Origin of the sequence: Pseudomonas sp. GM33 (assembly GCF_000282295.1) — a bacterium.
Taxonomy (GTDB): domain Bacteria; phylum Pseudomonadota; class Gammaproteobacteria; order Pseudomonadales; family Pseudomonadaceae; genus Aquipseudomonas; species Aquipseudomonas laurylsulfatiphila.
The window spans coordinates 1-56724 of sequence record NZ_AKJO01000096.1 but is presented as its reverse complement, the minus strand read 5'-3'; the positions used below and the strand labels follow the sequence as shown (position 1 = coordinate 56724).

Genomic DNA, 56724 nt, shown 5'->3' with positions numbered 1-56724 from the left:
GATGCAGATGCCCGGCACGGCGGCGCGCAGCTTGCGCAGTTTGGATTTGTATTCCAGCGCGGTGTGGTTGCGCTTCATCGCGGCGAGGATGCGGTCCGAGCCCGACTGCACTGGCAAGTGCAGGTGCTTGACCAGTTCCGGCACATCGGCGTGGGCCTGGATCAGGCTGTCGGAGAACTCCAGCGGATGCGACGTGGTGTAGCGGATGCGGTCGATGCCATCGACGGCGGCAACCACGCGGATCAGCTCGGCCAGATCCGCCAGGCGCCCGTCATGGGTGAGGCCGCGATAACCGTTGACGTTCTGCCCCAGCAGTGTCACTTCGCGCACGCCGTTTTCGGCCAGGTGAATGATCTCGGCAATCACGTCGTCGAACGGCCGGCTGACTTCTTCGCCGCGGGTGTAGGGCACCACACAGAACGTGCAGTACTTGCTGCAGCCTTCCATCACCGACACGTAAGCGCTCGGGCCGTCGATGCGCGGCTCAGGCAAATGGTCGAACTTTTCGATTTCCGGGAACGAGACGTCGACTTGCGGCAGCCTGGTGATGCGTGCGGCGTCGATCATTTCCGGCAGGCGGTGCAGGGTTTGCGGGCCGAACACCACGTCGACGTACGGTGCGCGATCGCGGATGGCCGCACCTTCCTGGCTAGCCACGCAACCGCCGACGGCGATCACCATGTCCGGGTTGGCCAGTTTCAGTTCGCGCCAGCGCCCGAGCTGGGAGTAGACGCGGTCCTGCGCGCGTTCGCGGATCGAGCAGGTGTTGAGCAGGATGACGTCGGCGTCTTCAGCGCGCGCGGTGACTTCCAGGGCCTGGTGTTCGCCCAGCAGATCGACCATGCGCGAGCTGTCGTACTCGTTCATCTGGCAACCGTGGGTTTCGATGTAAAGCTTCTTGGCCATGGATAGAGTCATCACGTGATTCAAAGAACCGCGCATTATAGGGAACATGAACCCAGGTTCCTACCGCTGCGCGTCCGGCGGCTATGCTATAGTTTGCGCCCTCTTTTTTATCCCTCGATGTGTTACCCGCCCACCATGACCAAACGTGAAGCTCCAATCTACAAGGTGATTTTCCTCAACCAGGGCCAGGTGTTCGAAATGTACGCCAAGCAGATCTATCAAAGTGATCTGTGGGGCTTTCTGGAAGTGGAAGAGTTCGTCTTTGGCGAGCGCACGCAAGTGGTCGTCGATCCGAGCGAAGAAAAGCTCAAGGCTCAGTTCGAAGGCGTGGTGCGCAGTTTTGTGCCGATGCATTCGATTGTGCGTATCGACGAAGTCGAGCGTCTGGGGACACCGAAAATCAGCGAAGCCCGCGGCGCGGTCGGCAATGTCATGCCGTTTCCGATGCCGATGCCTGAGAAGTAAGCCTCAAGATCGAGTCGCCCCCATCGCGAGCAGGCTCGCTCCCACAATTAACCGCGTTTCCATGAGAGAACCCGGTCAACTGTGGGAGCGAGCCTGCTCGCGATAGGGGCAGTCAGAACACAGCAATAATCAGGGAAGCGGCGCAAAGGGCGTACGCCCATCGGCGCTCTGCAACTCCATCAGATACTTACGGAAAATTTGCCCGAGCACCTGGGTGGCAACCTCCAGTTCTTCGCGGGGCATTTTTTCGGTGACTTCATCAGCGGTGTCCAGTGCATCTTCGGCACCGTTGACGGCCGCCATCTTCAGCAGGATATACGCCTGAACGTTATTGGCCGGTACGCCTTCACCGTGGAAGAACATGGTACCGAGCTTGAATTGCGCCTGTGCGTGGCCTTGCAGCGAGGCCTTTTCGAAATAGCTCAGGGCTTGATTGAGGTCGCGTGGCGCGTTTTTACCTTCGTAGTAGAACTCACCCAACTCGTATTGCGCTTGCGCATCCCCTTCATCCGACGCTTTCTGGCAGGCGGCGATCGCCTGTTCCAGGTCTTGCGGCTGGGTATTGAGGGTGCAGCGACCCATCGCTGGGATCAACAACGAGTTGCCGCCTGCTTGTGCGTGCGCGAGCAGGGGCTGAAGAAGCAACAGGCAGCCCAGTGCAAGGGTGCGGCCGGTGCGGTTCATGGGAATCGACTTACCTCTGAAGGGCGCGCGGACCCATCGAGGGATCCAATAAGCGCGCATTATGAAATAAGCAGGGCCAACCTTACAAAGTCTTTACTCGTTTTTCTGCTGCGCGGGAAATATATCTCCCGTTTTGCGGAGGATTTTTGCTGAAAGTGTAGGAATGAAGGCGGGCGTGTAGGTAAAAGCTGACGCTGGCAATGGCCAACGTCAGCGCTACAGCGTTATTTCAAGGCAGCGAAGGCACGCTCGGCGGCGTCCAGGGTCAGTTTCAGTTCGGCTTCGCCGTGGGCGATCGAAGTGAAACCGGCTTCGAAGGCACTCGGTGCCAGGTACACGCCACCTTCGAGCATCAGGTGGAAGAAGCGGCCGAACAGGGCTGCGTCACTGGCCATCACGTCATCGAAAGTGACGATGTCGTCGGCGCCGCTGAAGTACAGGCCGAACATGCCGCCGGCTTGTGTGGTCACGAACGGAATGCCCGCCGCATCGGCGCGCTGTTGCAGGCCGTCGAGCAGGCGAGTGGTGTAGTCGGTCAGCTCGGCGTGGAAGCCCGGACGGCTGATCAGGCGCAGGGTGGTCAGTCCGGCGGCCATCGCCAGCGGGTTACCGGACAGCGTACCGGCCTGGTAGACCGGGCCCAGCGGGGCGATGCGCTGCATGATTTCACGCTTGCCACCGAAGCAGCCGACCGGCATGCCGCCACCGATGATCTTGCCGAAGGTGGTCAGGTCCGGCGTCACGCCGTAGTACGCCTGGGCACCGCCGAGGGCGACGCGGAAACCGGTCATCACTTCGTCGAAAATCAGCACCACGCCGTGCTTGTCGCACAGGGTCCGCAGGCCTTCGAGGAAACCCGGTGCCGGCGGCACGCAGTTCATGTTGCCGGCCACTGGCTCGACGATGATGCAGGCCACGTCCTGGCCGACTTCGGCGAGCATGGCTTCAACGGCGTCGATGTCGTTGAACGGCAGGGTCAGGGTGTGTTTGGCGAACGCTGCCGGTACGCCGGCCGAACTCGGTACGCCCTGGGTCAGTGCGCCTGAGCCGGCCTTGACCAGCAGGCTGTCGGAGTGACCGTGGTAGCAGCCTTCGAACTTGATGATGCTGTCGCGACCGGTGAAGCCGCGGGCCAGGCGAATGGCGCTCATGGTCGCTTCGGTGCCGGAGCTGACCATGCGCACCATTTCCATCGACGGCACGAGAGAGCAGACCAGGTCGGCCATCTGCGTTTCCATCTCGGTCGGCGCGCCGTAGGACAGGCCGTGCTCCAGCTGCTTGCGCACCGCGTCCAGCACATCCGGGTGGCTGTGGCCGAGGATCATCGGGCCCCAGGAGCCGACGTAATCCACATAGCGCTTGTTGTCTTCGTCGGTGACGTAGGCGCCTTCGGCGTGCTTGAAGAACAGCGGCGTGCCGCCGACGCTCTTGAACGCGCGAACCGGCGAGTTCACGCCACCGGGAATGTGTTTCTGGGCATTGGCAAACAGCGTTTCGGAACGAGACATGATCGGGTTCTCAGATTTTAAGTAATTCGTTAAAGGCGCGGGCACGGCGGGTGACTTCAGCCGTACTCTCGGCGCCGAACAGGCCATGCACCACGGCCAGCAGGTCGACCCCATGGGCCACCAGCGGGGCGGCGTTGTCCAGGGTGATGCCGCCGATCGCGCAGATCGGCAAGTGCAGATGCTTGCGCGCCTGGTCGAGCAGTTCGAGGCTGCAGGTCGGTGCGCCGGGCTTGGTGTTGGAATTGAAGAAGCGGCCGAAGGCGACATAGCTGGCACCTTCTTTGGCCGCCTGTTCAGCCAGCTCGAGCTGCGCGTGGCAGGTTGAACCGATGATCGCCTGACGCCCGAGCAGTGCACGGGCCGGAGTCAGCGGGCCATCGGTCTGCCCCAGGTGTACGCCCACATTGAGGCGCGCGGCCAGTTCGGCATCATCGTTGATGATCAGCTGAGTCTTGTAGCGCTCGCACAGCTCGCGCAAGGCTTCGGCCTCACGCAGGCGGCGGGCCTCGTCGCTGCTTTTGTCGCGGTACTGCAGCAAGGTGACGCCGCCTTCCAGCGCCGCCTCCACGTACTTGAGCAACTTACCGTCCAGCAAATGGCTGTCGGTGATGGCGTACAGGCCACGTAGTTTCATCGGTCAAGCCTCACCGCATTACAAATGGAAGTTACGAACAGAAATCCAGCGGCAGGCGGCGCGGCACAAACTGGCCTTTGCCCAGCTGCTCGGCGTCACGCAGGGTGCGCCATGTGTAGTTAAGCGCGGTCTGCACGGCGCTGGCGAGGTTTTCACCCTGGGCCAGACGACCGGCCAGCGCGCTGGCCAGGGTGCAGCCGGAACCGTGATAACTGCCGGGCAGGCGCTGGCAGGTAAAGGTTTCGCGCAGGCCGTCGCGGCTGTACAAGCGATTGTGGATTTCGGTTTCGTCGCCATGGCCGCCGGTGATCAGCAGGTGTTTGACGAACGGCAGGAGTTTTTCAGCGCACTCGTCCGCGGTGCCTTCGGGCAGTTCGGCGAGGATCCGGGCTTCGGGAAGGTTGGGAGTGGCAATGATCGAGAAGGGCAGCAGGCGTTCGCGCATGGCGTAGCCGACTTCGTCCTTGCCCAGGCGTCCGCCGCCGCCGGCGCGCAGCACCGGGTCGCAGACCACTGGCAAATGCGGGTGCGCCGAAAGCAGTTCGACCACGGTGTCGACCATTTCCAGGGAACCGAGCATGCCCAGTTTGACCGCCGCGACTTCGGAATCGTTGAGCACGGCATTGGCCTGGGCCAGTACCCACTCACGGTCGAGGACGCGGAAGTCAGTGACATTGATGGTGTCTTGCACGGTCAGGGCGGTGACGGCCGGAGCCGCATGGCAACCCTGGGCGAGCAGGGCTTCGATATCTGCCTGCAAGCCGGCGCCACCACTTGGGTCGTGGCCGGAGAGACAGAGGACAACGGGGCGAGAGCTGTAGATATTCATGGTGCGCGAGCTTACCACCAAACAACGTTTTTCGGGTGTGCGTGCACTTCGGTGTGAGGCGTGGAAAAAGGCAAAAGATCGCAGCCTTCGGCAGCTCCTGCAAGAAGGGCGGATCGACGCAAACCTGTAGGAGCTGCCGAAGGCTGCGATCTTTTGATCTTTTGCAAAAAAAACAAACAGCTCTATCTCAATAATCTTCGCCGGAACGCCCGTCCTAGAGCCTTTGTGGGAAAAATTTCAATGGTGTTCAATGGCCACCAACGGCTATGCTAGAGTGGATCCAAACCAATAACAGGTGATACCGGTTTTACGTCTGCTCAAATGGAATGGGGGGCTTCCTGACAGAACCGGACAGGCCACGCTGGGGCTTCAATGCGCTATTTGCTGATGTTGCTGTTGTGTTTGCCCCTCCTGGCAAACGCCGTCGAGTTCGATGAGTTCACTCAAAGCCTCCCCTTGGGCCGAACCCTGCAGGTCTATGAGGACGCAGGTGGTCAGGCGACCATCGCGGATATCCGCGCGCAAGCGGCGGCCGGCAACTTCAAGGCACACCACAAAGACACACTCAACGCCGGGTACTCGCGCTCGGTGTTCTGGCTGAAAATCGACCTGCATTACCGCCCGACCGATCCGGCGGCGCAACGGACCTGGCTGCTGGAACTGGCCTATCCACCCCTCGATCATCTCGATCTCTATTTGCCCGATGCGGCCGGCAACTATCAGTTGGTCAGGCAGACCGGCGATGCCTTGCCCTTCGCCAGCCGCGAGATTCGTCAGAACAACTATCTGTTCGACCTGACGTTCAAACCTGAGCAGGCCAAAACCCTATTCCTGCGCTTGCAAAGCGAAGGCTCGATACAGGCACCGGTAACCTTGTGGTCGAGCACCGCCTACCTCGAAGAGCAGCCCGTGCGCCTCTACGTACTGGGGCTGATCTACGGCGTGTTGCTGGGGATGCTGGTCTACAACCTGTTCATCTACCTCAGCGTGCGCGATACCAGCTACCTTTACTACATCTTCTATATTGCCTCGTTCGGCTTGTACCAGCTGTCGGTCAACGGCGCAGCGGTGCAGTATTTCTGGCCGGACAACCCTTGGTGGGCCAACGCCGCGACGCCGTTTTTCATCGGCTGCGCGGGCCTGTTCGGCAGTCAGTTCGCCCGCAGCTTCCTGCAAATGGCTACCCACAGTCGCTGGCTCGACCGCTTGTTGCTGGCGCTGGTTGCCTTCGGTGCGCTGGTGGTCGGCCTGTCTTTGATGACCAGCTACGCCCTGGCGTTGCGCCTGGCCACGGCCCTGGCGCTGACGTTCACGGTGGTGATTTTTGCCGCCGGGATCTTTGCCTGGCTGCGGGGCCTGCGCGTCGCGCGGTATTTCATCATTGCCTGGTCGGCGTTTTTGCTCGGCGGTATCGTCAATACGTTGATGGTGCTGGGATACCTGCCAAACGTGTTCCTGACCATGTATTCCAGCCAGATCGGCTCGGCCATCGAAGTGGCGTTGTTGTCCCTGGCACTGGCCGACCGCATTAATGACATGCGCGAGCAGCAGGCGCAGACGCTATTCGACGCCGGCCAGAAGCTTGAAATCCTCAACCAGCAACTGGCTCGCAGTAACAAGCTCAAGGACGAATTCCTGGCCACCCTGACCCACGAACTGCGCACGCCCATGAACGGTGTGATCGGTTCGCTGGAATTGATGCAGACGGTCGAAATGGACCCGGAGCTTGAGCAGTATCAGCAGACGGCTTCGGGGGCGGCGCGGGACATGATGCGCATGGTCAACGGTATCCTGACCCTCACCGAACTGCAGGCCGGCAAACTCCAGACTTCGGTCGACACTTTCAGCTTGCGCCGCATGGTCGAGGCACTGCGCACGCAGTTCGAGGGCAACGCTTCGAGCAAGTCGCTGGACTTCAAGGTCGACGTCGCATCCGGCGTGCCGGATCGCTTGCACGGCGACAACACCAAGATCGCGCAATGCCTGGAGTGTCTGCTGGACAACGCCATCAAGTTCACCCGTGTCGGCGGCCTGGCCTTGCGGGTCACCGGCAAGGCCGTTGAACCCGACCGGCTGGCGTTGACCTTCGCGGTGATCGATACGGGCATTGGCTTCACCGATCTGGGAGAGGCCACGATGTATCAACGGTTCTTCCAGCTCGACGGTTCGATGACCCGTGAATACGGTGGCCTGGGTGTTGGCCTGGCGATTTGCCGGCAGTTGGTCGAATTGCTCGGTGGACGCCTGACGCATCGTTCCGAGCCAGGACGCGGCAGCCGGTTTCAGCTGGATGTGGAAGTCGGGCTGTCGGTGGCCGAACGCCCCCTGGCGCCCTTGATGCCCCGGGATTTTCCGCGTCTGCGCCTGCCTCAGGATTGTGCGGTGCTGTTGGTGGATGACAACAGCATCAGCCAGTTGGTGATGCGCGGCATGTTGCTCAAGCTGGGTTTTCGCGTGCGTACGGCCGACGGAGCCGATGTCGCGCTCGATCTCCTGCAACGCGAAGTGTTTGACGCGGTGCTGGTCGATTGTCAGTTGCCGCGTCAGGACGGTGAGTCGCTGTGCTGCCGGATCCGCGCGTTGCCGGGCTATGCCGAGCTGCCGTTGTTCATGATCGCCCTGGGGGGGGACCGTGAACGCTGCCCGACCGGCGCGTTGATCGATTACTTGAGCAAACCGGTAAAATTCGAAGACTTGCAAGCCGCGCTCTACCGCCGGGTGCTCTGCTCGCAACAGGGCGAAAGCGCCGACAGTTAGGCGGATATGACACTTTGTTCGGCTGAGGGGCGGTGCTTAACTGAAGTCCCTTGGCCGACCAAAGGAGCCCAGTCATGAACCTGCATCAGTTTGCCGAAACCCACGAAGTCACCAACCAGCCACCGTCACTGGACGGCGCCAACCTGTACCGCATCGACTTGCCGTTGCAGGAATGGTCGCGGCGGTTCGGGGCCGGTTGGGCCGAATCGCGGATCGACGCTTACGGCGCGCTGGCCGGTGGCCCGCTGATGGAAGCCGGGTTCCTCGCCAATCAGAACAAGCCGGTGTTCAACAGTCATGACCGCTTTGGTCATCGAATCGATCTGGTGGAATTTCATCCGGCCTATCACCAACTGATGCGCACGGCAGTCGAGCACGGCCTGACCTCGCTGCCCTGGGCGCACCCACAGGACGGCGCTCATGTGGCCCGCGCCAGCATGTCGTATCTGCACAGCCAGGCCGAAGCCGGCAGTGGCTGCCCATTGACCATGACCTTCGCCAGCGTACCGGCCATGCGACTGCAACCGGACCTGGCGCAAAAGTGGTTGCCGAAAATCCTCGCCACCGAATACGACCCGCGCAATGTCGGCATGGCCCACAAGGCCGGGGTCACCATCGGCATGGCCATGACGGAGAAGCAGGGCGGCACCGATGTTCGGGCCAATACCACCAAGGCGTATCCGGTCGGAGCCAGCGGTCCGGGCCAGGCCTATGAGTTGGTGGGGCACAAGTGGTTTTGCTCGGCGCCGATGTGCGACGCCTTCCTGACACTGGCGCAGACCGACAAGGGCCTGACCTGTTTCCTGCTGCCGCGCCATCGCCCGGACGACACACGCAATCAGTTCTACATCCAGCGCCTGAAGAACAAGCTCGGCAATTGCTCCAACGCTTCGAGCGAAGTGGAGTTTCGCGGCGCACTGGCGTGGATGATCGGTGAAGAGGGGCGTGGCGTTCCGACGATCATCGAGATGGTCGCCATGACCCGCTTCGATTGCATGGTCGGTTCCAGTTCGCTGATGCGTCAGGCGCTGACCCAGGCCAGCCATCATTGTGCTCATCGTTCGGTCGGCGGCAAATTGCTCAGCGAGCAACCGTTGATGCAGAACGTGCTGGCGGATCTGGCGCTGGAAAGCGAAGCCGCCCTGGCCTTGAGCCTGCGTATGGGCCGGGCGCTGGATCATCTGGACGACTCGCAGGAAGCCAGGTTCGCCCGGCTGGTAACGGCGGTGGGCAAGTACTGGATCTGCAAGCGGGCGCCGGCCATGATCAACGAAGCGGCCGAATGTATGGGCGGTGCGGGTTATGTCGAAGACAGCATTCTGCCGCGGCTTTACCGCGAGGCGCCGGTGAACTCGACGTGGGAAGGTTCCGGCAACGTGCAGTGCCTGGACGTGCTGCGTGCCCTGTCAAAAGAACCGGGCGTGCTTGATGCGCTGTTCAGCGAGTTGGGCGATGGTCATGGCGACCAGCGTCTTGCCGCGCACATCCAGCAATTGCAGGCGGCCTTCAAGGACACCAGCGACATTCAGTACCGCGCCCGGCAACTGACTGAAGACATCGCCTTGGGATTACAGGCCAAGTTGCTGCTGGAAGCCGGGAATTCGGTGGTCAGTGACGCCTTCATCGCCAGTCGCCTGGACGGTGGCGGCCGAGTGTACGGCGCGTTGCCACGCGGGCTGGACGTGGAAGCCATTGTCGCCCGCTCGACTCCACAGGGCTTCTGACCGCGATTAACTCAGCACCGCAAACCCCTGTGGGAGCGAGCTTGCTCGCGATTACGGATAAACATTCAACAATGATGTTGACTGATACACCGCTATCGCGAGCAAGCTCGCTCCCACAGTTGTTCTCTGTTTACAGTCAATGCCACTGTTCCCGTGAAGCGACGATGCAGGCAAGATGAAGGTCTGCAAGTCAGAACACAGGATGCTGATCGTGACCGAAGCTTTTATTGTCGTTCAAACCGCCGAGCAAGCCGTGGATCGGCTCGCACTCTTGCACAATCGTGCAACCACCGCGCTGAGTCAGGCGCTCAAGCGTTACCTCAAGGACCGCGTCGAGCCTGATGCCGAGCAGCGGGCGTTGTTCCGTTATCCCGAGCTGCGTCTGACCTACCACTGCCAGGGCGAAGTCCCGCAGACCACCCGTGCCTATGCCAAGGTCCAGCTGCCGGGCACCTACAGCGTCACCGTCACCCATCCGTCGGCTTTCCGTAAGTACCTGCTGGAACAGCTGGTTCCGTTGATGCACGACTTCACCGTGACGGTGGAAGTCGGTGTCAGCCAGCAGAACATCCCGTATCCGTATGTGGTCGAGCAGGGCGATGAACTGGGAGGCTCCGGCGTCACCGCCGCCGTGCTGGCGCGGGTATTCCCGAGTACCGACCTGTCGGCCGCGACCGACGGCATTGCCGACGGTTTGTACGACTGGGAAAACACCGATCCGCTGCCCCTGGCGCTGTTCGATGCCGCACGGGTGGATTTCTCCCTGCGCCGACTGGTGCATTACACCGGCAGCGACTGGCGCCATGTGCAGCCGTGGATTCTGCTGACCAACTACCACCGCTATGTCGACCAGTTCATCGTCCACGGCCTGGAACAATTGCGCCAGGACCCGCGCTTCGTGCGCATGGTGCTGCCGGGTAACGTGATCATCGAAAAGAGCATGGATCACGGCGAAGCGTCGGCGATTGCCGCTGGCGTGGTCTGGCACCGTTACCAGATGCCGGCCTATCACCTGATCGCCAGTGACGGCCATGGCGTGACCCTGATCAACATCGGTGTCGGCCCTTCCAACGCCAAGAACATCACCGACCACCTCGCCGTTCTGCGCCCGCATTGCTGGCTGATGATCGGCCACTGCGGCGGCCTGCGTCAGTCGCAGACGATTGGCGACTACGTGCTGGCCCACGCCTACATGCGCCGCGACGGCATTCTCGACCGGGTCGTGCCGCCGAACATTCCGATTCCGGCCCTGGCCGAAGTGCAACTCGCGCTTCAGCAAGCGGCGGCCAACATCACCGGTGAGAAGGGCGACGAACTGAAAAAACGCCTGCGCACCGGCACCGTGCTGACCTACGACGACCGCAACTGGGAGCTGCGCTGGGCGCAGGAAAGGCCGCTGATCAACCTGTCCCGCGCCGTGGCGGTGGACATGGAAAGTGGCACCATCGCCGCCCAGGGTTATCGTTTGCGGGTGCCGTACGGCACGTTGCTTTGCGTCTCGGACAAACCGCTGCACAGCGAAATCAAGTTGCCGGGCTCGGCCAACGCCTTCTATGAGCGCGCGGTCAGCCAGCACTTGAAGATCGGTATCGAAGCGGTGGATCTGTTGCGCACCGAGCTCAACTCACTGCACTCGCGCAAACTGCGCAGCTTCGACGAGCCGCCGTTCCGCTAACGGTTGTCATGGTCATTTGACGGTTGGGGCACTAGCATTGGCAGCCCTGACCGTTAGATGTTTCCTTTCTCATGTCTCGTCCTCCTCAACGTCCCGTTTCCCGCCGTCCTGGCACGAAACCCTTGCCTGCAGCCCCGCGCCGTGTCGCCAAGGCTCCGCCGGCCGAGCCGAAGCTGATCCTGTTCAACAAACCTTTCGATGTGCTGACGCAATTCAGTGACGGCGAAGGGCGCGCGACGCTCAAAGACTACATCGATGTACCGGGGATCTATCCGGCCGGACGGCTGGATCGCGACAGCGAAGGCTTGTTGCTGCTGACCAACGACGGCCAGCTTCAGGCGCGAATCGCCGACCCGAAGCACAAACTGGCCAAGACCTATTGGGTACAGGTCGAAGGCGAGCCGAGCACCGAGCAATTGCAGCGCCTGCGTGACGGCGTCGAATTGAATGACGGCGTGACCTTGCCCGCCGAGGCGCGGCAACTGGACGAGCCTGAACTATGGCCGCGCAATCCGCCGGTGCGCTTTCGCAAAAGCGTGCCGACCAGCTGGCTGGAGCTGGTGATTCGCGAAGGGCGCAACCGGCAGGTGCGGCGCATGACCGCTGCGGTCGGTTTGCCGACCTTGCGCCTGGTGCGCGTCAGAATCGGTGACTGGACGATCGAAGGGCTCGATCAGGGCCAGTGGAAAGAAGTACCGGCGCGCTTATAAGGCGCCGGATTCGATCAGGCCGATCACCACGCTCTTGATGATGAACGCGGCCACGCCCAGGCCCAGCACGAAGAACAGGATGAACGAGCCAAAGCGCCCTGCCTTGGACTTCTTCGCCAGATCCCAGACGATGAAACCCATGAAAATGATCAGGATCGTGACCAGACCGGTCATCATCCACTCTTCAAAGACTGCAGGATCCATCGAACATCTCCAGCGCGGGCGAGGCTAAAAGGGCGCGAAGATTATACGCCTCGCTGGCCGCGTACAGTATTGACCTGCGTCGGTGTGTCGCAGTCATCCGTCGCCTGTGCTGGCCTCTTCGCGGGCAAGCCACGCTCCCACAGGTTTTGAGTCGCTCACAAAATTGAGGTCAACACAAAACCTGTGGGAGCTGGCTTGCCAGCGATGGCGTATTTAGCTGCGCAGATGAGTCAGCGGCAGTTCGGTGCTGTTGAGTACCTGGTTCAGCACAAAACTCGAACGCACGCTGGTCACGCCTTCAATCCGGGTCAGATGACCGAGCAGCAGTTTCTGGTAGTGATCCATGTCCGGCACCACGACCTTGAGTTGATAGTCGGCATCCATCCCCGTCACCAGGCTGCATTCGAGCACTTGGGGCAAGGTGCGAATGGCCGCTTCGAAGTTCTCGAAACGTTCCGGCGTATGACGGTCCATACCGATCAGCACGTAGGCCGTCAGGCTCAGGCCAAGCATTTTGCGGTCGAGCAGGGCGACCTGACGGGAAATGTAGCCGTCGTCTTCCAGTTGCTTGACCCGCCGCGAGCACGGCGAAGGCGACAGACCGATGCGCTCGGCCAACTCCTGGTTGGAGATGCGTGCGTCGCGCTGCAATTCCGCCAAAATACTCAGGTCGTAACGATCGAGCTTGCTCATCAATCAGTCCTTTGTCGTAACTATTGCGGCAGATTATGTATCCGGGGTTAAAAATTGCGCAAGTGATGTTTAATTGAGCAATCTTCGCAATCCTCTGTCGGCGCTCACGGCCTATTCTTATCACCAGAATCACTGCTCGGACAAACAGTCCAGTGCGGCTCGCCCAATCAGGCCCGCCGCGGTCGCCACCCCCACCGGGGATGTGCCGGCCCCCGAGCTACACACTGTCCAGAAGACGGCGTGAGGTGAGCCGGCGCCACAAGCGTTGAGCCAGGACGAAGTTCTCCAAGGGGAGGCCGACGGGTCTCCCCTTTTTCTTGCGTGGAATTTGACCCTCCTGGCCTCAATAAATAAGTTGCGTGACTGATAACCTGTCGCAGAACCGGCCACTGCTTTCCCAGTCTTACGTACAGGCCCTAACCCGCAATGAGGATAAGCATGAAATCGCGCATCTGGCGTTTGGCCGGTGTTGGTTTGCTGTGTGTCAGTGTCACTGCGCAATCGCTGGCCGATGAGCAGCAAAACCGTGGCCATGATGGCGGGCAGCACGGTCAGGATGGGCATCAGGTTGGTAACCAGGGGGGGAGTCAGGGCCATGGTGGCAACAACCAGCCACGTCCGCAGAACGGCCCGCCACAGAACCCGCCGCGTGCGCAGAACAACGACAACCGCCAGTACGAGCACAACGGCCAGAATCAACATCAGAACAATAGCCAGAGGCAGCCCCCTCCCGCGCCGGATTTCAACAGCCCGGTTCGCTCACCACCGCCACCGCCGCAGGCACCGGCCACTGACATGCCGATCCAGCCTCGCCCCGACACCGTGCGCCAGACCCAGCCACCGCAGCGCCATGACTACCAGGATCAGCACTACCAGGATCAACCGCATCGCAACGATTACAATCAGCGCTGGAAGGGCTATATCGGTGCGCCGACCAATGACAATCACTGGGACGGACGCCCGGGCGGACACGGTAACGGCTGGGGGCCAGGTCCCAGGTATCGCCCCGGCCAGGTGATCGACCGCTTCCCCGAGCGTAACTTCCGCGTGCCTTACCGTGGCATGGATTACTACTATTCCGGTGGCTACTGGTATCGCCCGCTGGGTCCGCGTTATGAGGTGGTAGAGCCGCCACGCGGGATTCGCGTCAGCTACCTTCCTGATTATGCCGAGCAGGTGTGGATCGGCGGGGCGCTGCTGTTCCTCGCGGCCGGATCGTATTACGCCTATGAGGAGAGCACCCGGGATTACGTCGTGGTCGAGCCGCCGGTTGGCCAACCGCAGTCGCCTCCACCGGCCGCCAGCAATGGATATGACGTGGAGGCGTACCCGGCCAACGGCCAATCGCCGGAGCAGGTCAGTCGCGATGGCTACGAGTGTTATCAATACGCGGTGCAGCAGAGTGGTTTCGATCCACGCACCGCCACCTACCAGCCAGACCCCTCGGTGGTGCAAGTCTACCGACAGGCCCAGGGCAGTTGCCTGAGCAGTCGTGGTTATCAGGTGAACTACTGAGCCCGAGCGGTTTTCACCACTTCCTGCGGGTCTGCGTGCACCAGCACTTCAGCTCGCGGGTAGGCGGTGTGAATGGCGGCGGCCGCCTGATCGCTGATGCCGTGGGCGACTGACAGCGTCAGCTCCCCCGGCAGCTCCAGATGCAACTGTACAAACCACTGGTTGCCGGAGATTCGCGTGCGCAGGTCATGGGCACCCAGCACGCCGGGCACGTTGCACGCCAATTCCAGCATGTGCTGGCTGACCTCCGGCGGCAGTTCTTCATCCATCAATACCGCAAAGCTCTCCCGGGCGATCTGCACTGCGCTCCACAGAATGTAGGCGGCGATTCCCAGACCGAACCAGGGGTCGACCTGATGCAGGCCAAACCCGGCCAACACCAGCGCGATCAGAATGCTGCCGTTGAGCAGCAGGTCCGAGCGGTAGTGCAGGGAGTCGGCGCGCACCGCGTTGGAGCCGGTGGCCTTGACCACCCGATGTTGAAACATCAACAACGCCAGGGTCAGTACGAGGGACAACACAATCACGCCGATACTGATCCACGGCGCGCCGACCGGTTCGGGATGTTTGAGCCGATCATAGGCTTGCAGTGCAATCAGTACTGCACTGCCACCAATGAACAACGCCTGGGCCATGCCCGCCAATGACTCGGCCTTGCCGTGCCCGTAGCGATGATCATTGTCGGCTGGGCGCAGGGCGTAATGCACCGCCAGCAGGTTGAGCAATGACGTGACGCCGTCGAGTGTCGAGTCGGTGAGCCCGGCGAGCATGCTCACGGAGCCGCTCAGCCACCAGGCTATGGCTTTGGCGACAATCAATGTGCACGCCACCGCCACCGAGGCACGGGTCGCCAGCCGCAGCAGGCGGGCGTGTTCGGAGCTGGAGGTCATAGTGGCCATCGTTCCTTGAAGAGTCCTTTCGCGTGTAGGGATTACGCGGCCGGTTGCAGGCCGAACATCGCCAGTTGCTGGGCGCTGCCTTTGCTCTGGATCAGGCGTGGATCGTCCAGCGGGAAGCTGCGGCCCAGCTCGCTTTCCAGAATAGTCTGCAACTTGCGGTTATCGACCTGGCCGTCGGGGCCGATGGCGTCCTTGAGTTTTTGCGGGTCGACCTGGGCGGTCTTGCCCGGTTCGAAATAAATCGCGCCGGTGGCGAAGTCCACGGCAAACGCGATCAGGCCGGGGATGATGTAGAACAGCAGGCCTACGGCATCGAGCGCGGCGATGGCCGGGTCGATCTTGCCTTCGATCTGGCCACGGCGGTCGGGGTAGAAAATCGACCCGCAGGCGGTCACTTGAGTCAGCAAGGTTGCGACCAGAACACCGCCAATCAGGCGAAAGGGAGCACGCATATGAAATCTCCTGGGTAATCTCGAAACGAAACGTCGTCGGTATGAATTAGGACCGTGATTAACGCCACGCAGTTCGCCGTTATACTCGCCGCTCTGTTTGGGAGCCAGCATGATTTCTTTGCCGATCGATGAAGTTTTACCCGCCCTGCGTGAAGCCCTCGCTGCACGCCACGAAGCCGTGCTCGAAGCACCGCCCGGCGCCGGTAAAACCACCCGCGTACCTTTGGCCCTGCTCAACGAGCCGTGGCTCGCCGGGCAGACCATCCTGATGCTCGAACCCCGCCGGTTGGCCGCACGCGCAGCGGCAGAACGGTTGGCCAGTGAGCTGGGGGAAAAGGTCGGCGAAACCGTTGGCTATCGCATTCGCCTCGACAGCAAGGTCGGCCCCAATACCCGCATCGAAGTGGTCACCGAAGGCATCCTTACCCGGCGCCTGCAGGATGATCCGGCGCTGGAAGGCGTGGGCCTGCTGATCTTCGACGAATTCCACGAGCGCAGCCTCGACGCGGACCTGGCCTTGGCCCTGAGCCTCAATGGCCGCGAGCTGTTTCGTGACGACCAGCCGCTGAAAATCCTCTTGATGTCCGCCACGCTCGAAGGCGAACGCTTGGCCGGGTTGCTCGACGACGCACCGATCCTGCGCAGCGAAGGGCGCATGTACCCGGTGGCGATGCGCTGGGGCCGGCCGTTCCAGGCCGGTGAATTCATCGAGCCGCGGCTGGTGCAGACCATCCTCGAAGCCTTGAACGACGAGACCGGCAGCGTGCTGGTATTCCTGCCGGGGCAAGCGGAGATCCGCCGCGTGCATCAGCAATTGGCCGATGCTTTGGGTGACAACCCACAGGTTCTGTTGTGTCCATTGCACGGTGAACTGGACCTGACGGCGCAACGAGCGGCGATCGATCCGGCACCGCCGGGCAAGCGCAAAGTGGTGCTGGCCACCAACATTGCCGAAACCAGTTTGACCATCGACGGCGTGCGCGTGGTGATCGATGCCGGGCTGGCGCGAGTACCGCGTTTCGACCCGGGCAGCGGCATGACCCGTCTCGACACCCAGCGCATTTCCAAGGCCAGTGCGACCCAGCGTGCGGGCCGGGCCGGGCGTCTGGAACCCGGTGTTTGTTATCGCCTGTGGTCCCAGGACCAGCACGAGCAACTGGCGGCTTATGGCAGTGCGGAAATCCTCTCGGCGGACCTTGCCGGGCTGGCCCTGCAATTGGCGCGCTGGGGTGTGACGCCTGGGCAACTGGTGTGGCTTGACGTGCCACCGGCCGCCGCTTATGCACAGGCTCAGGACCTGCTCGAACGCCTGGGCGCGCTGGACGGCGAAGCGCTGACCCGTCACGGCCAGGCCATGGCCGAACTGCCGGCCCATCCGCGTATCGCGCATTTGCTGTTGCGCGGCCAGGCGCTGGGTCTGGCGGAAATGGCTAGCGACGTCGCCGCACTGCTCGGCGAGCGCGATATCTTGCGCGGTGCCGGGGCGGACTTGCACAGCCGCCTGGTATTGCTGTCTGGCGAAGAACGCGCCGCACGTGGCGCACAGGGTGGCGTGCAACGCGCACGGCAACTGGCGCGGCAATACCGTGGTTACTTGCGCGGCAAAGCCTCGGAGCCGGTCAGCGATCCGGATCACCCGCGCTGGCTCGGTGCATTGCTGGCGTTGGCCTATCCCGACCGCGTCGCCCAACAACGGCGCGCTGGTGGCGCGGAATATCGCTTGGCCAACGGTCGTGCCGCGCTGTTCGCCGAGGCCGACAGCCTGATGAAGCAGCCGTGGCTGGTGATCGCCGATCTCGGCAGTCGTCAGGGGCAACGCGAAGAGCGGATTTATCTGGCGACGGATTTCGATCCGGCGCTGTTCGACTCAGTGCTGGCCGAGCAGGTGCGTTGCGTCGATCAACTGGATTGGGATGAGCGCGAAGGCGTGCTGCGGGCCGAGCGTCAGCGCAAGGTTGGCGAATTGATCCTCAGCCGTGAACCGCTCACCGGCCTCGACGAAGGCGCCCGCAGCCAGGCGCTGGTGAATCTGGTGCGGCGCAAAGGCCTGGAGCTGTTGCCATGGACCCCGGAGCTGCGTCAGTGGCAGGCACGAGTAGCGTTGTTGCGGCAACTGGACCTCGCCGGCAAAGGCGAGAGCGAATGGCCGGATGTCAGCGATGCAGCGTTGCTCAAAGGTCTGGAACACTGGCTGATGCCATATCTGGGTAAAGTGTCGCGTCTCAGTCACTTCGCCAATCTGGACCTGTCGAGCATCGTCCACAACCTGCTGCCGTGGCCGCTGCCGCAGCGGCTGGACGAGTTGGCGCCGCATCATTTGAGCGTGCCGTCGGGCTCGTCGATTCGCCTGGACTACAGCGAGCAGCCGCCGATTCTGGCGGTGCGTCTGCAGGAGTTGTTCGGCCTGGCCGAAACCCCGCGCATCGCCGGCGGGCGGCAAGTGGTCAAGCTGCACCTGCTGTCCCCGGCTCGGCGGCCGGTGCAGGTGACGCAGGACCTGGCGAACTTCTGGCGCAGCACCTACGCCGAAGTGAAGAAGGATTTGAAGGGACGTTATCCGAAGCATTACTGGCCGGATGATCCGCTGGTGGCCGAAGCGACTGCGCGGATCAAACCGCGTAAATAACAGTTAACACCGGACTCTGTGGCGAGGGGGCTTGCCCCCGTTGGGTCGCGCAGCGGCCCCAGCTCTCCACCTGAAAAGCAGGGCCTGCTACGCAGTCCAACGGGGGCAAGCCCCCTCGCCACAGGGGATCAGTCTGAGCTTTCGGATTTGGCGGTCAGTTGTTCGCGGCAATAGTCGGCGAACAACTGCGCCGGTTTGGTCAGTTGCCCGCGCTTGAGCCAGGCCGCCACCAGCCCGGAGCCGGTGACGTCTTCGGCGATGTCCACGCACACCACTTTCTGCCCGTCGTAGGTGCACTCCGAATGTGGTTTGGTCACCAGGATCGAGAAACCAAAGCCTTGTCCGACCATGCCGCGCACCATCTCGATCGATGGCGAGCTGAAGGCAATGCGCGGGGTCAGGTCCAGCTCTTCGAACAGGCTGACGAAATAGGTCCGGCTCGGCTGCACGTCCAAAAGAATCATCGGCTCCAGGCACAGGTCCCGCAGTGAGACTTGTGCCTGCTGGGCAAAACGGTGATCGGCCGGCAGCAGCGCGTAAGGCCGTTGCGCCGGCATCAAGGGTTCGGTTGCGATGGTGCCGTCGAGATCGTGCTCATAGAGGATCGCCAGATCGAAGGCGCCGGAGGTCAGGCCCTGCACCAGTTCTTGCTGCTCGCCGTCGCGGATGCGGATTTCCACTCCCGGGTACAACGCCGAAAACCCGGCGATCAATTGCGGCAGGTACAGCGGCGCGACGGTTTCGAAGCAGCCGATATCGATCTGCCCGGACACCACATCGTTGTCGGCCAGGGCGTTCTGCTCGAACTCCTTGGCCATGCGCAGCAGTTCCTGGGCCTTGCGGTAGAAGCGTGCACCGCTGGGTGTCAATGACACGCCCTGGGCGTGATGGCGAATTAACAGTTGCACGCCGAAGCTGTCTTCCAGCCCTTTGATGGCCGTGGAGATCGACGGCTGGGCGATGTACAGCTTGCGCGAGGCCTCGGCGACACTGCCGCACTCGACGGTGGTGATGAAGTATTTCAGTTGACGCAGATTGTAGGCAGCCACAGCAAACCTCGGGGGAGAACGAATCAGGCATCCAGGCAATTTGCGCGCCACCCCTATCCGCTCGGGTAGCGATTTGTTGTGGTTGAACAATAACCACATGCTGCGCCAGAAGGGAGATTGGCTACGTAGTTTTTTCTTGGCCTGCGAACACATTTTTACTGGTTTTCCACCGCTCGGGCCTGAGCGACTATCCAATACACAAGAATGTCCTCTGGAGCATCCGAACGTGTTCGAGCTTGAGTATTGGCAACGTAAAGCCGCTTCCCTGCGGTTTCCCGACCAGGCTGTAATCGACGGCCAGCGCCGAGCGGCACAATCGGGGCAGACTTTCGCCGCGATCAACCCCGCCACCGGGCAATGCCTGGCCAATGTCGCGGCCTGTGGCGAGGAAGATGTGAATGCGGCGGTGCGCAATGCGCGGCAAGTGTTTGAAGCCGGCACCTGGTCGGCACGTTCGCCGACCGAACGTAAACAAGTGCTATTGCGTCTGGCCGACCTGATCCTCGAAAACCGTGAAGAACTGGCGCTGCTCGATTCGCTGAACATGGGCAAGCCCGTCACGGACGCCTACAACATCGATGTGCCGGGTGCCGCCGGGGTGTTCCGCTGGTACGCCGAGAGCCTCGACAAACTCTACGATCAGGTCGCACCGAGTGCGCAGAACGTGCTGGCGACCATCACCCGCGAAGCCCTCGGCGTGGTCGCTGCCGTGGTGCCGTGGAATTTTCCGCTGGACATGGCCGCATGGAAACTCGCCCCGGCCCTGGCCGCTGGTAACTCGGTGATTCTCAAACCGGCCGAGCAGTCGCCGTTTTCGGCCTTGCGTCTGGCGGAGCTGGCGCTTGAGGCTGGTGTGCCTGCGGGTGTGTTGAACGTACTGCCGGGCCTGGGCGAGCAAACCGGCAAGGCCCTCGGCCTGCACCCGGACGTCGATTGCCTGGTGTTCACCGGCTCCACTGAGGTCGGCAAATATTTCATGCAGTACTCAGCCCAGTCGAACCTGAAACAGGTGTGGCTGGAGTGCGGCGGCAAGAGCGCGAACCTGGTGTTCGCCGATTGTCAGGACCTGGATCTGGCTGCCGAAAAAGCCGCGTTCGGCATCTTTTTCAATCAGGGCGAAGTCTGCTCGGCCAACTCGCGGTTGCTGGTGCAGCGCTCGATTCATGACGCGTTCGTCGAACGCCTCAAGGCCCAGGCTGAACGCTGGTTGCCGGGCGATCCGCTGGACCCGTCGAGCGCTGCCGGTGCCATCGTCGACAGCCGTCAGACCGCGCACATCATGAAGTTCATCCAACAGGCCGAGCAGCAAGGTGCGACCAAGGTTTGTGGTGGTCGGCAATCGATCTTCAATGGCTCCGACAACTTCATCCAGCCGACTATCTTTACCGGCGTGACGCCGGACATGCCGCTGTTTCGCGACGAAGTATTCGGCCCGGTTCTGGCTGTCACGGCGTTCGACGACGAAGCCCATGCATTGCAATTGGCCAACGACAGCGTCTACGGTCTGGCGGCTTCGCTGTGGACCGACGACCTCAACCGTGCCCACCGCGTGGCGCGACAATTGCGAGCGGGCACGGTGTCGGTCAACAGCGTCGATGCACTGGACGTGACCGTACCCTTTGGCGGCGGCAAGCAGTCCGGTTTCGGCCGCGACCTGTCCCTGCATTCATTCGATAAATACACCCAGTTGAAGACCACCTGGTTTCAATTGCGCTGATAACAAAACGGAGAACTGGCGATGACCACACCACGTGAAACCCGCGACTACCAGGCCGCCGACGCTGCGCACCACATCCATGCGTTCGTCGATCAGAAAGCCCTCAACGACGAGGGGCCACGGGTGATGGTCCGTGGCGAACGCCTGCACCTGTGGGACAACGATGGCCGCCGTTACCTCGACGGCATGTCCGGGCTGTGGTGCACCAACCTCGGTTACGGGCGCAAGGACCTGGCGGCTGCGGCTAGTCAGCAACTGGAGCAGCTGCCGTACTACAACATGTTTTTCCACACCACCCACCCGCAGGTGATCGAGCTCTCCGAGCTGCTGTTCAGCCTGCTGCCGGGTCACTACAGCCACGCGATCTACACCAACTCCGGCTCCGAGGCCAACGAGGTGTTGATCCGCACGGTGCGTCGCTACTGGCAGGTGCTCGGCAAGCCCGAGAAGAAGATCATGATCGGCCGCTGGAACGGTTACCACGGTTCGACCCTGGCCGCGACGGCGCTGGGCGGGATGAAATTCATGCACGAAATGGGCGGCATGATTCCGGACATCGAGCACATCGACGAGCCGTACTTCTTCGCTCACGAAGGCAACCTGACGCCAGCCGAATTCGGCCTGCGCGCGGCCCAGCAACTGGAAGCGAAGATTCTCGAGCTGGGTGCGGACAAGGTCGCAGGCTTCATTGCCGAACCCTTCCAGGGTGCCGGCGGGATGATCTTTCCGCCGGAAAGTTACTGGCCGGAAATCCAGCGCATCTGCCGCAAGTACGATGTGCTGCTGTGTGCCGATGAAGTGATCGGCGGCTTCGGTCGTACCGGCGAATGGTTCGCCCACGAGTACTTCGGTTTCGAGCCGGACACCCTGTCCATCGCCAAGGGCCTGACCTCGGGCTATATCCCCATGGGCGGCTTGATCCTGTCGAAGAAAATGGCCTCGGTGCTGGTGGAGCAGGGCGGTGTGTTTGCCCACGGCCTGACCTATTCCGGGCACCCGGTGGCGGCGGCGGTGGCGATTGCCAACCTCAAGGCCCTGCGCGATGAAGGCGTGGTGACGCGGGTCAAGGACGACATCGGCCCGTACCTGCAACAGTGCCTGCGCGAAGTGTTCGGCAAGCACCCGCTGGTGGGCGATATCCAGGGCACCGGCATGGTTGCGGCGCTGCAACTGGCCGAAGACAAATCCACGCGCAAGCGCTTCGCCAATGAGAACGACATCGCCTGGCGTTGCCGTACGATTGGTTTCGAGGAGGGGGTAATCATTCGTTCGACCTTGGGCCGGATGATCATGGCGCCGGCGTTGATTGCCAGCCGAGAAGAGATTGACGAACTGATCGCCAAGACCTTGAAAGCGGTGGATCGAACGGCGCAGGAATACGGCCGGCTCTGATCGTGTAGCGTTCTTTCTGGCCTCTTCGCGAGCAAGCCCGCTCCCACATTTGGTCGGTGTCGTACACAGATTTTGTGTCCGGCATCAATCCAGTGTGGGAGCGGGCTTGCTCGCGAATGCTATGGCCCATTCAACATAATTCCAGCACCTTGCACCCACCCCGTGCATCCCCACCCACGACGCCCTTTCGCAGTGCGCGCTAACGAGTTTTTTCATCACTCGCATCCACATATTTCCTCATTTTCCTAATCCCGCCCTTGAGCCAACATCGATCTCGCCAGCCCGCTGAATGCTGCCCGCCGAAGGGTCCCTCAGAGACCACAGGTTGCAGCCGATTCAGGGCTCGCCGTACTGCCCATGACAAAACTAAATCAACAGCTTTGGGAGTGCTCCATGATCAAGTCCTTGCTTACGCGCGTTGTCCATCCACTGGCGGTCACCGCCATCGCCGCGACGGTCGCCACCAGCGCCCAGGCCGGCACCCTGTCCATCGGCCATACCACCTGGGTCGGCTACGGTACCCTGTACCTGGCCCAGGACCTGGGCTACTTCAAGGAAAACGGTTTGACCGTCGAATTGCCGGTGGTCGAAGAGGCGGCGATGTACATGGCCGCACAAGCGTCCGGCGAATTGTCCGGCTCGGCGTCGACCATCGACGAGGTGCTCAAGTACCGTCCGCAATTCTGCTTCAAGGCCGTGGCCGCGCTGGACGACAGCCATGGTGGCGACGGCGTGCTGGTAGGCAAGGACGTCAAGAGCCTGCAGGAGCTCAAAGGCAAGGCCGTGGCGGTCAACGAAGGGTCGACCTCGCAGTTCTGGTTGTCGTATCTGCTGAAAAAGAACGGCATGAAAATGAGCGACATCACCGTGCAGAACATGACGGCCGACGATGCCGCCACCGCGTTCATCGCCGGTCGCGTACCCGCCGCCGTGACCTGGGAACCGCACCTGTCGATGGTGCGCGACAAGCAGCAAGGCAAGGTGCTGGTCGACAGCAGCAGCACGCCGGGGGTGATCGTCGACGTGGTGGCGCTGAACTGCACCGTCATCGAGAAACAGCCGGAAGACGTCAAGGCACTGGTGGCCGGTTTGTACAAAGCCGTGCAGTACACCAAGGATCATCCGCAGGAAGCCTACAAGATCATGGCCAAGGGTGTCGGCGGTTACCTGGCCGATCCGAAGGAGCTCGAAGCGGCCGCCCAGGGCGTGCGTTTCTACGATCAGGCCATGAGCGAAAAACTGCTGGGCGCGCCGGGCAAGCCGGGTGACAGCGCACCGCTGATCAAACTGGCCAACGAGACCGCCAGCGAGCTGCAAGGCAAACCCTACAACGTCAGCAATGACGACCTGATCGACAACCGCTTCGTCACCCCGCTCTAGGAGGCTGCATGTTCAAGCGCAATTCGTGGCTGAGCCGCTGCATCACGCCCAAGACCGGGTTGCCGGTCTCGGTGATCTGGAGCGCGAGCGGCCTGGCCTGGGTGCTGTTGGTCGGCCTTTGGGCCGGGTTGTCCTACGGCGGTGTGGTGCCGGGCATGTTCCTGCCGACGCCGGGCGCGGTGGTCGAGGCCGCCGTGCGCCTGGGTCGCGACGGCACCCTCGGCCAGCATGTGTGGGCCAGCGTCGAAGTGGTGATGGTCGGCTTCATCGTGTCGTCCCTGGTGGCGGTGCCGCTGGGGCTGTTGATGGGCAGCTTCCGCATCGTCCAGGCGTTCCTGGAACCGATGGTCAACTTCATTCGCTACCTGCCGGTGACTTCGTTCGTACCGCTGTTCATCCTGTGGATCGGCATCGGCCTGGAGCAGCGGGTCTCGGTGATCATTTTCGGCGTGTTCTTCCAGCAACTGGTGATGATCGCGGACGTGTCCAAAGGCATCTCCAAGGACCTGATCAACGCCTCCTACACCCTCGGTTCCAATCGTCGCGATGCGGTGCTGCATGTGATCGCCCCGGCTTCGCTGCCAGGCGTGCTCGACACCCTGCGGGTGACCATGGGCTGGGCCTGGACTTACCTGGTGGTGGCTGAACTGGTCGCCGCCTCCAGTGGCCTGGGTTACCTGAGCCTCAAGGCCATGCGCGGCTTCCAGGTGGATGTGATTTTCCTCGCCATCGCGATCATCGGCCTGCTGGGCCTGGTCACCGATCAACTGTTCCGTTTCCTACGTCTGAGGATTACCGCATGGGCTCAGTAACCGCCGCCACTCATCGTTTTGTCGCCCCTCAGGCTGCCCCGGTGAACGCGCCTCGGCTGCAGGTGGACAAGGTCAGCCTGCGTTACAAGAAGCCGGATGGCGGGACCTTTACCGCGTTGGAAGAAGTGTCGTTTGAGGTGCCGGACCAGCAATTTGCCGTACTGGTGGGACCCTCGGGTTGCGGTAAATCGAGCCTGCTGTACCTCACCGCCGGCCTGGCGGAACCGACGTCGGGGGAGATCTACGTCGGCGGCCAACAGGTGGAAGGCCCCGGCGCGGATCGCGGCATGGTGTTCCAGAGCTACACGCTGTTCCCGTGGCTGACCGTGCGGCAGAACGTCGAGTTCGGCCTCAAGCGGCGTGGCATGCCGGCGGCGCAGCGCAAGGATATTGTCGACTACTACGTCAATGAAGTGGGCCTGAGCGGCTTTGCCGACAACTACGCCAAGCAGTTGTCCGGCGGGATGATGCAGCGCGTCGCCATCGCCCGCGCCTTGGCCAACGACCCGCAGATCCTGCTGATGGACGAACCCTTCGGGGCCCTCGACAGCCAGACGCGCCTGCAAATGCAGCAGTTGTTGCTGCGGGTGTGGGGCAACAGCAAGAAGACCGTGTTGTTCGTGACCCACGACATCGACGAGGCGATTCTGCTCGGCGACCGGGTCTACGTCATGGGCGCCAGGCCGGGGCGGATCAAACAGATCCTCGATGTGCCGATCGAACGTCCGCGCAACCTGGACATGGTCATGGAGCGCTCATTCATCGAGATGAAGCGCGAGATCTTCGGGCTGCTGCATGATGATCTGGAGGAGGTGCATTAAACCTGATTCGAGCCGATGCACCATCCCTGTGGGAGCGAGCTTGCTCGCGATAGCGATTTGTCATTCAACAATGATGTCGACTGACACGACGCCATCGCGAGCAAGCTCGCTCCCACAGGTTTTGTGTTGGTTCGGGGTCAGGGCGTAGCGGGCAACAGGAACCGCGCGATCACCGGCAAGTGATCGGAGATGCGCAACGTATCGTCCTGCCGCACCATGGCCTCCACCCGTTTGATCCGCGGACTGTAGAACAGGTAGTCGACGGTCCGGTCCGGGCCGTTCAGCCCGGGGTCGTTCGGGTAGTGGGTCAGCCAGCGCTCGCGGTCGATCCCGCTGGCTTCGTTGTTGGTCGGGATCATCGGGTACTTGTCCCACAGCAGGTGCAACGGGCTGTCGGCGGAGTAGGGGGCGCGTTGCGCATCGGACAGGCGTCGATACTGACCCAGGGGCAGCAGGTTGAAATCCCCGCCGATCAACCACGGCGTGCCACGGCTTTCGAGTTTATCGAGGGTCCTGGCCACGGAGTTCACCTGGTTTTGCAAGGTGTTGTCGGCTTGGGTCGCACGCTCCAGATGGGTATTGAGCACCGCCATCTGCCCACCGTCACTCAACGGCAAGTAACTCACCAGCAAGGCGTTTCTGGGGTTGAATTGGCGGCTGAGCGGATTGCCCGAGACAACGGGCAGTTGCAGGCGTTGGGCATGTTCGATCCGGTAACGGCTCAGGGTTGCCAGTTGCCGGCCGACGCTGCCGAAAATATGCGGGTCCGGTACGAAGTCGGCCTTCCAGTCGAAAGCGCTGACGTTGCAGGGGTACAAATCGGCGAGCCGTTCCTGCAGCAGTTTGAACTGGTGCTGGTAATCGCTCGCCTTGGCGCCGTCGTCCAGCTCCTGCAACAGCACGATGTCCGGTTGTTCGTCGCGAATCACCCGCGCCACTTCGTCGAGGCTGAAGGCCATGTCTTCCGCTGTGGGGCGTTCGTCGGTACCGGCGGCCAGGTCATTCCAGAACACGTAACGCTTGCCGGCCAGGAACTGGACGTTCCAGGTCATCACTTTCAGTGCCTGCCCGGGAACCAGGGTGGGTGCCTGGGGACTGCAACTGACGGGCAACTCTTCTTTGGCGTCGGGGCGCCAGGTCAGGCTGTAGATCATCACCGCAATCAGGCCGATCACGATCAGCAGGCCCAGCAGGGTGTGGCGCAGTAGACGGGTCATGGCTCGGCTTATTGGCGTTGCAAAATTGTTCCCGAGCATACCCGAGAGCGATGGGCGCACCCAAGGTCAGAGCGAGTTGTCATTGCTCTCAGGCAACGGGTTGATCAGCATGAACAGACGGAACAACACCACGCTGGTGAACAGCTGCAGGAAACTGTGTGCGCTGTCGATCAGCAGCGAGATCACCGGGTTCTGCGGTTCGGGGTACACCGCCAGGGTCGCCCCCTTGAGCAGCCACAGCGGGCCCATCACACACAGAATGCACAGCAGGATGCGCAGGAAGTGACCTTGGGTCATGCGCAGGCTTTCCTTCATGGCCGCCAGCGGCGCCATGCCGCGCAACACCAGCAGATATTCGCCAAACGCCAGGGTCACCATCAGATAGATACCCGGCAGGAAATACAGCGACAGGCCCAGCAGAATCAGCACGGTATTGAGCGCCGTCAGCAGGGCGAAGCGTGGCCACAGGCTCGCCGCCATCGCCAGCAGGTCGCGGTTGCGCGGTGATTCGCCCCGGCTGCGGGCGTCGAGAAACAGAATCAGCGCGGCGGTGTACAGCGGGTACACCAGCAAGCCGACAATCACGCTGATGCCGGGGAAGCTGTCCGGCTCCGTGGAGTGGTCGACCACTTGTTGCAGCAGCGCCTCAAAAATGACCAGCGGCAGGCACAGCTGCACGATCTGGCCCAGATTGCGCTTGAAGAAATACAGGGAGTCACGCAGCACATCTAACGGATTCATCGGTTGGTATCGCAGGTTGAAAGCAGTGGTCCACTTTAACCGATCAAGTGCCGGGAGACGCAAACGTAAACGTTCAGTAAAGGTCATTGAAACAGTTTGTTTCAGCCTCCATTAAGGTCGGGCACCTTATCCTCATTGGATAAAGGCAACGATTTTCCCGGCAATCTACGAGGTCGCCATGAACAACGAAGAACAAACCCTGATCGATGGACTGTTTTCCCGGCTGCAACAGGCCGAAACGGACTCAGCCCCGCGCGACGCCCAGGCCGAGGCGCGGATCAAGGAACACCTGACGCGCCAGCCTGCGGCAGGATATTTCATGACCCAGGCGATTCTGGTGCAAGAGGCAGCGATCAAGAGCCTCGATGAGCAGAACCAGCAACTGACCCGGCAAGTCCAGCAATTGCAGGCCGAACTGCAACAGGCCAAGGCCCTGGCGACCCCGGCTCCAGCGTCGAGCGACGGTGGCTTTTTGTCGAGTATCTTTGGCGGCGCTTCCCGTGATCCACAACCGGCACCGACCCAGAGCTCGGCGCCATCGAGCGGTGGCTGGCGTGAACCGGGGCGCTCGTCGTTCGGTTCGCAAGCGCCACAGCAGAACTTCGGTGCCCCGCCACAGAATTTTTCACAACAGGGCTATGCCCCGCAGCAGCAAGCACCGGCAGCGGCCGGCAGCAGTTTCCTCGGTGGTGCGCTGAAAACTGCCGCTGGCGTGGCGGGTGGCGTGATGCTGGCCCAAGGCATCAGCAGCCTGTTCCATCACAATCAGCAACCGGAAGTCGTCGAAGTCATCAAGGAAGAGCCGGCCCAGGTCAATGACCAGGGCAACAATGGCTGGGGTGATGACCAGCGCATGGCCGGCAATGATTCCTGGAGCAATGATCAGGGCGGCTTCAGCGACGCTGACTACAGCGATGACTCGCTCTTTGGCGGCGACGACGATTCCTTCGTCTGACACCCAGTGGCGAGGGAGCTTGCTCCCGTTGGACTGCGTAGCAGGCCCCCTCGGGCTCCAAATCAAGGGGGCTGCTTCGCACCCCAGCGGGAGCAAGCTCCCTCGCCACATAGCCGATTATTCGCGGAACCATCCTCTGGGCTGGCATACTGGGCGACCTTTCGGGCCTGGTGCCTGATTCAGCCTTGAGGAAAGCCGGTGAAAAAAATCGCAGTGTTCGCCGATGTCCAGAACCTCTACTACACCGTGCGTCAGGCTTATGGTTGCCACTTCAACTATGCCGCGCTGTGGGCTGATATCAGCCAGCAGGGCGAGATCGTCGAAGCCTATGCCTACGCCATCGACCGTGGCGACAGCAAACAGCAGCAGTTCCAGCAGATCCTGCGTAACCTCGGTTTCACCGTGAAACTCAAGCCGTTCATCCAGCGCAGCGATGGTTCGGCCAAGGGTGACTGGGACGTGGGCATCACCCTCGACATCATGGATGCCGCCGACCATGTCGACGAGATCGTGCTGGCCTCTGGCGATGGCGATTTCGACATGCTGCTCGAACGCATCATCAGCAAGCATGGCGTGCAAGCCGTGGCCTACGGCGTGCCGGGCCTGACGGCCAACTCGCTGATCCGCGCCGCCAGCCGCTACGTGCCGATCGAAGGCGCGTTGTTGCTCAAGAATTGATTTTTACGGAGTTGAACCAGGTTTGGAACGCATCGCAGTCATCGACTTTGAAACCACCGGGATCTCCCCGAGCAGCAGCTGCCGGGCCACGGAAATTGCCGTGGTGATCCTTGAACAGGGGCGCATCGTCGAGCGTTACCAAAGCCTGATGAACGCCGGCGTGCGCGTCCCGGCTTTCATCGAACAGCTCACCGGCATCAGCAACGCCATGCTGCGCACCGCGCCGTCGGCGGAGCAGGTGATGAACGAAGTGAATGAGTTCGTCGGCACCACACCCTTGCTCGCGCATAACGCGGCGTTCGACCAGAAATTCTGGGACTTCGAACTCGGGCGAATCAAGCGCACCCGCTTGCAGAACTTCGCCTGTTCGCTGCTGTTGGCCCGCCGCCTGATGCCCGCCGCACCGAACCACAAACTCGGCACCCTCACCACGTTTGCCAACCTGCCGCACACCGGCAAGGCCCACCGGGCCATGGCCGATGCCGAGATGGCGGCCAACCTGACGGCGCACCTGGAGGAAGAGTTGCTCCAGAAGCATGGCCTGCGCGAGCTGTCCCATGACTTGCTGTGCAAGTTGCAGAAGGTCCCGGCGGCGAAAGTGGGTGAGCATCTCAAGCGCTATCGCTGATCCCGAATTCACCACAAATCCCCTGTAGGAGCGAGCCTGCTCGCGATGAACCCGAGAACAGCGCGGGGTGTCAGGTTTCCCGCGTTATCGTTGGCGACCATCGCGAGCAGGCTCGCTCCTACAGGTTCTGCGTTCGATCAAGGCTTGCCATTCCCTTCGATATGCCCCAAAGGCACTCGCTTCTCTATCGCACTGGACAACACGATCGACGTCTTGCTGAACCCGAACGTGGCGATCCGGTTGATCAGTTCTTCCAGCTCCGGCATCGAGCCCACCGCGGCCTGCATGATCACGCACGGATCGCCGGTCACCCGATGGCATTCGGTCAATTGCGGGATTTTGATCAGGTCGTCGTAGGCCTTCTGGTTGCCGTGCTGGTTCAGGCGCAATTCGATCACGCACTGGATCGGCAGGCCGAGCTTGGCCATGTCGACCTTCGCCTGATAGCCGGTGATCACGCCGTTGGCTTCGAGCTTGGCCACGCGCTCGGCCACCGCCGGGGCGGACAGGTTGACCTTGCGCGCCAGGTCGGCGTAGGACGCGCGACCGTTTTCCAGCAGGGCGCTGAGCAGCATGCGGTCGTATTTGTCCATGGGGCGACTCCTGAAAATGCTCGACTTTCGAAAACACGGTTTATAGCGCTGAACTCCGTGTTTTGAAAAGTGTACTGGCTCTTTAAACAGGTTTTGTAACTTATTTTCCGTCGCCAGCCTTTCTAGAATAGCCGTTCACTTGTCCTTGCCTGTGAGCTGCCCCCATGTCCGGCCTTCGTCGCTTTCCCTTACCTTTGATCGCTGCCTTTTTCGCCTTGTACGTGATTTGGGGCTCGACTTACCTGGTGATCCGTATCGGCGTGGAGTATTGGCCACCGCTGCTGCTCGCCGGCATCCGTTTCGTCATTGCCGGGACCTTGATGTACGCCTTCCTGCGCTGGCGCGGGGCGCCGGCACCGACCTGGGCACAGTGGAAAGCCGCCGGAGTCATCGGGATTTTGCTGCTGGCGTGTGGCAACGGCGCGGTCAGCGTGGCAGAGCACACCGGCGTGGCCTCCGGGGTGGCGGCCTTGGCGGTGGCGACGGTGCCGCTGTTTACCTTGCTGTGCGGATATTTCTGGGGTGCACGTAATACCCGTCTCGAATGGGCCGGGATTGTGCTCGGGCTGATCGGCATTGCCATGCTCAACCTGGGTTCCAACTTGCAATCGAGTCCATTGGGTGCGGCGTTGCTGATCTTTGCGGCGGCGACTTGGGCGTTCGGCTCGGTATGGAGCAAACACTTGCCATTGCCACAAGGGGCAATGGCCAGTGCCGTGGAAATGTTGGTGGGCGGCGTCGTGCTGCTGATCGCCAGCGCGGTGAGCGGTGAGCATCTGCAACAGGTGCCGCCCGTCGAAGGTTGGGCAGCCCTGGCGTACTTGACCGTGTTCGGCTCGATCATCGCCTTCAACGCCTACATGTACCTGTTGAAACACGTGCGCCCGGCGGCGGCTACCAGTTATGCCTACGTCAATCCAGCGGTGGCGGTGTTGCTGGGGATCGTGTTTGTTGGCGAGACCATCGGCATCGAAGAAGCACTGGCGATGGCTGTGATCATCAGCGCCGTGGTGCTGATCGGATTGCCGCAGTGGCGTCGGGCGCCGGTTAAGCCTGTGGTGACGGTGGTACCGACAGAATCCCGAGTGAATTAGGGTAAACTGCGCGGCATTGCATCTTGTTTTGCACACTTGTTTTGAACAACCCGCGCTGAATTTTCCTACGGTATTCCCATGACTTTCGCCACCCTTGGCCTGATCGAACCCTTGCTGCGCTCCCTCGAGACGCTCGGCTACCAGACTCCGACGCCGGTTCAGGCGCAAGCCATTCCAGCGGTGCTGGCCGGTCGCGACCTGATGGCCGCCGCCCAGACCGGCACCGGCAAGACCGCCGGTTTTGCGCTGCCACTCCTGCAGTTGCTGGCCATGGAAGGGCCGAAAGTCACCGCCAACTCGGTCCGCGCGCTGATCCTGGTACCGACTCGCGAGCTGGCCGAGCAAGTTCACGAGGCCGTGCGCCAGTACGCCGAAAATCTGCCGCTGCGTACTTACGCGGTGTATGGCGGCGTCAGCATCAACCCGCAAATGATGAAGCTGCGCAGCGGTGTCGATCTGTTGGTGGCGACCCCGGGCCGCTTGCTCGACCTGTTCCGCCAGAATGCTTTGAAGTTCAACCAGCTGCAAACCCTGGTGCTGGACGAAGCCGACCGCATGCTCGACCTGGGGTTTTCCGAGGAGCTGGCGAACATTTACCGCGCGCTGCCGAAGAAGCGTCAGACGCTGCTGTTCTCCGCGACCTTCTCCGATGACATACGCCTGCTGGCCGGGCAGATGCTCAACGACCCGCTGAGTATCGAAGTCAGCCCGCGCAACGTGGCGGCCAATACGGTCAAGCAATGGATCGTGACCGTGGACAAGAAGCGCAAGCCGGAGCTGTTTGTGCACCTGATGCGCAAGGGCAAGTGGAAGCAGGTACTGGTGTTCGCCAAGACCCGCAACGGCGTGGATGCGCTGGTAGAAAAACTCCAGGGGCTGGGCATCAACGCCGACGGCATCCACGGCGACAAACCCCAGGCTACCCGTCAGCGCGCACTGGATCGTTTCAAGGCGAGTGAAGTGCAGATCCTGGTCGCTACCGACGTGGCGGCCCGTGGCCTGGACATCGAAGACCTGCCGCTGGTGGTCAACTTCGACCTGCCAATCGTCGCCGAGGATTACATCCACCGCATCGGTCGTACTGGCCGCGCGGGCTCGACCGGCGAGGCGATTTCCCTGGTGTGCGCCGATGAAGTGAATCTGCTGTCGGCGATCGAGATGCTGACCCGCCAGACGCTGAAGCGTCAGAATGAGCCGGACTTCGAACCGGAGCACCGCGTACCGGACACCGATGCCAGCGGTCAGGTGATCAAGAAGCCGAAGAAACCGAAGAAGCCCAAGGCTTCCGGCGGTGGTGGTGGCAAACGCAATCTTGGCAAGTGGGTGGATAGCGGAGAGGTTGCGCCGGCGGAGCCTTCGATCAAGCCGGTGCGCAAGGTGCCGGTGTTCAATACCGGGCCGCGTAAGCGTAAGCCTTGATTACACGCAACGCCTGTTAGGCCGCCTTCGCGAGCAAGCCCGCTCCCACACTGGATTTGTGTCGTGCACAAGTCCCCTGTGGGAGCGGGCTTGCTCGCGAAGGGCGCGCCTCGGTCTTCAAGCCTGGCGCTTCAGCCACTCCACCATCCCCAACCCAGCCGCTCGCCCACTGGCAAAACACGCAGTCAGCAGATAACCGCCCGTCGGCGCTTCCCAATCAAGCATTTCCCCGGCGCAAAACACGCCCGGCATTTGCTTGAGCATCAAGCGCTCATCCATCGCCTCGAACAACACACCGCCCGCGCTGCTGATGGCCTCGTCCAGCGGACGGGTTTTCACCAGTGTCAGGGGCAATGCCTTGATCGCCTTGGCCAGCAAGGCCATATCGGCAAAGCAATCGGCGCTGGTCAGTTCACGCAACAGCGCCGCTTTCACCCCATCGATGCCCAACTGACTGTGCAGATGCTTGGCCATCGAGCGTGAACCTCGTGGTTTGCTCAACGCCGCCAGAACTTTATCCACAGGCCGGCCCGGCAGCAGGTCCAGATGAATCGTTGCCGAACCTTGCTGGTTGATTGCCTCGCGGATCGGTGCCGACAGGGCGTAGATCAAACTGCCCTCGATCCCGGTGGCAGTGATCACACATTCGCCGAGCCGGGGCACATCATCATTGAGACCGATGGCGATATTTTTCAGCGGCGCGCCGGCGAATTTGCTGACCATCAATTCGCTCCAGGCCTGCACCTCGAAGCCGCAATTGCTCGGTTGCAACGGCGCCAGTCCTACGCCGTGCTGCTCCAGTGCCAGCATCCAGGCGCCGTCCGAGCCCAGCCGTGACCAACTGCCGCCACCGAGGGCGAGCAGGGTGGCATTGGCTTGCACGGTTTTTTCGCCGTCCGGGCTGTCGATGCGCAAACCGCCATGCTCGTCCCAGCCGAGCCAGCGGTGGCGGGTGTGGATAACTACGCCGCTGTCGCGCAGGCGCTTGAGCCAGGCGCGCAGAAGCGGAGCGGCTTTCATGTCGGTGGGGAACACCCGGCCGGAGCTGCCGATAAAGGTTTCGATGCCCAGGTTGTGAATCCACTGGCACAACGCATCGGCACCGAAGCCGCGCAACAGTGGGGCGATTTGCGGGGCGCGTTCGGCGTAGCGCGAGAGAAACGCCGGGTAGGCTTCGGAGTGAGTGATGTTCATGCCGCCGACACCGGCCAGAAGGAATTTTCGCCCGACCGAAGGCATGCCGTCGTACAGGTCGACCTTGATCCCGGCCTGACTCAGCACTTCAGCTGCCATCAAACCGGCAGGACCGCCGCCGATGATGGCGACGCGGGAAGGGGAGGCGGTTGAGGGCTGGGTCATGATGAGAGCTGCGGCCTGGCTGGATAAGCCGCGCATTCTAGCAGCCCAAATCCCTGTGGGAGCGGGCTTGCTCGCGAAAACGGAGTGTCAGATACATAGGCGTTGAGCGTGCCGACGCCTTCGCGAGCAAGCCCGCTCCCACATTTGAACTGTGGTGGTTGCAGCGGGTGGTTAAAAAATAATCACCGTTCTGTACCCTATACGCCGTGTGGGCTGCAGACCCTTTCACTCAGGTTATCCACAGGCAGTTCCACAGGCAATGTGGGTAAAGCATCCACAACTCAGTGACAGCCTGATGACTGCCAGACGCGCTGCGCGCTGTGATGGAGGATGCCGTGGCGGCGGGCCAGGGCCTGGCGGTCCTTGCTGTAGCCGCCGCCGATCACCCCGACCACAGGGATGTCCCGGCCCAGGCAATGGCGCATCACGCTTTCATCGCGGGCGGCGACGCCTTCGTCTGTCAGCTTCAGATAACCCAGGGCGTCGTCCTTATGCACATCGACCCCGGCGTCATACAGCACCAGGTCCGGTTGGTAGAGCGGCAGCAGGTAGTTGAGCGCATCGTCCACCACCTTCAGGTAGTCGGCATCGCCCATGCCGTTGGGCAGCGGAATGTCCCAGTCACTTTCGGCTTTGCGTGCAGGAAAGTTCTTTTCGCAGTGCAGGGAAACAGTTACCGCTTCCGGGGTGTGCTGCAGGATTCGTGCGGTCCCGTCGCCCTGATGCACGTCGCAATCGAAGATCAGTACCCGGTTCACCCGACCACTTTCCAGCAGGTAGTGGCTGATCACCGCCAGGTCATTGAAGATGCAGAACCCGGCCGGGTAGTCGTAGTGCGCATGGTGGGTGCCGCCCGCCAGGTGACAGGCCAGGCCATGCTCCATCGCCTGCTCGGCCGCCAGCAGCGAGCCGCCGACTGCGCGCACCGTGCGCCGGGCCAGGGCTTCGCTCCAGGGCAGGCCGAGGCGGCGCTGGTCTTCGCGGGACAATTCGCCACTCATGTAGCGTTCGATATACGAAGGGTCATGGGCGAGGGCGAGAATGTCTGCCGGACACAGATCCGGGCGCAGCAAGTCGACGTCACGGGTCAGGCCGCTGTCCACCAGGTGATCGCGCAGCAGGCGAAACTTGTCCATGGGGAAGCGGTGATCCGCCGGAAACTCGGGACTGTAGTCTTCGTGATAAATCAGCGGCAGTGGCATGGTCATTTCATGTAGGAATGAGAGAAGGATCCTACCAGCGTTGTAGACTGGCGACATTGAAATGGAGGGGCGGGGCACGATGGAGCCAATACTGGAGATTGAAAGCGCTCGGCTGCTGTTGCGCCAGTGGCGCGATGAAGATCTGGCGGACTTTGCGGTGATGTGTGCCGATCCGCAGGTGATGCGCTATTTTCCAGGCACCCTGAGCCGACTGGAAAGCGCATCATTGATCGGGCGAATCCGTGGTCATTTCGCCGAGCATGGTTATGGACTCTGGGCCTTGCAGCGAAAGGACTCTGGCCAGTTCATCGGGTTTACCGGGCTCAATGTGGTCGGATTCGACGCGCCATTCACCCCCGCAACGGAAATCGGCTGGCGCCTGGCCCGCGAGCACTGGGGCCTCGGTTACGCCAGTGAAGCGGCGTGGACCGCTCTGCGCTGCGGGTTCGACCGACTGCCGCTGAAAGAGGTGGTGGCCTTCACGACGCAAACCAACCTGCCGTCAGAAAAAGTCATGCAGGCCATCGGCATGCACCATGACCCGGCGGATGACTTCGAACACCCGCGACTCGAAGCCGATCATCCGTTGCGTCGGCACGTTCTGTATCGCATCAGTCGCGAACAATGGCTGCAAACCTTGCATGGATAAGCTGGCACGGACGTTTACAATGGCCCCATGCTGGCCCGGGCCGGAAACTGAATCGACCGTTGCAGCCAAGACTGCGCGGCAATGTTTTGCGTGAGGAGAGTCTGAATGAGCCAAGTGTTGGAAGATCTGGTCGACTTGCTGACCCTGGAACCGATCGAGGAAAACCTGTTCCGCGGCCGTAGCCAGGACCTGGGTTTTCGTCAGCTGTTCGGTGGCCAGGTACTCGGCCAGTCGCTGTCGGCGGCGAGTCAGACGGTAGAAGAGGCGCGCCATGTGCATTCGATGCACGGCTATTTCCTGCGTCCGGGTGATGCCGGTTTGCCGGTGGTGTATCAGGTTGACCGGGTGCGTGATGGCGGCAGTTTCAGCACGCGCCGGGTGACGGCGATCCAGAAGGGCCATCCGATCTTCACGTGCAGCGCGTCGTTTCAGTACGACGAGGAAGGATTTGAGCACCAGAGCAAAATGCCGGTTGTGGTTGGCCCGGAAAATCTGCCTTCGGAGCTGGAACTGACCCAGCAGCGCGCGCACCTGATTCCCGAGAAAATGCGCGAAAAGCTGTTGTGCCCCAAGCCGATCGAATTCCGCCCGGTGACTGAAAAAGATCCCTACAACCCGTTGCCGTCCGATCCGGTCAAGTACGTCTGGTTCCGCGCCGACGGGGCCTTGGCCGATTCGCCGGCGCTGCATAAATACCTGCTGGCCTATGCATCGGATTTCGGCTTGCTGGTCACCTCGATGCAGCCCCACGGCAAATCGGTCTGGCACAAGGACATGCAAGTCGCCAGCCTCGATCACGCACTGTGGTTCCACCAGAATCTGCGTGCCGATGACTGGCTGCTCTACGCGATGGACAGCCCGTGGGCCGGCAACTCGCGCGGATTCTCCCGAGGCAGTGTGTTCAACCGCGCCGGGCAACTGGTGGCCTCGGTCACCCAGGAAGGCTTGATCCGTCACCGCAAGGATTGGGCGTGAGCCTGGCCGACGTGCGTCACTGGGTGTTCGACATGGACGGCACCCTGACCGTGGCCGTGCACGACTTTGCGGCGATTCGCGTAGCCCTGGCGATTCCTGCCGAAGCCGACATCCTGACTCACCTCGCCGCATTGCCGGCCGATGAAGCCGCTGCCAAGCATGCGTGGCTGCTGGAGCACGAGCGGGACCTGGCCCTCGGTTCGAAACCGGCGCCGGGCGCAGTGGAGTTGGTGCGCGAGCTGGCCGGGCGTGGTTATCGCCTGGGCATTCTCACGCGCAATGCCCGGGAGCTGGCGCATGTCACGCTGGAGGCCATTGGCCTGGCCGACTGCTTTGCGGTCGAGGACGTGCTGGGGCGTGATGAAGCACCGCCGAAGCCGCATCCGGGCGGGCTGCTGAAACTGGCCGAAGCGTGGAAGGTGCCGGCAAGCGAGATGGTGATGGTCGGTGATTACCGCTTTGATCTGGATTGCGGACGGGCGGCGGGGGTGCGGACTGTGTTGGTGAACCTGCCGGATAATCCGTGGCCGGAATTGACCGATTGGCATGCGGCGGATTGTGTCGAGTTGCGGCAGATGCTGTCGGCTTGAGTGCCTCGTTGCCTGGTCAACCGCTTTCGCGAGCAGGCTCGCTCCCACATTTGATTTCTGGTGTTCACAAATGATGTGTTCACCGCAAAATCCTTGTGGGGGCGAGCCTGCTCGCGAAGGCGTCAGATCAGGCAGTGCAACGCCTACTGCCCAAACAACGCCTTCTGCCCCTCCGGCGAGGTAAACATCACGTCCCCGTTATGCCCGACTCCGGGTACTTCAATCAGTTGCTGATTCAACCCTTGCGGTTGCAGCCGCTTCAGATAATCAAAGTAAAAACGCCCGCGCGCCAACCGGTACGGCCCTTGCGCCTTGGCCTCACAGCTTTTATCCAGCGCCGGATGATTCGGGTCGGTGTCCTGCTGGCCCAGAAGGTAAACGATGTCACGCTTAAGGTACTTTTCCTGCAGTTGTGCGGGCGTTTGTCCTTCGGCGTAGGCGGGCAAGTCCGCTAGCCCATACTTCCAGCGATTGAATTGCGGGCAACCGGCGTGGCTGAACGCCACGGGCCGGCGCTCATCGAAATAGGCATAGGACGACGGGTTGGCAATCACGTATCGAACCTGTACGCCGGCCGCCTCGAGGGCCGGCTGATCATGACCGAGCAATGCATAGCGCTGAACCACCTGCGCGCCACCGGAGTGACCGGCGATGACAATTTGCTTCACATCCGGAAACTGCTGGCGATCTCCCAGGCGGGCAATGATTTCGTCGAGCGCGGCATAGGAACTCAGCCGAAACGGTGCCGTGGATTCGCCGCCGGCCATCCATTCATTGCCTTGCCAGCGCAAAACCGTGTCGGCCACCGGATGAACCGCTACATCGGTTTCATTGAGAAATTGCGGAGCGATCACCAAGGTCGTTGCGCTTTGCCCGGCCAGTTCGGCCGCGTGCTCACCGCTTTGCAGATAGGTTTGCGCGTTGCGCAAGCGACCGTGGAGGATGATCAGCACCCGTTCGATTTTTGCCGGGGCGGGGCTGATGCCCACCGCGATTTCACCTGATTTCAACAGCAGGCGTCCGGGACTGAGGTCCTTGACCTCATGCTCGGCGGCCTGGGACGTTGCGCAAGTAAACAGAACAACCAACAACCACTTTTTCATTTACAGATTTTTCGTCGCAAAGGTATCGCACTGGCTTACCTGGCCTTGGGCGAAACCGGTTTTGAACCAGCGCACCCGTTGCGCCGACGTACCGTGGGTGAACGAGTCCGGGACTACGCGACCCTGGCCCTGTTGCTGCAAACGATCGTCACCGATGGCGTTCGCTGCGTTCAGTGCTTCTTCGATGTCGCCCGGTTCCAGCCAGTTCAGGCGCTTCTGCGCATTGTTGGCCCAGACACCGGCCAGGCAATCGGCCTGCAGTTCCTGGCGAACCAGTAAACCGCCGTCGCCTTCCATCTGCCGGCCTTGTTGGCGGGCTGCCTGGATTTTTGCGGACACCCCAAGCAGGGTCTGCACATGGTGTCCGACTTCGTGAGCGATGACGTAGGCCTGAGCGAAGTCGCCCGCGGCGGAAAAACGTTGGGACATTTCCTGGAAGAACGCCATGTCCAGGTAGACCTTCTGGTCCGCCGGGCAATAGAACGGCCCGGTGGCCGAGGTCGCCAGACCGCAGGCCGAATTCACGCGGTTGCTGAACAGCACCAGGGTCGGCTCTTTGTATTGACGGCCGGCCTGCTGGAATATCGCGCCCCAGGTGTCTTCGGTGTCGCCGAGGATCGAGCGCACGAACTCCGCGCCTTCGTCATTGGCCGGTGGTGCCTTACGGCTCTGGTTGGTGGCGGGTGCCGATTGCTGGCCCATTTGCCCGGTCAGTTGTCCGAGGATTTGCAGCGGATCCTGGCCGGTGATCCAGCCGATGCCGACGATCAGCAGGATCGCCGTCAGGCTCAGGCCCTTGCCACCGCCGAAGCGCATCCCGCCGCCGCCACTGCCGACATCATCACCACGGGCATCGACCACGTTGTCGCTGCGTCGGCCTTTTTTCCATAGCATGTACGAATCCTCTTCTGTTCCGGGTCACGAGCCGTGCGATGAGTGTTGCTGCCAAGTGGGAGCCGCGCCAGTCCGGTCGTCAGACTGCCGGTTGAGCGACTGGTTCCACATTTTGCTTCGTGGGGCTTCTCTTCTAGAATCAGCCAAATTTTGTTTGGGACATACCATGGCTGGCAGTCAGATCGAACGTGTCTTCAGCGTGCTGGAAAGCCTGACCGGTGAACCGCAGGGTTTGCCGATGCAGACGTTGGCCGAGCAACTGGAAATCCCTAAAAGCGCGACTCATCGTTTGCTCGCTGAACTGATTCGCCTGGGGTACGTGCGGCAGAATCCGGACAACCTGCGCTATCACCTGTCGACCAAGTTGGTAGCCATGGGCTTTCGATACTTGTCCGGCAGCGGCGCGGATATCATCCAGCCGGTGCTCGATCGTCTGGCCGGGGAAACCGGTGAGCTGGTGCGGCTGGGGGTGATCCAGGGGGAACGCCAGGTATGGATCGCCAAGTCCCAGGGTGCCCGGTCCGGTTTGCGCTACGACCCGGACATGGGGCGCGATGCACCTTTGTTCTACACGGCTTCCGGGCACGCATGGCTGGCGTGCATGAGCGATGCCGAGGCGCTGTCTCTGGTCGAGCGGCAAGGGGCGAAATTGCCTCGGGACGTCGGGCCCAATGCACCGCGTTCGAATATTGAACTGCTGGAGCGCTTGCGTCTGGCGCGGGAGCAGGGTTATGCCTGGGTCGAGGAAAGTTCGGCGGTGGGCACCTCGGCGATTGCCGGCGTGGTGCGTCATCCACTGGATGGCCGGGTCATCGGAGTACTCAGTATTGCCGGGCCAAGCGCGCGAATGCCCGGCGCGCGATTGCATGAGTTGGCGCCGACCTTGTTGAAGTACACCGAAGAACTTTCACTGGCGAGCCAGGCATCAGAGTTGTTCAGTTGAACCTGAAGTCTGCTTGAATAAACAGTGTGCGGTATTCGCCCACTTTCTTGAGTCGTAGATTTCATAAAGTGGAACCAGGTTCTAAATTATTCATGTCTCGCCTCAACCCATAAAAGGACTTTGTCTTGACGTCGCCCAGCAGTACCCCGCTTTCCGGCGTCAATCAGCCCTTCAAAGGGATCCTGCTGATCGTTGTCGCGACTTTCCTGTTTTCCAGCCACGACGCCTTTTCCAAATACCTCTCCGGTTTCTATCCCATTGTCATGGTGGTCTGGGCGCGCTACGTGGTTCACACCTTATTGATGGCCGGGATTTTCCTGCCGCAGTCCGGGCTGCGAGTGCTGCGTACCAAGCGGCCATTTCTGCAATTGATCCGGGCATTGTGCCTGCTGGGCACCAGTCTGTTTTTCACCACGGGGCTGATGTACATCCCGTTGGCGGAGGCCACGTCGGTCAACTTCCTGGCGCCGGTGCTGGTGACCGCGCTGTCGGTGCCGTTGCTTGGCGAGCGTGTGACGCGGGGGCAATGGCTGGCGGTGATCTGCGGTTTTATCGGGGTGCTGATCATCGTTCACCCGGGGGGAGATCTATTTACCCCGGCAGTATTGCTACCGTTCTGCTCGGCGCTGTTTTTCTGCTTCTATCAACTGCTGACGCGCAAGCTCAGCGAGATCGACAGCCCGACCACCAGCAACTTTTTCGCGGGCCTGTGCAACACGCTGGTGATGAGCGCGCTGGTGCCGTTCTTCTGGCAGACACCGAACCTGGCGCATGGCGCAATGATGCTGGCGCTGGGGGCCTGCGGGATGACGGCACACCTGTTCCTGACCCAGGCGTTCCGACTCGCCGCACCGGCGCTGCTGGCGCCGTTCAGCTATTGCCAGATCATCTTCGCCGGCCTGCTGGGCTGGCTGCTGTTTTCCCACACGCCGACACTGACCACCGTGCTCGGAATTGCCGTGATCTGTTGCAGCGGATTGGCGGCTGCGTGGCAGCAAAGCCGCCGCTAGGAGGGCCACGATCAGAGACCTGTGGGAGCGAGCCTGCTCGCGAAGACGGATTGTCATTCAACATTGACGTTGGCTGACGTACCGCTTTCGCGAGCAGGCTCGCTCCCACAGGGACTGATGACTTCTTTAGTCGGTGATGGTTGGAATCTTGCGCGGTGCCATGAAGTACATCCAGGTAAGCGCAATGAAGTACATCGCCGGAATCAGCGTGAACAGCACGGTGTAGTTGTTGTTGGTGACGGTCAGGATATGGCCGACCAACTGGGTCATGAACATCCCGCCAATCGCAGCACACATACCGCCGAAGCCGAATACCGTGCTCATCATGTGCTTGGGCGTGTAGTCCATCACCAGGCTCCAGATGTTTGCAGTCCAGGCCTGGTGCGCGCCGATGGCCAGGGAGATGGCGGCTACGGCGACCCACAGATTGCTGGAGCCGGCAGCCATGACCACGCCGATGATGCAGCAGGCGAACAGCAGCATCGACACCAGCCGCGCCTTGATCGGGTTGACGCCGCGACCGATCAGGAACGAGGAGAGGATGCCGCCGCCAACGCTACCGAAGTCGGCAGTGAGGTAGATGATGATCAGCGGGATACCCATCTGGGTGACGTTGATGCCCAGGTTGTATTGCTGATTGAGGAACGGCGGCAGCCAGTACAGGTAGAACCAGAACACCGGCGCGGTCATCGAGTAGGCGAGGGCGAAGGCCCAGGTGCCGCGCATGCGCAGGATCTTCGAGAACGGCACGCGGGTTTGTTCCGGCTCGACTTCTTTCTGGATGTAGTCCAGTTCCGATTGTTTGACGCTCGGATGCTCTTCCGGGTTGAAGTACTTCAAGGCCCAGCACACCAGCCAGATCCCGCCCAGTGCCGACATGCACAGGAACGCGGCCTGCCAGCCCCATGCGTGGAGGATCAGCGGCAGCAACATCGGGGTGAACATCGCACCGACGTTGGTCCCGGCATTGAATATCCCGGTGGCCACGGCACGCTCGCCGGCCGGGAACCACAGGCGGGTGGTTTTCACGCAGGCCGGGTAGTTGGCGGCTTCGGTCAGACCGAGGATGAAACGGCAGACCATGAAGCCGGCCGCCGAAGTGGCCAGGCCATGGGCGCCGGTCGCCAGGCTCCAGAGCAACACGGCGCAGAAAAACACGCGCTTGACGCCGACCCGGTCGATCAGCCGGCCCTGCAGCACGAAACCAATGGCATAGCCGACCTGGAACCAGAAGTTGATGTTGGCGTAATCCATCGCCGTCCAGCTCATTTCCTTGGCCAGGATGGGCTGCATCACACCCAGTGCGGCGCGGTCGATGTAGTTCAGGGTAGTGGCGAAAAACACCAGCGCCAGCATGCCCCAACGGGTTTTGCCGACCGCCATGGCGCCGCGGATCTTGTCGCCGATACCACCGGCAGTGACGCTCATGGCCGGAGCCATGCGTGAGCTTTGGGAAGGAAGCATATGTACCACCCGTTTTTTTGAATTTGTTATTTGGTGTTTTGGACATCGCGGCCGGTGCTGCGAGTCCGGACTCAATGTGGGGTCGATGTTGGGCAGTGGACAAAAAATCGTCAATTCGCCAACCACCATTTTGTTCGATAATCGAACACAAAACTAACCGGATAGTACACTTTGAATTGCTGTGCGAGATCGCCAAGCCAATAATTTACCCAGGACAAACGCTACCCCTGTAGGAGCTGCCGAAGGCTGCGATCTTTTGATTTTGCTATTCAAGATCAAAAGATCGTCCGAACGCGGCCCGAGCCTTCGGCAGCTCCTACAGGGATCGGGCGTGCGATGCCCCCTAACAAGATGGTCCCCATTACCGGGAGTCGAAATATGCAGCATTCCATTGCCACCGTATCCTTGAGCGGTACCCTGCCGGAAAAACTCGAAGCCATTGCCGCCGCCGGGTTCGACGGTGTGGAAATCTTCGAGAACGACCTTCTCTACTACGACGGCAGCCCACGGGAAATTAAACAGATGTGCGCCGATCTCGGGATCGCCATCACCCTGTTTCAACCTTTCCGCGATTTTGAAGGCTGCCGGCGTGATCGGCTGTCGCGCAACCTGGAACGCGCCGAGCGCAAATTCGACTTGATGCAGGAACTGGGCACCGACCTGGTGCTGGTGTGCAGCAACGCCTCGGCCGACTCCATCGGAGATGAACAGATTCTGGTCGACGATCTGCGACTGCTGGCTGAGCATGCCGGGGCCCGTGGTCTACGCATCGGTTACGAAGCGCTGGCCTGGGGCCGGCACGTGAACACGTATCAACAGGTGTGGAACATCGTGCGTCAGGCCGATCATCCAAGCCTTGGCGTGTTGCTGGACAGCTTTCACACCCTGTCGCTCAAGGGCGATCCGAGCGCTATCGCCGAGATTCCCGGCGACAAGATTTTCTTCGTACAAATGGCCGACGCGCCGATCCTGGCCATGGACGTGCTGGAGTGGAGCCGGCATTTTCGCTGCTTCCCGGGCCAGGGGGAGTTCGACTTGCCGGGGTTCCTCGCGCCGATCATCCAGAGCGGCTACACCGGGCCATTGTCGCTGGAAATCTTCAACGACGGCTTCCGCGCCGCGCCGCCACGGGCCAATGCCGCCGACGGCTTGCGTTCGTTGTTGTACCTGGAAGAGAAAACCCGCGAGCGTCTGGCTCAGGAAGCCAAGCCAATGGCCAGCCCTGAGATTCTGTTCGAAACACCCAAGGCCAGCGAGTACAACGGCATCGAATTTCTCGAATTCGCCGTGGATGAAAGCCTCGGCGCCAAGCTCTCCCATTGGCTGGAGCGACTGGGTTTCGTCAAGGCCGGGCAGCATCGCTCCAAGAGCGTCAGCCTGCTGCGTCAGGGCGATATCAACCTGATCCTGAACTCGGAGCCTTACTCATTCGGCCACAGCTTTTTCGAAGCCCACGGCCCTTCGCTGTGCGCGACGGCCGTGCGGGTCAAGGACAGCGCCAGCGCACTGGCCCGCGCCGTAGCCTACAAGGGCCAGCCCTATCGTGGACTGGTCGGCCCCAACGAACTGGAACTGGCGGCGGTGCGTGCGCCGGATGGCAGCCTGATCTATCTGGTGGATCAGCATGCCGATGTTTATGGCACGGACTTCAATCTGTACCCGCAAGCGCCGGTCAGCGGCGGCCTCAAGCGCATTGATCACATGGCCATGGCGCTGCCGGCCGACAGCCTCGACAGTTGGGTGCTGTTCTACAAGAGCCTGCTGGATTTCGAGGCGGACGATGAAGTGGTGCTGCCGGATCCTTATGGTCTGGTGAAGAGCCGTGCCTTGCGTAGCCGCGACAGTTCGATCCGCCTGCCGCTGAACATTTCCGAGAACCGCAACACCGCGATCTCACACGCGCTGTCGAGTTATCGCGGTTCCGGAGTGCATCACATCGCCTTTGATTGTGATGACATCTTTGCCCAGGTCAGCCGTGCAAAAGAGGCGGGCGTGCCGCTGCTGGATATCCCGCTCAACTACTACGATGACCTGGCGGCGCGCTTCGATTTCGACGATGAGTTCCTCAGCGAACTGGCCTACTACAACGTGTTGTACGACCGCGACGCCCAGGGCGGGGAGCTGTTTCACGTGTATACCGAGCCGTTCGAGGGGCGATTCTTCTTTGAAATCATCCAGCGTAAAAACGGATATGCCGGCTATGGCGCGGCCAACGTGGCAGTGCGACTGGCGGCCATGGCCAAATCCCGAAGCGGAGCCATCCGTCAGGCCAAGTTGTAGGAAATTCGTAAACGCGGGATTAAACGTAGGCCGCGCGGCTTCCTTCACCGTGCCGCGCAGCCCATAATCGCCAGCCTGTGCAGTGATGGCCGTGAGCCCGCAATGACAATGACTTCAGAACTCCCCGCAGCCTCCGTAGAACCCGGTACCGAGCCGCGCAAGAGTCGCAAGAACAACCCGGAAAAGACCCGCGAAAACATCCTGCAGGAGGCGATTGTCGAATTCGTCCAGCAGGGGCTTTCCGGGGCCCGCGTCGATGCCATCGCCGAGCGCATCCACACCTCCAAGCGCATGATCTATTACTACTTCGGCAGCAAGGAGCAGCTCTACGTCGAGGTCCTGGAAAAACTCTACGGCGATATCCGCAGCACTGAAAGCCGTTTGCACCTGACCGAACTGGCACCGGTGGAAGCGATTCGGCGGATGGTTGAGTTCACATTCGATCACCACGATCGCAACGTCGATTTCGTGCGCATCGTCAGCATCGAAAACATTCACAACGCCGAGTACGTGAAGCGCTCCGAAGCGATCAGGGCGATGAACAACACCGTTCTCGATTCGCTCGATGTGATCCTGCGTCGGGGTGTTGAAGAGGGCGTATTCCGCGCCGGCCTGGTGCCGCTGGATGTGCATCTGCTGATCAGTTCGTTCTGCTTCTATCGCGTCTCGAACCGCCATACCGTGGGGGAGATTTTCCAGATCGACTTGCCGGATGAGCGCATCAAGCAGCGTCATCGGGAGATGATTTGCGAGTCGGTGCTGCGTTATTTGCAGGCTTGAAAAGATCGCAGCCTTCGGCAGCGTCTACGGATCAATGCGATTGACGTAGGCGCTGCCGAAGGCTGCGATCTGTTGATCTTCAGTCATTCATACCCTGGAAATGCTCAAGCATTCTCTGGGCATCCGGCACCACGCCGCTGAACAACTCGAATGCCTTCACCGCCTGAAACACGGCCATGTTGCCGCCGTCCAGCGTCCGGCAGCCGAGGGCGCGGGCGTTGCGCAGCAGTTCGGTTTCCAGTGGGAAGTAGACGATCTCCGCCACCCACAATTCGGCCCGAAGCAACTCGACCGGCACCGGCATGCCCGGCAGTTTTTTCATGCCCATCGGCGTGGTGTTCACCAGGCCGTCCGCCTGGGTCAAGGCGCTTGGCAGGTCATACCCGGCCATCGCCAGAGCGACACCGAAATGCTGATTGAGGTTGTCGGCCAGATCCTGGGCGCGGCGGATGTCCACGTCAAAAATGCTCAGTTGCTGTACGCCTTCGCTCAACAGGGCGTGGGCCACCGCCGCCCCTGCGCCGCCGGCGCCCATCTGGACGACACGCTCAACGGCAACGCCTTTCAGGCCTCGTCTAAAGCCTTCGGCAAAGCCCAGGCAATCGGTGTTGTGGCCGATGCGCTTGCCATCCTTGAGCACCACCGTGTTGACCGCACCGATACCGCGGGCCTCCGGTGAGAGTTCGTCCAGCAGCGGGATGATTGCCTGCTTGCAGGGAAAGGTGATGTTCAAGCCGGTGAAGTTCATGCGCTCGGCAGCCATCAACAGGTCGGGCAGGGCGTTGCTGTCGAGTTTCAACTGATCAAGGTCAATCAGACGATAGAGGTAGCGCAGCCCTTGGGCATCGCCTTCATGCTCGTGCAGGGCCGGTGTGCGGGAAGCCTGGATGCCGGCGCCGATCAGCCCGGCCAGTACCACGTTGTTCTGAGTCACGGCGATCACCCCTTCAAACGATGACTGAAGTGTTCCAGCGCCAGGCGATAGCCGTGACTGCCGAAACCGGCCATCACCGCCGTGGCAATAGCGGATACGAACGAGTGGTGGCGGAAGGGCTCGCGGGCGTGCACGTTGGACAGGTGGACTTCGATGACCGGCAGTTCGCTGGCGACCAGGGCGTCGCGGATGGCGACCGAGGTGTGAGTCCATGCGGCGGGATTAATGATGATCCCGGCGCAGCGACCGCGTGCCGCGTGAATCCAGTCAAGCAATTCGCCCTCATGGTTGGTCTGGCGAAACTCCACCGCCAGGCCGAACTCTTCGGCGGCACGTGCGCACAGGGCCGAAATGTCTGCCAGGGTTTCGTGGCCGTAAGTCGCCGGTTCACGGGTGCCGAGCAGGTTCAGGTTCGGGCCGTTGAGCACCAGAACGATAGGGGACATCGGAATCTCTCCACTTATTATTGTTGGAATCGGCCAAGTTTCAGCCTGTGGAGATAAATTGTACTAACTAGTTAATTCGGTCAATTGAAGAGAGGGCACACTGGCGGTTTGTGGGCGATGATCGGACACTTTCTGTGTTCAGCGCGGCAAATGCTCCACCAGAAAATCAATGAACGCCCTCAAGCGCAGCGGCACATGCCGACTTTGCGGGTACAGCAGGGTGAATGGTCGCGAGCGCCCGTCATAGGGCTTGAGCACTTCCACCAGCGAGCCGTTGGCCAGTTCCTTTTCCACGATAAAACGATAGGTCTGAAACAACCCAGCCCCGTGTTTGGCCAGCGTCACCCCGCCCAGTACATCATCGGAACAACTGAGGTTGCCCTCGGCCAGAATCTCCCGGGGCACGCCTTCATCGTTGAACAACCAGGCAATGCGCCGGCCGCTGCTGGGCAATTCATACTGAATGCATTCGTGGTGTTCGAGGTCGTCGAGGGTTTGCGGAATGCCGGCCTGTTTCAGGTAGTCGGGGCTAGCGATCAGCACCAGGGCGGCATCTTCCAACTGGCGGGCGATCAGGCCGGAATCCGGGATGGCTCGCACGCGAATCGCCATGTCGTAGCCTTCGCCGACGAAATCGATGTTGCGATTGCTGATATGCGACTCGACTTTCACCGCGGGATAGCGCGCCCGGAATTCGGGCAGCAGCGGCAGGATTCGATGATGCGCGTAGGTGGTCGGAATACTGATGCGCAAAGTACCGGACGGCACTTGCTGCTGGCCCATGACCTCGCGTTGGGCCTCGACCAGTTGCGCAAGGGCCTGGCGACATTCTTCGTAATAACGGCGACCACTGTCGGTGAGCTTCACGCTACGCGTGGTGCGTGCGAAAAGGCGCACACCCAGGCGTTCTTCCATGCGCGACACCGATCGGCTCACGGCAGCGGGCGTGACACCTGCCACCAGCGCCGCGGCAGTAAAACTGCCAGCCTCGGCGGCCAGGCAAAACAGCTCAATGCTGCCCAACTGTAGATCGTCGAATTGTCGCTGCATAATTGATTACACCGGGGATCAGATGAAGTATCCGATCCAGTATTTATCAGTCTCCCGTGCACGAATACAAAAAAACCGTCACGAGGACGGCTTTTTTGTGGTGGCAGATGCCATCAACGCCGGGTCAACATCACCCCGGATTCCATGTGATGGGTCCACGGAAACTGGTCGAACATCGCACACCGGCTGATGCGGTGGGTGTCGTGCAGTTGGGCGATGTTGGCTGCCAGAGTCTCCGGATTGCAGGAGATGTACAGGATGTTATCGAAGCGCCGGGTCAGTTCGCAGGTGTCCGGGTCCATGCCGGCGCGGGGCGGATCGACGAACACGCTGCCGAACTCGTAGCTCTTGAGGTCAATGCCGTGCAGGCGGCGGAACGGACGCACTTCGTTCAGGGCTTCGGTCAGCTCTTCGGCGGACAAGCGCACCAGGGTGACGTTATCCACCGCGTTTTCGCTGAGATTGCTCAGCGCCGCGTTGACCGAGGTCTTGCTGATTTCGGTGGCCAGCACTTTGCGTACGCGGGTGGCGAGCGGCAGGGTGAAGTTGCCGTTGCCGCAATACAGCTCCAGCAAATCTTCGGAGCGATCCCCGAGCGCATCGTATGCCCAGTTGAGCATCTTCTGGTTCACCGTACCGTTGGGCTGGGTGAACGCGCCTTCCGGCTGGCGGTAGCTGAAGGTGCGGCCGCCGACGTCCAGTTGCTCGACCACGTAATCGTGACCGATGACTTCGCGCTTGCCCTTGGAGCGGCCGATGATGCTGACGTTCAGGTCCGTCGCCAGTTTCGACGCCGCCACATGCCAGTGCTCGTCCAGCGGACGGTGATAGCACAGGGTGATCATTGCGTCGCCGGCCAGCGTGGTCAGGAACTCCACCTGGAACAGCTTGTGGCTCAGGGCCGCACTGGCTTGCCACGCGGCCTTGAGCTGCGGCATCAACTGGTTGATGCGCAGGCTGGCAATCGGGAACTCTTCGATCAGGATGGGCGTGCGTTTGTCTTCCTGGGAAAACATCGCGTAATGCCGCTCGCCGGCCTCGCGCCACAGGCGGAACTCGGCGCGCAGGCGGAAGTTTTTCAGCGGCGAATCGAAAACGGCCGGCTCGGGTGCATCGAACGGGGCCAGCAGGTCACGCAAGCGCGTGACCTTTTCTTCGAGTTGAACGGCATAGGCCTGGGAATCAAAAGTCATGCGTTGAACCAACCCAGCTTGATCACGAACAGAATCGACAGGATCACCAGCGCCGGGTTCAGCTCACGACCACGACCGGACATCAGCTTGATGGCGGTCCAGGAAATGAAACCGAAGGCGATGCCATTGGCGATGGAATAGGTGAACGGCATCGCCAGCGCGGTGATTACCACGGGCGCGGCAACGGTGATGTCGTCCCAGTCTATTTCGGCCAGACCGGATGTCATCAGCACGGCGACGAACAGCAGGGCCGGTGCCGTGGCGAAGGCTGGAACACTGGCGGCCAGTGGCGAGAAGAACAGCGCCAGCAGGAACAGGATCGCGACGACGACGGCGGTCAGGCCGGTGCGGCCACCGGCACTCACGCCAGCGGCGGATTCGATGTAGCTGGTGGTGGTCGAGGTGCCCAGCAGGGAACCGGCCATGGCTGCGGTGCTGTCGGCGATCAGCGCGCGGCCCATTTTCGGCATGTGGCCGTCCTTGCCCATCAGGCCGGCACGCTTGGCAACGCCGATCAGGGTGCCGGAGTTGTCGAACAGGTCGACGAACAGGAAGGCGAAGATCACGCTGACCAGACCGATGTCCAGTGCGCCCTTGATGTCCAGTTGCAGGAAGGTCGGGGCCAGCGACGGCGGCATCGACATCACGCCGCCGAACGGGGTGAAGCCCATCACGATCGAAACGATGGTCACCACCAGAATGCCGATCAGCACCGCACCGCGCACGGCAAGGGCCTCAAGCGCGACGATCAGGGCAAAACCGAGGGTGGCGAGGATCGGAGCCGGTTGTTTCAGGTCGCCGAGGCCGACCATGGTCGCCTGGTTGCTGACCACGATGCCGGCGTTGTGCAGGGCGATCAGCGCCAGGAACAGGCCGATACCCGCAGCAATGGCCGAACGCAGTGGCAACGGGATGCTGTTGATGATCCATTCACGGATACGGAAGATCGACAGCAGGAAGAAACACACTGCCGAGATGAACACCGCGCCGAGCGCCACTTGCCAGGTATGGCCCATGTGCAGGACCACGGTGTAGGTAAAGAAGGCGTTCAGGCCCATGCCCGGTGCGAGGGCAATCGGGTAGTTGGCGATCAGGCCCATGGTTGTCGAGCCGATGGCAGCTGCCAGACAGGTGGCGACAAACACCGCGCCCTTGTCCATGCCGGTCTCGCCGAGGATGCTCGGGTTGACGAACAGAATGTAGGCCATGGCCAAAAAGGTCGTGACGCCCGCCAGAATCTCGGTCCGCACGTTGGTGTTGTGTGCCTTGAGTTGAAACAGCCTTTCCAGCATGTCTGCTCCCCGTGGCGCGCCGGGCGCCGTGAATGTATCGACCTCAACAGCAAAGCACAGGCAGCAGAACGCGCCTGGAAATTACTGTGGGCCGGAAAAAGCCGCGCATCATACCAGTAGCTTGGGAATATGGCTGCTTATGGCGGTGATCGTCGTCGATGTTTTGCGACAAAGCCAAGTGCGCCATACTGCGCGCTGGTTTTTCGGGGGGGAAAGGACTGCATGAAAAGGCGTCTGGTTAGCGTGTTCGGCGTATTGATGGCGTTGCTTCTTGGGGCCCAAACGGCCACGGCGGCATCGGCCCCGCCATTGACTCAATTGAAAGTGCTCAAAGTCGCTTCGCCGTCCTGCGGCGTTGAAAATATCGACGAAGGGCAAACCCGGACGCGCTGCGATCACAATGGCCCGAACATTACGGTGTACGTGCTGGAAGTGGGTTACGGGCGTGAGGCCCATATCGCCCTGGACGGTTTTGAAGTGAATGGCACCCGCACACCGGTCTGCGCGTTCAAGAACGGCAACCTGACCAGCTGCACCGCCGGGGAAAAAACTGTCGGCTATTTGTATGCACTCGACCTGGCGGGTAAGCAAGAAGGCACATTGACCTTCAGCAATACCTCGATCAATGCGCCCGGCAATACGATGTCGACACAGCTTTACATCCAGTAGCCACATGTCTCGAACAAGGCGCGGGAAAGCTGACTACGCTTAGAGGATCATTCCGTGGACAGTACCCGATGACCTTTAGAGCCTTGATTGCCCTCGCCGAGGGCACCGATGACCTGCAGACCGTGACCCTGATCGACGTACTGCGCCGCGCCAAAATAGAAGTGGTGGTGGCCAGTATCGAAGGGCGGCGCATGCTCACTTGCGCCCGCGGCACTCGGCTGACGTCCGATGCCATGCTGGTGGACTTGCTGGCGCAGCCTTTCGACCTGATTGCCTTGCCGGGTGGCGCGGTGGGGGCGCAGCACTTGGCTGCCCATCAACCCCTGCAACAATTGATCAAGGATCAGGCGGCAGCCGGTCGCCTGTTCGCCGGTATCGCCGAAGCGCCCGCCGTGGCGCTGCAGGCCTTTGGCGTTTTGCGTCAACGGCGCATGACCTGTCTGCCATCGGCCAGCCATCAACTGTTGGGCTGTAACTTCGTCGATCAACCGGTAGTGGTCGATGGCAATTGCATCACGGCCCAGGGCTCGGCTGGCGCATTGGCATTTGCCCTGGCGCTGGTGGAGCAACTCTGTGGAAAAGCCACGCGTGCGGCGGTGGCGGGGGAGTTGTTGGTGTAGCCCGCTTAGACTTTCGCCTCTTGCTTCTCTTCATCTTTAGCCACGTGCATGCGATCGCGGCTGGCCAGGGTCGGGAATAGTTTGACCCACACCCCGGTCACCACCAGCGTGCCGATCCCGCCCATGACCACGGCTGGCACGGTGCCGAACCAGTGGGCCGTCAGGCCCGATTCGAATTCGCCCAACTGGTTCGAGGCACCAATGAACAGACCGTTCACGGCGCTGACCCGGCCGCGCATTTCGTCCGGGGTTTCCAGTTGAACGAACGAGGCGCGGATCACCATGCTGATCATGTCTGCCGCGCCCAACACCACCAACACCGCCAGGGAAAACCAGAACGAGGTCGACAGGCCGAAGGCGATGGTTGCCACGCCGAAGATGCCCACGGCGGTGAACATCACCCGCCCGACATTGCGCTCCACGGCAAACCGCGCCAGGAACAGCGACATCAGCAGCGCACCCACTGCCGGTGCCGAGCGCAACAGGCCCAGCCCCCACGGGCCGGTCAACAGGATGTCCTTGGCGAACACCGGCAGCAGCGCCGTGGCACCCCCCAATAGCACCGCGAACAGATCGAGGGAGATCGCCCCGAGAATGTCCGGACGACTGCGGATGAAGCGGATGCCCGCGAGCAGTGAATCCAGTGTCGCCTTGCCCTTGTTCAGCGGCGTCTGCCGGGCCGGCAGGTTGAGCATCAGCGAACAGGCGATTACATACAGCAGCACCGTCGGGCCATACACCCAGACGCTGCCGAAGGCGTAGAGCAAACCGCCGAGGGCCGGGGCGACGATGGTGGCTGATTGCTGGGCCGATTGTGCGGCGGCCACTGCCCGGGGAAACAGTGCGCTGGGCACGATGCTTGGCAGCAGGGCCTGGGTGGTGGGCATTTCAAAGGAGCGCGCGGCGCCGAGCAGGAAGGCCAGGATAAAGATCATTTCCCGAGTGACATGGTCGGTCGCGCTGCCGATGGCCAGCGACAGGGCGATCAAAGCTTGCAGGGACTGGCAGATCGCCGCGACCTTGCGCCGGTCATAGCGGTCGGCAACGTGCCCTGTGTGCAGCATGAACAGCACGCGCGGGGCGAATTCGACCAGGCCGACCAGACCCAGGTCGAGCACATTGCCGGTCAATTGATACAGGTTCCAGCCGATGGCCACGGTGAGCATCTGGAAGCCGCTGGCGGTAAAGATTCGGGCCAGCCAGAACGCGAGAAAAGGGCGATGGTGACGTAACAGCAAGGGCTCTTGGCTGGGCATCTGCGGAGAAATCTGGGGGAGGGGAACGACGAGATTATCACCAACCTGTAACAGAAAGTTGCCATGACAAAAAAATTAGTTAGCCAGACATCGATATCGAGAACACTGCCATTAACTGTGGGAGCGAGCCTGCTCGCGATAGCGGTGTGACATTCAGCGATGATGTTGACTGACAGACTGCTATCGCGAGCAGGCTCGCTCCCACAGAAATGTATTTCAGCTCGTGACCAAGGCCATGAGGCAACTTGTCACGCGGCAAAAGACCACGCGGTTCATCCCCGAAATTGGGACTACTCTTTCAACGTTGATTGATCCAGATCAAAACCCGCAAAAGGAATTGATCCGGCGGCCGCAAGGCCAGACTCCCTGCGTTGTGATGCGTGCAAAAAAAGAACAAACAGAGATTCGCCACACTCCATTTCCGTGGGGGCCGTGGGTGCAGGCTTCCAGCCAGCAGCCGTACTACCTGACAGAGGAAGACTTATGTTCGGTTTAGAGGCACTTGATCTCGCCCGAATTCAGTTCGCGTTCACTATCTCGTTCCATATCCTGTTTCCGGCCATCACCATCGGCCTGGCGAGTTACCTGGCGGTACTCGAAGGCCTGTGGTTGAAAACCCATAACGACACCTACCGTGACCTCTACCATTTCTGGTCGAAGATCTTTGCCGTCAACTTCGGCATGGGCGTGGTTTCCGGCCTGGTCATGGCCTATCAGTTCGGTACCAACTGGAGCCGCTTCTCGGACTTCGCCGGATCGGTTACCGGGCCGTTGCTGACCTATGAAGTGCTCACGGCGTTCTTCCTCGAGGCCGGGTTCCTGGGGGTCATGCTGTTTGGCTGGAACAAGGTCGGGCGTGGCCTGCATTTCTTCGCCACCGTGATGGTGGCCATCGGTACGCTGATCTCGACCTTCTGGATTCTCGCCTCCAACAGCTGGATGCAGACCCCCCAGGGCTTCGAGATCGTCAATGGGCAGGTCATACCCACCGACTGGTTGGCAGTGATCTTCAACCCGTCGTTCCCGTATCGCCTGATGCACATGGCCACGGCGGCGTTCGTAGCCACGGCCTTCTTCGTGGGTGCCTCCGCGGCCTGGCATTTGCTGCGCGGCAAGGACAACCCGGCGATCCGCAAAATGCTCTCGATGGCCATGTGGATGGCGTTGATCGTTGCGCCGATCCAGGCGGTCATCGGCGACTTCCACGGCCTCAATACACTTGAGCATCAGCCGGCGAAAATCGCCGCGATCGAGGGGCACTGGGAAAACAAAGGTAACGAAGCGACTCCGCTGATCCTGTTCGGCTGGCCGGACATGAAGGAGGAGAAAACCAAGTTCGCCGTCGAGATCCCGTACCTGGGCAGCCTGATCCTGACTCACTCGCTGGACAAGCAAGTCCCGGCGCTCAAGGAGTTCCCGCCTGAAGACCGGCCAAATTCGACCATTGTGTTCTGGTCGTTCCGGATCATGGTGGGCCTGGGCATGCTGATGATCTTCACCGGGTTGTGGAGCCTGTGGCTGCGCAAGCGCGACACCCTCTACACCTCGCGGCCGTTCCTGTACCTGGCGTTGTGGATGGGGCCGTCAGGCCTGATTGCGATCCTCGCCGGCTGGTTCACCACCGAAATCGGCCGTCAGCCGTGGGTGGTCTACGGCCTGATGCGCACGGCGGATGCGTCGTCCAACCATAGCGTCATGCAGATGAGCATCACTCTGATCCTGTTCGTCGTGGTGTATTTCGCCCTGTTTGGCGCCGGACTTGGCTACATGATGCGCCTGGTGCGCAAGGGGCCGAAGATCGACGAAGGCAAGGAAACCAACGATGGAGGCCCCGGCCAGAAACGCACTCCGGCCCGACCGCTGTCCGCCGCCGACGACGATCACGCCGATGCCGGCCACAGCCTGACCAAGGAGATTTGAATCATGGGTATTGATCTTCCGCTGATCTGGGCCGTGATCATCATCTTCGGCATCATGATGTACGTGGTCATGGACGGTTTCGACCTGGGCATCGGCATTCTCTTCCCGTTCATTCCGGGCAAGACCGATCGCGATGTGATGATGAACACCGTCGCCCCGGTCTGGGACGGCAACGAGACCTGGCTGGTGTTGGGGGGCGCGGCGTTGTTTGGCGCGTTTCCGCTGGCTTATTCGGTGGTGCTCTCGGCGTTGTACCTGCCGCTGATCCTGATGTTGATCGGGCTGATCTTCCGTGGTGTGGCCTTCGAGTTCCGCTTCAAGGCCAGGGACGACAAGCGCCACTTGTGGGACAAGGCGTTCATCGGTGGCTCGGTCACCGCGACGTTTTTCCAGGGTGTAGCACTCGGCGCGTTCATCGATGGGCTGCCGGTGGTCAACCGGCAGTTCGCCGGTGGTTCACTGGACTGGCTGACACCGTTCACGATGTTCTGTGGCGCGGCGCTGGTGGTGGCCTATGCGTTGCTCGGCTGCACCTGGCTGATCATGAAGACCGAAGGCAAGTTGCAGGAGCAGATGCATGACCTGGCACGGCCATTGGCCTTCGTACTGCTGGCGGTGATCGGCATCGTCAGCATCTGGACTCCGTTGGCCCACGCGGAAATTGCCGCACGCTGGTTCACCATGCCGAATCTGTTCTGGTTCATGCCGGTGCCGATTCTGGTGCTGGTGACGATGTACGGCCTGATCCGCGCCGTGGCCCGCAACGCGCATTACACGCCGTTCCTGTTGACCCTGGTGCTGATCTTCCTTGGTTACAGCGGCTTGGGCATCAGCCTGTGGCCGAACATCATCCCGCCGTCGATCTCGATCTGGGATGCCGCCGCACCGCCGCAAAGCCAGGGTTTCATGCTGGTGGGCACGCTGTTCATCATCCCGTTCATCCTGGGCTACACCTTCTGGAGCTACTACGTGTTCCGCGGCAAGGTCACTCATGAAGACGGTTATCACTAGCCCTGTTGTGGGAGCGAGCTTGCTCGCGATGGCGTCGGATGCGACGCCATCAATCTTGAAGAGGATTGACGTTATGGCTGCCAAACATTCCCTGCACGACATTGAAGAAGCCGAAAAAAAACCACTGTGGCAGCGGCTCGGCTGGTTGGCCCTGATCTGGGTCGGCAGCGTGGGCGCCTTGTTCATCGTCGCCAGCCTGATGCGTCTGTTCATGAACGCGGCCGGCCTGACGACGCACTGACATCTCCCCCGCAGCCACAAGGCGCGGATTTACAACCCTCCGACCCAGGCTGTGTGAAAACACGCT

General features: G+C 61.3%; 53 protein-coding genes and 1 pseudogene (1 of these 54 only partly in view). 29 read left to right on the top strand and 25 right to left on the bottom strand.

Annotated elements, in window-relative coordinates:
* Positions 1 to 906, bottom strand: partial view of a tRNA (N6-isopentenyl adenosine(37)-C2)-methylthiotransferase MiaB gene (gene miaB, locus PMI26_RS11210; RefSeq protein WP_033048010.1) — the 5' portion only. The gene continues 423 nt to the left of window position 1, outside the view; the window shows 906 of its 1329 coding nt (coding positions 1-906); the start codon lies at positions 904 to 906; the stop codon falls past the left edge of the window.
* Positions 907 to 1041: 135 nt separating this feature from the next.
* Here miaB and PMI26_RS11215 point away from each other — a divergent pair, with 135 nt between their 5' ends.
* Positions 1042 to 1371, top strand: a complete 330-nt coding sequence (locus PMI26_RS11215; RefSeq protein ID WP_003185742.1) for a DUF1820 family protein — start codon at positions 1042 to 1044, stop codon at positions 1369 to 1371.
* 129 nt (positions 1372 to 1500) lie between these two features.
* Here PMI26_RS11215 and PMI26_RS11220 read toward each other — a convergent pair whose 3' ends face one another.
* The 4 genes from PMI26_RS11220 to PMI26_RS11235 form a co-directional block, all read right to left on the bottom strand.
* On the bottom strand, positions 1501 to 2055 hold the full coding sequence (locus PMI26_RS11220) for a tetratricopeptide repeat protein (RefSeq protein ID WP_007975852.1): 555 nt from the start codon (positions 2053 to 2055) through the stop codon (positions 1501 to 1503).
* A 224-nt stretch (positions 2056 to 2279) separates the two neighbouring features.
* Positions 2280 to 3563 carry a glutamate-1-semialdehyde 2,1-aminomutase gene (hemL, locus tag PMI26_RS11225; protein ID WP_007975850.1) on the bottom strand — a complete coding sequence of 428 codons (1284 nt, stop codon included), beginning with the start codon at positions 3561 to 3563 and terminating at the stop codon, positions 2280 to 2282.
* A gap of 10 nt (positions 3564 to 3573) precedes the next feature.
* On the bottom strand, positions 3574 to 4197 hold the full coding sequence (gene thiE, locus PMI26_RS11230; RefSeq protein ID WP_007975848.1) for a thiamine phosphate synthase: 624 nt from the start codon (positions 4195 to 4197) through the stop codon (positions 3574 to 3576).
* A 31-nt stretch (positions 4198 to 4228) separates the two neighbouring features.
* Positions 4229 to 5026, bottom strand: a complete 798-nt coding sequence (locus tag PMI26_RS11235; RefSeq protein WP_007975847.1) for a hydroxymethylpyrimidine/phosphomethylpyrimidine kinase — start codon at positions 5024 to 5026, stop codon at positions 4229 to 4231.
* 372 nt (positions 5027 to 5398) lie between these two features.
* On the opposite strand from PMI26_RS11235, the gene PMI26_RS11240 reads away from it, so the two are divergent.
* The 4 genes from PMI26_RS11240 (at position 5399) to PMI26_RS11255 (ending at position 11892) form a co-directional block, all read left to right on the top strand.
* Positions 5399 to 7783 (top strand): hybrid sensor histidine kinase/response regulator, encoded by a 2385-nt coding sequence (locus PMI26_RS11240; protein ID WP_007975846.1) that lies wholly within the window; start codon positions 5399 to 5401, stop codon positions 7781 to 7783.
* Positions 7784 to 7857: 74 nt separating this feature from the next.
* Positions 7858 to 9507 carry an acyl-CoA dehydrogenase family protein gene (locus PMI26_RS11245; protein ID WP_007975843.1) on the top strand — a complete coding sequence of 550 codons (1650 nt, stop codon included), beginning with the start codon at positions 7858 to 7860 and terminating at the stop codon, positions 9505 to 9507.
* A 175-nt stretch (positions 9508 to 9682) separates the two neighbouring features.
* Positions 9683 to 11182 (top strand): AMP nucleosidase, encoded by a 1500-nt coding sequence (gene amn, locus PMI26_RS11250; RefSeq protein WP_177323533.1) that lies wholly within the window; start codon positions 9683 to 9685, stop codon positions 11180 to 11182.
* 71 nt (positions 11183 to 11253) lie between these two features.
* A complete protein-coding gene (locus PMI26_RS11255; RefSeq protein WP_007975839.1) occupies positions 11254 to 11892 on the top strand; it encodes a pseudouridine synthase in 639 nt (212 codons plus the stop codon).
* Here PMI26_RS11255 and PMI26_RS11260 read toward each other — a convergent pair.
* Entirely contained in the window at positions 11887 to 12096 is a 210-nt protein-coding gene (locus PMI26_RS11260) for a DUF2788 domain-containing protein (protein WP_007975837.1), read from the bottom strand. The genes PMI26_RS11255 and PMI26_RS11260 overlap by 6 nt on opposite strands.
* Before the next feature lie 213 nt (positions 12097 to 12309).
* Positions 12310 to 12789, bottom strand: a complete 480-nt coding sequence (locus tag PMI26_RS11265; protein WP_007937367.1) for an Lrp/AsnC family transcriptional regulator — start codon at positions 12787 to 12789, stop codon at positions 12310 to 12312.
* Positions 12790 to 13227: 438 nt separating this feature from the next.
* On the opposite strand from PMI26_RS11265, the gene PMI26_RS11270 reads away from it, so the two are divergent.
* Positions 13228 to 14304: a DUF6515 family protein gene (locus PMI26_RS11270; protein ID WP_007975834.1), complete on the top strand. Its 1077-nt coding sequence runs from the start codon at positions 13228 to 13230 to the stop codon at positions 14302 to 14304.
* Here the strand turns inward: PMI26_RS11270 and PMI26_RS11275 are convergent.
* Entirely contained in the window at positions 14298 to 15194 is an 897-nt protein-coding gene (locus PMI26_RS11275; protein ID WP_007975832.1) for a cation diffusion facilitator family transporter, read from the bottom strand. The genes PMI26_RS11270 and PMI26_RS11275 overlap by 7 nt on opposite strands.
* Positions 15195 to 15235: 41 nt before the next feature.
* Positions 15236 to 15655 carry a hypothetical protein gene (locus PMI26_RS11280; protein ID WP_007975830.1) on the bottom strand — a complete coding sequence of 140 codons (420 nt, stop codon included), beginning with the start codon at positions 15653 to 15655 and terminating at the stop codon, positions 15236 to 15238.
* Between the two features lie 109 nt (positions 15656 to 15764).
* Between PMI26_RS11280 and hrpB the strand changes: the two genes are divergently transcribed.
* The gene (gene hrpB / locus PMI26_RS11285) at positions 15765 to 18281 is read left to right on the top strand and encodes an ATP-dependent helicase HrpB (protein WP_007975827.1); all 2517 of its coding nucleotides are present in this window, start codon (positions 15765 to 15767) and stop codon (positions 18279 to 18281) included.
* A gap of 128 nt (positions 18282 to 18409) precedes the next feature.
* Here hrpB and PMI26_RS11290 read toward each other — a convergent pair whose 3' ends face one another.
* Positions 18410 to 19330, bottom strand: a complete 921-nt coding sequence (locus tag PMI26_RS11290; protein ID WP_007975825.1) for a LysR substrate-binding domain-containing protein — start codon at positions 19328 to 19330, stop codon at positions 18410 to 18412.
* 226 nt (positions 19331 to 19556) lie between these two features.
* On the opposite strand from PMI26_RS11290, the gene PMI26_RS11295 reads away from it, so the two are divergent.
* From PMI26_RS11295 to PMI26_RS11315, 5 genes are all read left to right on the top strand, one after another.
* On the top strand, positions 19557 to 21047 hold the full coding sequence (locus PMI26_RS11295; protein WP_007975823.1) for an aldehyde dehydrogenase: 1491 nt from the start codon (positions 19557 to 19559) through the stop codon (positions 21045 to 21047).
* 21 nt (positions 21048 to 21068) lie between these two features.
* Positions 21069 to 22439, top strand: coding sequence for an aspartate aminotransferase family protein (locus tag PMI26_RS11300; RefSeq protein WP_007975821.1), 1371 nt, complete (start codon positions 21069 to 21071; stop codon positions 22437 to 22439).
* Between the two features lie 393 nt (positions 22440 to 22832).
* Complete coding sequence (locus tag PMI26_RS11305) at positions 22833 to 23819, top strand: ABC transporter substrate-binding protein (RefSeq protein ID WP_007975819.1); 987 nt, start codon at positions 22833 to 22835, stop codon at positions 23817 to 23819.
* Between the two features lie 8 nt (positions 23820 to 23827).
* Entirely contained in the window at positions 23828 to 24631 is an 804-nt protein-coding gene (locus tag PMI26_RS11310; protein WP_007975817.1) for an ABC transporter permease, read from the top strand.
* Complete coding sequence (locus tag PMI26_RS11315) at positions 24619 to 25452, top strand: ABC transporter ATP-binding protein (protein ID WP_007975815.1); 834 nt, start codon at positions 24619 to 24621, stop codon at positions 25450 to 25452. Before PMI26_RS11310 ends, PMI26_RS11315 begins: the two co-directional genes overlap by 13 nt.
* A gap of 137 nt (positions 25453 to 25589) precedes the next feature.
* Here the strand turns inward: PMI26_RS11315 and PMI26_RS11320 are convergent, their stop codons facing one another.
* Both PMI26_RS11320 and PMI26_RS11325 read right to left on the bottom strand, forming a co-directional pair.
* The gene (locus tag PMI26_RS11320; protein ID WP_007975813.1) at positions 25590 to 26669 is read right to left on the bottom strand and encodes an endonuclease/exonuclease/phosphatase family protein; all 1080 of its coding nucleotides are present in this window, start codon (positions 26667 to 26669) and stop codon (positions 25590 to 25592) included.
* A 66-nt stretch (positions 26670 to 26735) separates the two neighbouring features.
* A complete protein-coding gene (locus PMI26_RS11325) occupies positions 26736 to 27410 on the bottom strand; it encodes a YciC family protein (RefSeq protein ID WP_007975811.1) in 675 nt (224 codons plus the stop codon).
* A 178-nt stretch (positions 27411 to 27588) separates the two neighbouring features.
* Here PMI26_RS11325 and PMI26_RS11330 point away from each other — a divergent pair, with 178 nt between their 5' ends.
* The 3 genes from PMI26_RS11330 (at position 27589) to PMI26_RS11340 (ending at position 29671) form a co-directional block, all read left to right on the top strand.
* Positions 27589 to 28365 (top strand): DUF2076 domain-containing protein, encoded by a 777-nt coding sequence (locus PMI26_RS11330; protein ID WP_007975809.1) that lies wholly within the window; start codon positions 27589 to 27591, stop codon positions 28363 to 28365.
* Between the two features lie 198 nt (positions 28366 to 28563).
* Positions 28564 to 29043: an NYN domain-containing protein gene (locus PMI26_RS11335; protein ID WP_007975807.1), complete on the top strand. Its 480-nt coding sequence runs from the start codon at positions 28564 to 28566 to the stop codon at positions 29041 to 29043.
* Between the two features lie 22 nt (positions 29044 to 29065).
* The gene (locus PMI26_RS11340) at positions 29066 to 29671 is read left to right on the top strand and encodes a 3'-5' exonuclease (RefSeq protein ID WP_007975805.1); all 606 of its coding nucleotides are present in this window, start codon (positions 29066 to 29068) and stop codon (positions 29669 to 29671) included.
* A gap of 137 nt (positions 29672 to 29808) precedes the next feature.
* Here PMI26_RS11340 and PMI26_RS11345 read toward each other — a convergent pair whose 3' ends face one another.
* Positions 29809 to 30264: an Lrp/AsnC family transcriptional regulator gene (locus PMI26_RS11345; RefSeq protein WP_007975803.1), complete on the bottom strand. Its 456-nt coding sequence runs from the start codon at positions 30262 to 30264 to the stop codon at positions 29809 to 29811.
* Positions 30265 to 30428: 164 nt separating this feature from the next.
* On the opposite strand from PMI26_RS11345, the gene yedA reads away from it, so the two are divergent.
* Together yedA and PMI26_RS11355 are read left to right on the top strand one after the other, a co-directional pair.
* A complete protein-coding gene (gene yedA / locus PMI26_RS11350; RefSeq protein WP_007975802.1) occupies positions 30429 to 31358 on the top strand; it encodes a drug/metabolite exporter YedA in 930 nt (309 codons plus the stop codon).
* 78 nt (positions 31359 to 31436) lie between these two features.
* A complete protein-coding gene (locus tag PMI26_RS11355; protein WP_007975800.1) occupies positions 31437 to 32777 on the top strand; it encodes a DEAD/DEAH box helicase in 1341 nt (446 codons plus the stop codon).
* Positions 32778 to 32894: 117 nt separating this feature from the next.
* Here PMI26_RS11355 and PMI26_RS11360 read toward each other — a convergent pair whose 3' ends face one another.
* A complete protein-coding gene (locus tag PMI26_RS11360) occupies positions 32895 to 34136 on the bottom strand; it encodes a TIGR03862 family flavoprotein (RefSeq protein WP_007975799.1) in 1242 nt (413 codons plus the stop codon).
* Between the two features lie 281 nt (positions 34137 to 34417).
* Positions 34418 to 35338, bottom strand: coding sequence for a histone deacetylase family protein (locus tag PMI26_RS11365; RefSeq protein WP_033048006.1), 921 nt, complete (start codon positions 35336 to 35338; stop codon positions 34418 to 34420).
* A 79-nt stretch (positions 35339 to 35417) separates the two neighbouring features.
* On the opposite strand from PMI26_RS11365, the gene PMI26_RS11370 reads away from it, so the two are divergent.
* The 3 genes from PMI26_RS11370 (at position 35418) to PMI26_RS11380 (ending at position 37552) form a co-directional block, all read left to right on the top strand.
* Positions 35418 to 35987 carry a GNAT family N-acetyltransferase gene (locus PMI26_RS11370; protein ID WP_007975795.1) on the top strand — a complete coding sequence of 190 codons (570 nt, stop codon included), beginning with the start codon at positions 35418 to 35420 and terminating at the stop codon, positions 35985 to 35987.
* A 105-nt stretch (positions 35988 to 36092) separates the two neighbouring features.
* On the top strand, positions 36093 to 36962 hold the full coding sequence (gene tesB, locus PMI26_RS11375) for an acyl-CoA thioesterase II (RefSeq protein WP_007975794.1): 870 nt from the start codon (positions 36093 to 36095) through the stop codon (positions 36960 to 36962).
* Positions 36959 to 37552 carry an HAD family hydrolase gene (locus tag PMI26_RS11380; protein ID WP_007975793.1) on the top strand — a complete coding sequence of 198 codons (594 nt, stop codon included), beginning with the start codon at positions 36959 to 36961 and terminating at the stop codon, positions 37550 to 37552. Before tesB ends, PMI26_RS11380 begins: the two co-directional genes overlap by 4 nt.
* A gap of 143 nt (positions 37553 to 37695) precedes the next feature.
* Here PMI26_RS11380 and PMI26_RS11385 read toward each other — a convergent pair whose 3' ends face one another.
* Both PMI26_RS11385 and ypfJ read right to left on the bottom strand, forming a co-directional pair.
* The gene (locus PMI26_RS11385) at positions 37696 to 38655 is read right to left on the bottom strand and encodes an alpha/beta fold hydrolase (protein ID WP_007975792.1); all 960 of its coding nucleotides are present in this window, start codon (positions 38653 to 38655) and stop codon (positions 37696 to 37698) included.
* Positions 38656 to 39549, bottom strand: a complete 894-nt coding sequence (gene ypfJ / locus PMI26_RS11390) for a KPN_02809 family neutral zinc metallopeptidase (protein ID WP_007975791.1) — start codon at positions 39547 to 39549, stop codon at positions 38656 to 38658. It abuts the gene before it with no gap.
* A gap of 166 nt (positions 39550 to 39715) precedes the next feature.
* On the opposite strand from ypfJ, the gene PMI26_RS11395 reads away from it, so the two are divergent.
* Positions 39716 to 40492, top strand: a complete 777-nt coding sequence (locus tag PMI26_RS11395; RefSeq protein WP_007975790.1) for an IclR family transcriptional regulator — start codon at positions 39716 to 39718, stop codon at positions 40490 to 40492.
* Positions 40493 to 40617: 125 nt separating this feature from the next.
* The gene (locus PMI26_RS11400; protein WP_007975789.1) at positions 40618 to 41502 is read left to right on the top strand and encodes a DMT family transporter; all 885 of its coding nucleotides are present in this window, start codon (positions 40618 to 40620) and stop codon (positions 41500 to 41502) included.
* Positions 41503 to 41515: 13 nt separating this feature from the next.
* Here PMI26_RS11400 and PMI26_RS31910 read toward each other — a convergent pair.
* Together PMI26_RS31910 and PMI26_RS11405 are read right to left on the bottom strand one after the other, a co-directional pair.
* Positions 41516 to 41611, bottom strand: a pseudogene (locus tag PMI26_RS31910) (metal ABC transporter ATP-binding protein); the annotation flags it as partial.
* Positions 41612 to 41628: 17 nt separating this feature from the next.
* On the bottom strand, positions 41629 to 42966 hold the full coding sequence (locus PMI26_RS11405; protein WP_007975788.1) for an MFS transporter: 1338 nt from the start codon (positions 42964 to 42966) through the stop codon (positions 41629 to 41631).
* Between the two features lie 378 nt (positions 42967 to 43344).
* On the opposite strand from PMI26_RS11405, the gene quiC reads away from it, so the two are divergent.
* Complete coding sequence (gene quiC / locus PMI26_RS11410; protein WP_007975787.1) at positions 43345 to 45246, top strand: 3-dehydroshikimate dehydratase QuiC; 1902 nt, start codon at positions 43345 to 43347, stop codon at positions 45244 to 45246.
* A 102-nt stretch (positions 45247 to 45348) separates the two neighbouring features.
* A complete protein-coding gene (locus PMI26_RS11415; protein ID WP_007975786.1) occupies positions 45349 to 46026 on the top strand; it encodes a TetR/AcrR family transcriptional regulator in 678 nt (225 codons plus the stop codon).
* A gap of 79 nt (positions 46027 to 46105) precedes the next feature.
* On the opposite strand, the gene PMI26_RS11420 is transcribed toward PMI26_RS11415, so the two are convergent.
* From PMI26_RS11420 to PMI26_RS11440, 5 genes are all read right to left on the bottom strand, one after another.
* Complete coding sequence (locus PMI26_RS11420; protein WP_007975785.1) at positions 46106 to 46960, bottom strand: shikimate dehydrogenase; 855 nt, start codon at positions 46958 to 46960, stop codon at positions 46106 to 46108.
* Positions 46961 to 46965: 5 nt separating this feature from the next.
* Complete coding sequence (aroQ, locus tag PMI26_RS11425) at positions 46966 to 47406, bottom strand: type II 3-dehydroquinate dehydratase (protein WP_007975784.1); 441 nt, start codon at positions 47404 to 47406, stop codon at positions 46966 to 46968.
* A gap of 138 nt (positions 47407 to 47544) precedes the next feature.
* Positions 47545 to 48456 carry a LysR family transcriptional regulator gene (locus PMI26_RS11430; RefSeq protein WP_007975783.1) on the bottom strand — a complete coding sequence of 304 codons (912 nt, stop codon included), beginning with the start codon at positions 48454 to 48456 and terminating at the stop codon, positions 47545 to 47547.
* Positions 48457 to 48569: 113 nt separating this feature from the next.
* A complete protein-coding gene (trmA, locus tag PMI26_RS11435) occupies positions 48570 to 49649 on the bottom strand; it encodes a tRNA (uridine(54)-C5)-methyltransferase TrmA (RefSeq protein WP_007975782.1) in 1080 nt (359 codons plus the stop codon).
* Positions 49646 to 50941: an NCS2 family permease gene (locus PMI26_RS11440; RefSeq protein ID WP_007975781.1), complete on the bottom strand. Its 1296-nt coding sequence runs from the start codon at positions 50939 to 50941 to the stop codon at positions 49646 to 49648. The genes trmA and PMI26_RS11440 overlap by 4 nt, the downstream gene beginning before the upstream one ends.
* A 222-nt stretch (positions 50942 to 51163) precedes the next feature.
* Between PMI26_RS11440 and PMI26_RS11445 the strand changes: the two genes are divergently transcribed.
* Together PMI26_RS11445 and PMI26_RS11450 are read left to right on the top strand one after the other, a co-directional pair.
* On the top strand, positions 51164 to 51610 hold the full coding sequence (locus PMI26_RS11445; RefSeq protein ID WP_007975780.1) for a DUF4879 domain-containing protein: 447 nt from the start codon (positions 51164 to 51166) through the stop codon (positions 51608 to 51610).
* A 68-nt stretch (positions 51611 to 51678) separates the two neighbouring features.
* Positions 51679 to 52230 (top strand): DJ-1 family glyoxalase III, encoded by a 552-nt coding sequence (locus PMI26_RS11450; RefSeq protein ID WP_007975779.1) that lies wholly within the window; start codon positions 51679 to 51681, stop codon positions 52228 to 52230.
* Positions 52231 to 52235: 5 nt separating this feature from the next.
* Here the strand turns inward: PMI26_RS11450 and PMI26_RS11455 are convergent, their stop codons facing one another.
* Entirely contained in the window at positions 52236 to 53486 is a 1251-nt protein-coding gene (locus tag PMI26_RS11455) for an MFS transporter (RefSeq protein ID WP_007975778.1), read from the bottom strand.
* 483 nt (positions 53487 to 53969) lie between these two features.
* On the opposite strand from PMI26_RS11455, the gene PMI26_RS11460 reads away from it, so the two are divergent.
* The 3 genes from PMI26_RS11460 to PMI26_RS30740 all read left to right on the top strand — a co-directional run bounded on the left by PMI26_RS11460 (position 53970) and on the right by PMI26_RS30740 (position 56658).
* Positions 53970 to 55406, top strand: a complete 1437-nt coding sequence (locus PMI26_RS11460) for a cytochrome ubiquinol oxidase subunit I (protein ID WP_007975777.1) — start codon at positions 53970 to 53972, stop codon at positions 55404 to 55406.
* Positions 55407 to 55409: 3 nt separating this feature from the next.
* Entirely contained in the window at positions 55410 to 56417 is a 1008-nt protein-coding gene (gene cydB / locus PMI26_RS11465) for a cytochrome d ubiquinol oxidase subunit II (RefSeq protein WP_007975775.1), read from the top strand.
* Between the two features lie 73 nt (positions 56418 to 56490).
* Positions 56491 to 56658: a DUF2474 domain-containing protein gene (locus tag PMI26_RS30740; RefSeq protein ID WP_007975773.1), complete on the top strand. Its 168-nt coding sequence runs from the start codon at positions 56491 to 56493 to the stop codon at positions 56656 to 56658.
* The last annotated feature ends 66 nt before the right edge of the window (positions 56659 to 56724 follow it).

Coding starts and splice junctions, on each gene's coding strand:
- PMI26_RS11215 (WP_003185742.1), top strand. CDS start 1,042: ATGACCAAACGTGAAGCTCCAATCTACAAGGTGATTTTCCTCAACCAG.
- PMI26_RS11220 (WP_007975852.1), bottom strand. CDS start 2,055: ATGAACCGCACCGGCCGCACCCTTGCACTGGGCTGCCTGTTGCTTCTT.
- hemL (WP_007975850.1), bottom strand. CDS start 3,563: ATGTCTCGTTCCGAAACGCTGTTTGCCAATGCCCAGAAACACATTCCC.
- thiE (WP_007975848.1), bottom strand. CDS start 4,197: ATGAAACTACGTGGCCTGTACGCCATCACCGACAGCCATTTGCTGGAC.
- PMI26_RS11235 (WP_007975847.1), bottom strand. CDS start 5,026: ATGAATATCTACAGCTCTCGCCCCGTTGTCCTCTGTCTCTCCGGCCAC.
- PMI26_RS11240 (WP_007975846.1), top strand. CDS start 5,399: ATGCGCTATTTGCTGATGTTGCTGTTGTGTTTGCCCCTCCTGGCAAAC.
- PMI26_RS11245 (WP_007975843.1), top strand. CDS start 7,858: ATGAACCTGCATCAGTTTGCCGAAACCCACGAAGTCACCAACCAGCCA.
- amn (WP_177323533.1), top strand. CDS start 9,683: ATGAAGGTCTGCAAGTCAGAACACAGGATGCTGATCGTGACCGAAGCT.
- PMI26_RS11255 (WP_007975839.1), top strand. CDS start 11,254: ATGTCTCGTCCTCCTCAACGTCCCGTTTCCCGCCGTCCTGGCACGAAA.
- PMI26_RS11260 (WP_007975837.1), bottom strand. CDS start 12,096: ATGGATCCTGCAGTCTTTGAAGAGTGGATGATGACCGGTCTGGTCACG.
- PMI26_RS11265 (WP_007937367.1), bottom strand. CDS start 12,789: ATGAGCAAGCTCGATCGTTACGACCTGAGTATTTTGGCGGAATTGCAG.
- PMI26_RS11270 (WP_007975834.1), top strand. CDS start 13,228: ATGAAATCGCGCATCTGGCGTTTGGCCGGTGTTGGTTTGCTGTGTGTC.
- PMI26_RS11275 (WP_007975832.1), bottom strand. CDS start 15,194: ATGACCTCCAGCTCCGAACACGCCCGCCTGCTGCGGCTGGCGACCCGT.
- PMI26_RS11280 (WP_007975830.1), bottom strand. CDS start 15,655: ATGCGTGCTCCCTTTCGCCTGATTGGCGGTGTTCTGGTCGCAACCTTG.
- hrpB (WP_007975827.1), top strand. CDS start 15,765: ATGATTTCTTTGCCGATCGATGAAGTTTTACCCGCCCTGCGTGAAGCC.
- PMI26_RS11300 (WP_007975821.1), top strand. CDS start 21,069: ATGACCACACCACGTGAAACCCGCGACTACCAGGCCGCCGACGCTGCG.
- PMI26_RS11305 (WP_007975819.1), top strand. CDS start 22,833: ATGATCAAGTCCTTGCTTACGCGCGTTGTCCATCCACTGGCGGTCACC.
- PMI26_RS11310 (WP_007975817.1), top strand. CDS start 23,828: ATGTTCAAGCGCAATTCGTGGCTGAGCCGCTGCATCACGCCCAAGACC.
- PMI26_RS11315 (WP_007975815.1), top strand. CDS start 24,619: ATGGGCTCAGTAACCGCCGCCACTCATCGTTTTGTCGCCCCTCAGGCT.
- PMI26_RS11320 (WP_007975813.1), bottom strand. CDS start 26,669: ATGACCCGTCTACTGCGCCACACCCTGCTGGGCCTGCTGATCGTGATC.
- PMI26_RS11325 (WP_007975811.1), bottom strand. CDS start 27,410: ATGAATCCGTTAGATGTGCTGCGTGACTCCCTGTATTTCTTCAAGCGC.
- PMI26_RS11330 (WP_007975809.1), top strand. CDS start 27,589: ATGAACAACGAAGAACAAACCCTGATCGATGGACTGTTTTCCCGGCTG.
- PMI26_RS11345 (WP_007975803.1), bottom strand. CDS start 30,264: ATGGACAAATACGACCGCATGCTGCTCAGCGCCCTGCTGGAAAACGGT.
- yedA (WP_007975802.1), top strand. CDS start 30,429: ATGTCCGGCCTTCGTCGCTTTCCCTTACCTTTGATCGCTGCCTTTTTC.
- PMI26_RS11355 (WP_007975800.1), top strand. CDS start 31,437: ATGACTTTCGCCACCCTTGGCCTGATCGAACCCTTGCTGCGCTCCCTC.
- PMI26_RS11360 (WP_007975799.1), bottom strand. CDS start 34,136: ATGACCCAGCCCTCAACCGCCTCCCCTTCCCGCGTCGCCATCATCGGC.
- PMI26_RS11365 (WP_033048006.1), bottom strand. CDS start 35,338: ATGCCACTGCCGCTGATTTATCACGAAGACTACAGTCCCGAGTTTCCG.
- PMI26_RS11370 (WP_007975795.1), top strand. CDS start 35,418: ATGGAGCCAATACTGGAGATTGAAAGCGCTCGGCTGCTGTTGCGCCAG.
- tesB (WP_007975794.1), top strand. CDS start 36,093: ATGAGCCAAGTGTTGGAAGATCTGGTCGACTTGCTGACCCTGGAACCG.
- PMI26_RS11385 (WP_007975792.1), bottom strand. CDS start 38,655: ATGAAAAAGTGGTTGTTGGTTGTTCTGTTTACTTGCGCAACGTCCCAG.
- ypfJ (WP_007975791.1), bottom strand. CDS start 39,549: ATGCTATGGAAAAAAGGCCGACGCAGCGACAACGTGGTCGATGCCCGT.
- PMI26_RS11395 (WP_007975790.1), top strand. CDS start 39,716: ATGGCTGGCAGTCAGATCGAACGTGTCTTCAGCGTGCTGGAAAGCCTG.
- PMI26_RS11405 (WP_007975788.1), bottom strand. CDS start 42,966: ATGCTTCCTTCCCAAAGCTCACGCATGGCTCCGGCCATGAGCGTCACT.
- quiC (WP_007975787.1), top strand. CDS start 43,345: ATGCAGCATTCCATTGCCACCGTATCCTTGAGCGGTACCCTGCCGGAA.
- PMI26_RS11415 (WP_007975786.1), top strand. CDS start 45,349: ATGACAATGACTTCAGAACTCCCCGCAGCCTCCGTAGAACCCGGTACC.
- aroQ (WP_007975784.1), bottom strand. CDS start 47,406: ATGTCCCCTATCGTTCTGGTGCTCAACGGCCCGAACCTGAACCTGCTC.
- PMI26_RS11430 (WP_007975783.1), bottom strand. CDS start 48,456: ATGCAGCGACAATTCGACGATCTACAGTTGGGCAGCATTGAGCTGTTT.
- trmA (WP_007975782.1), bottom strand. CDS start 49,649: ATGACTTTTGATTCCCAGGCCTATGCCGTTCAACTCGAAGAAAAGGTC.
- PMI26_RS11440 (WP_007975781.1), bottom strand. CDS start 50,941: ATGCTGGAAAGGCTGTTTCAACTCAAGGCACACAACACCAACGTGCGG.
- PMI26_RS11445 (WP_007975780.1), top strand. CDS start 51,164: ATGAAAAGGCGTCTGGTTAGCGTGTTCGGCGTATTGATGGCGTTGCTT.
- PMI26_RS11450 (WP_007975779.1), top strand. CDS start 51,679: ATGACCTTTAGAGCCTTGATTGCCCTCGCCGAGGGCACCGATGACCTG.
- PMI26_RS11455 (WP_007975778.1), bottom strand. CDS start 53,486: ATGCCCAGCCAAGAGCCCTTGCTGTTACGTCACCATCGCCCTTTTCTC.
- PMI26_RS11460 (WP_007975777.1), top strand. CDS start 53,970: ATGTTCGGTTTAGAGGCACTTGATCTCGCCCGAATTCAGTTCGCGTTC.
- cydB (WP_007975775.1), top strand. CDS start 55,410: ATGGGTATTGATCTTCCGCTGATCTGGGCCGTGATCATCATCTTCGGC.
- PMI26_RS30740 (WP_007975773.1), top strand. CDS start 56,491: ATGGCTGCCAAACATTCCCTGCACGACATTGAAGAAGCCGAAAAAAAA.